The organism is Dictyobacter vulcani, assembly GCF_008974265.1.
GTDB classification, from domain to species: domain Bacteria; phylum Chloroflexota; class Ktedonobacteria; order Ktedonobacterales; family Ktedonobacteraceae; genus Dictyobacter; species Dictyobacter vulcani.
Map to the genome: position 1 here is coordinate 1 of NZ_BKZW01000002.1, position 57,671 is coordinate 57,671.

41 protein-coding genes, 1 tRNA gene and 1 pseudogene are annotated in these 57,671 nt (G+C 49.5%); 21 read left to right on the forward strand and 22 right to left on the reverse strand.

Features of this window, described 5'->3' with window-relative positions; all coding sequences use genetic code 11:
• Positions 1 to 229, forward strand: a 229-nt coding sequence (locus tag KDW_RS34010; protein ID WP_233097809.1) for a hypothetical protein, incomplete at its 5' end; no start/stop codon positions are given.
• A gap of 278 nt (positions 230 to 507) precedes the next feature.
• Positions 508 to 1,389, forward strand: a complete 882-nt coding sequence (locus tag KDW_RS18160; RefSeq protein WP_151757407.1) for a Stp1/IreP family PP2C-type Ser/Thr phosphatase — start codon at positions 508 to 510, stop codon at positions 1,387 to 1,389.
• Between the two features lie 124 nt (positions 1,390 to 1,513).
• On the opposite strand, the gene KDW_RS18165 is transcribed toward KDW_RS18160, so the two are convergent.
• The 6 genes and pseudogenes from KDW_RS18165 to KDW_RS18190 form a co-directional block, all read right to left on the reverse strand.
• On the reverse strand, positions 1,514 to 5,395 hold the full coding sequence (locus tag KDW_RS18165) for a DUF6788 family protein (protein WP_151757408.1): 3,882 nt from the start codon (positions 5,393 to 5,395) through the stop codon (positions 1,514 to 1,516).
• A gap of 411 nt (positions 5,396 to 5,806) precedes the next feature.
• A complete protein-coding gene (locus KDW_RS18170; RefSeq protein WP_162005363.1) occupies positions 5,807 to 6,595 on the reverse strand; it encodes a class I SAM-dependent methyltransferase in 789 nt (262 codons plus the stop codon).
• Positions 6,596 to 7,238: 643 nt separating this feature from the next.
• Entirely contained in the window at positions 7,239 to 7,628 is a 390-nt protein-coding gene (locus tag KDW_RS18175; protein WP_151757410.1) for a secondary thiamine-phosphate synthase enzyme YjbQ, read from the reverse strand.
• Between the two features lie 153 nt (positions 7,629 to 7,781).
• A protein-coding gene (locus tag KDW_RS18180) for an IS630 family transposase (protein WP_151757411.1) occupies positions 7,782 to 8,917 on the reverse strand; the annotation gives its coding sequence in 2 pieces (ribosomal slippage) (positions 7,782 to 8,497 and positions 8,497 to 8,917; 1,137 coding nt in all).
• Positions 8,918 to 9,195: 278 nt separating this feature from the next.
• Positions 9,196 to 10,001: pseudogene (locus KDW_RS18185) on the reverse strand (IS5 family transposase).
• A gap of 32 nt (positions 10,002 to 10,033) precedes the next feature.
• Entirely contained in the window at positions 10,034 to 10,990 is a 957-nt protein-coding gene (locus KDW_RS18190) for a helix-turn-helix transcriptional regulator (protein WP_151757412.1), read from the reverse strand.
• A 212-nt stretch (positions 10,991 to 11,202) separates the two neighbouring features.
• Here KDW_RS18190 and KDW_RS18195 point away from each other — a divergent pair, with 212 nt between their 5' ends.
• On the forward strand, positions 11,203 to 12,429 hold the full coding sequence (locus tag KDW_RS18195; protein ID WP_162005364.1) for a M20 family metallopeptidase: 1,227 nt from the start codon (positions 11,203 to 11,205) through the stop codon (positions 12,427 to 12,429).
• A gap of 58 nt (positions 12,430 to 12,487) precedes the next feature.
• Here KDW_RS18195 and KDW_RS18200 read toward each other — a convergent pair.
• A tRNA-Asn gene (locus KDW_RS18200) sits at positions 12,488 to 12,561 on the reverse strand.
• A gap of 221 nt (positions 12,562 to 12,782) precedes the next feature.
• On the opposite strand from KDW_RS18200, the gene pulA reads away from it, so the two are divergent.
• The gene (gene pulA / locus KDW_RS18205; protein WP_151757414.1) at positions 12,783 to 15,254 is read left to right on the forward strand and encodes a type I pullulanase; all 2,472 of its coding nucleotides are present in this window, start codon (positions 12,783 to 12,785) and stop codon (positions 15,252 to 15,254) included.
• 22 nt (positions 15,255 to 15,276) lie between these two features.
• Here the strand turns inward: pulA and KDW_RS18210 are convergent, their stop codons facing one another.
• Positions 15,277 to 15,735 carry a response regulator gene (locus tag KDW_RS18210; RefSeq protein ID WP_151757415.1) on the reverse strand — a complete coding sequence of 153 codons (459 nt, stop codon included), beginning with the start codon at positions 15,733 to 15,735 and terminating at the stop codon, positions 15,277 to 15,279.
• A 263-nt stretch (positions 15,736 to 15,998) separates the two neighbouring features.
• Between KDW_RS18210 and KDW_RS18215 the strand changes: the two genes are divergently transcribed.
• Positions 15,999 to 16,805 (forward strand): phosphatase PAP2 family protein, encoded by an 807-nt coding sequence (locus KDW_RS18215; protein WP_151757416.1) that lies wholly within the window; start codon positions 15,999 to 16,001, stop codon positions 16,803 to 16,805.
• A 110-nt stretch (positions 16,806 to 16,915) separates the two neighbouring features.
• Here the strand turns inward: KDW_RS18215 and KDW_RS18220 are convergent, their stop codons facing one another.
• Together KDW_RS18220 and KDW_RS18225 are read right to left on the reverse strand one after the other, a co-directional pair.
• Positions 16,916 to 19,183 (reverse strand): peptidase domain-containing ABC transporter, encoded by a 2,268-nt coding sequence (locus KDW_RS18220; RefSeq protein WP_151757417.1) that lies wholly within the window; start codon positions 19,181 to 19,183, stop codon positions 16,916 to 16,918.
• Between the two features lie 3 nt (positions 19,184 to 19,186).
• Positions 19,187 to 19,750 carry a hypothetical protein gene (locus tag KDW_RS18225; protein ID WP_151757418.1) on the reverse strand — a complete coding sequence of 188 codons (564 nt, stop codon included), beginning with the start codon at positions 19,748 to 19,750 and terminating at the stop codon, positions 19,187 to 19,189.
• A gap of 532 nt (positions 19,751 to 20,282) precedes the next feature.
• Here KDW_RS18225 and KDW_RS18230 point away from each other — a divergent pair.
• From KDW_RS18230 to KDW_RS18255, 6 genes are all read left to right on the forward strand, one after another.
• Entirely contained in the window at positions 20,283 to 20,579 is a 297-nt protein-coding gene (locus tag KDW_RS18230; RefSeq protein ID WP_198925360.1) for a hypothetical protein, read from the forward strand.
• Positions 20,580 to 20,828: 249 nt separating this feature from the next.
• Positions 20,829 to 21,200 carry a mersacidin/lichenicidin family type 2 lantibiotic gene (locus KDW_RS18235; protein ID WP_151757419.1) on the forward strand — a complete coding sequence of 124 codons (372 nt, stop codon included), beginning with the start codon at positions 20,829 to 20,831 and terminating at the stop codon, positions 21,198 to 21,200.
• A 242-nt stretch (positions 21,201 to 21,442) separates the two neighbouring features.
• Positions 21,443 to 24,715 (forward strand): type 2 lanthipeptide synthetase LanM family protein, encoded by a 3,273-nt coding sequence (locus KDW_RS18240; RefSeq protein WP_151757420.1) that lies wholly within the window; start codon positions 21,443 to 21,445, stop codon positions 24,713 to 24,715.
• A 98-nt stretch (positions 24,716 to 24,813) separates the two neighbouring features.
• Positions 24,814 to 26,088: a glycosyltransferase family 4 protein gene (locus KDW_RS18245; RefSeq protein WP_151757421.1), complete on the forward strand. Its 1,275-nt coding sequence runs from the start codon at positions 24,814 to 24,816 to the stop codon at positions 26,086 to 26,088.
• Between the two features lie 112 nt (positions 26,089 to 26,200).
• On the forward strand, positions 26,201 to 27,430 hold the full coding sequence (locus tag KDW_RS18250; RefSeq protein WP_151757422.1) for a glycosyltransferase: 1,230 nt from the start codon (positions 26,201 to 26,203) through the stop codon (positions 27,428 to 27,430).
• Positions 27,431 to 27,628: 198 nt separating this feature from the next.
• Complete coding sequence (locus tag KDW_RS18255; protein WP_151757423.1) at positions 27,629 to 27,982, forward strand: CU044_2847 family protein; 354 nt, start codon at positions 27,629 to 27,631, stop codon at positions 27,980 to 27,982.
• 85 nt (positions 27,983 to 28,067) lie between these two features.
• Here the strand turns inward: KDW_RS18255 and KDW_RS18260 are convergent, their stop codons facing one another.
• The gene (locus tag KDW_RS18260; RefSeq protein WP_151757424.1) at positions 28,068 to 28,289 is read right to left on the reverse strand and encodes a hypothetical protein; all 222 of its coding nucleotides are present in this window, start codon (positions 28,287 to 28,289) and stop codon (positions 28,068 to 28,070) included.
• Here KDW_RS18260 and KDW_RS18265 point away from each other — a divergent pair.
• Positions 28,288 to 28,788 carry a histidine phosphatase family protein gene (locus tag KDW_RS18265; protein WP_151757425.1) on the forward strand — a complete coding sequence of 167 codons (501 nt, stop codon included), beginning with the start codon at positions 28,288 to 28,290 and terminating at the stop codon, positions 28,786 to 28,788. The genes KDW_RS18260 and KDW_RS18265 overlap by 2 nt on opposite strands.
• Positions 28,789 to 28,850: 62 nt before the next feature.
• Here KDW_RS18265 and KDW_RS18270 read toward each other — a convergent pair whose 3' ends face one another.
• Together KDW_RS18270 and KDW_RS18275 are read right to left on the reverse strand one after the other, a co-directional pair.
• Positions 28,851 to 30,908, reverse strand: coding sequence for a molybdopterin-containing oxidoreductase family protein (locus tag KDW_RS18270; protein ID WP_151757426.1), 2,058 nt, complete (start codon positions 30,906 to 30,908; stop codon positions 28,851 to 28,853).
• 169 nt (positions 30,909 to 31,077) lie between these two features.
• On the reverse strand, positions 31,078 to 32,052 hold the full coding sequence (locus KDW_RS18275; protein WP_151757427.1) for a GNAT family N-acetyltransferase: 975 nt from the start codon (positions 32,050 to 32,052) through the stop codon (positions 31,078 to 31,080).
• Positions 32,053 to 32,346: 294 nt separating this feature from the next.
• Between KDW_RS18275 and KDW_RS18280 the strand changes: the two genes are divergently transcribed.
• The 3 genes from KDW_RS18280 (at position 32,347) to KDW_RS18290 (ending at position 34,774) form a co-directional block, all read left to right on the forward strand.
• Positions 32,347 to 32,646 (forward strand): hypothetical protein, encoded by a 300-nt coding sequence (locus tag KDW_RS18280; protein ID WP_151757428.1) that lies wholly within the window; start codon positions 32,347 to 32,349, stop codon positions 32,644 to 32,646.
• Positions 32,647 to 32,685: 39 nt separating this feature from the next.
• Positions 32,686 to 33,957 carry a hypothetical protein gene (locus KDW_RS18285; protein WP_151757429.1) on the forward strand — a complete coding sequence of 424 codons (1,272 nt, stop codon included), beginning with the start codon at positions 32,686 to 32,688 and terminating at the stop codon, positions 33,955 to 33,957.
• 142 nt (positions 33,958 to 34,099) lie between these two features.
• Complete coding sequence (locus tag KDW_RS18290) at positions 34,100 to 34,774, forward strand: pentapeptide repeat-containing protein (protein WP_162005365.1); 675 nt, start codon at positions 34,100 to 34,102, stop codon at positions 34,772 to 34,774.
• A 218-nt stretch (positions 34,775 to 34,992) separates the two neighbouring features.
• Here KDW_RS18290 and KDW_RS31845 read toward each other — a convergent pair whose 3' ends face one another.
• The 4 genes from KDW_RS31845 to KDW_RS18310 all read right to left on the reverse strand — a co-directional run bounded on the left by KDW_RS31845 (position 34,993) and on the right by KDW_RS18310 (position 42,427).
• The gene (locus KDW_RS31845; RefSeq protein WP_162005366.1) at positions 34,993 to 35,148 is read right to left on the reverse strand and encodes a hypothetical protein; all 156 of its coding nucleotides are present in this window, start codon (positions 35,146 to 35,148) and stop codon (positions 34,993 to 34,995) included.
• 490 nt (positions 35,149 to 35,638) lie between these two features.
• Positions 35,639 to 39,736, reverse strand: a complete 4,098-nt coding sequence (locus KDW_RS18295) for a DUF6788 family protein (protein ID WP_151757431.1) — start codon at positions 39,734 to 39,736, stop codon at positions 35,639 to 35,641.
• 692 nt (positions 39,737 to 40,428) lie between these two features.
• Positions 40,429 to 40,890: a YiiD C-terminal domain-containing protein gene (locus tag KDW_RS18300; RefSeq protein WP_151757432.1), complete on the reverse strand. Its 462-nt coding sequence runs from the start codon at positions 40,888 to 40,890 to the stop codon at positions 40,429 to 40,431.
• Positions 40,891 to 41,479: 589 nt separating this feature from the next.
• Positions 41,480 to 42,427, reverse strand: a complete 948-nt coding sequence (locus tag KDW_RS18310; RefSeq protein WP_162005367.1) for an aminoglycoside phosphotransferase family protein — start codon at positions 42,425 to 42,427, stop codon at positions 41,480 to 41,482.
• Positions 42,428 to 42,690: 263 nt separating this feature from the next.
• Here KDW_RS18310 and KDW_RS18315 point away from each other — a divergent pair, with 263 nt between their 5' ends.
• Positions 42,691 to 43,632 (forward strand): HAD family hydrolase, encoded by a 942-nt coding sequence (locus tag KDW_RS18315; protein ID WP_151757435.1) that lies wholly within the window; start codon positions 42,691 to 42,693, stop codon positions 43,630 to 43,632.
• Positions 43,633 to 43,713: 81 nt separating this feature from the next.
• Here the strand turns inward: KDW_RS18315 and KDW_RS32295 are convergent, their stop codons facing one another.
• Positions 43,714 to 44,547: a hypothetical protein gene (locus tag KDW_RS32295; RefSeq protein ID WP_151757436.1), complete on the reverse strand. Its 834-nt coding sequence runs from the start codon at positions 44,545 to 44,547 to the stop codon at positions 43,714 to 43,716.
• A 166-nt stretch (positions 44,548 to 44,713) separates the two neighbouring features.
• The gene (locus KDW_RS18325; RefSeq protein ID WP_151757437.1) at positions 44,714 to 45,247 is read right to left on the reverse strand and encodes a hypothetical protein; all 534 of its coding nucleotides are present in this window, start codon (positions 45,245 to 45,247) and stop codon (positions 44,714 to 44,716) included.
• 394 nt (positions 45,248 to 45,641) lie between these two features.
• Here KDW_RS18325 and KDW_RS18330 point away from each other — a divergent pair, with 394 nt between their 5' ends.
• The 4 genes from KDW_RS18330 to KDW_RS18345 all read left to right on the forward strand — a co-directional run bounded on the left by KDW_RS18330 (position 45,642) and on the right by KDW_RS18345 (position 52,783).
• Positions 45,642 to 47,453 (forward strand): glycosyl hydrolase family 8, encoded by a 1,812-nt coding sequence (locus tag KDW_RS18330; RefSeq protein WP_198925361.1) that lies wholly within the window; start codon positions 45,642 to 45,644, stop codon positions 47,451 to 47,453.
• A 229-nt stretch (positions 47,454 to 47,682) separates the two neighbouring features.
• Complete coding sequence (locus KDW_RS18335) at positions 47,683 to 48,963, forward strand: glycosyltransferase family 4 protein (protein WP_151757439.1); 1,281 nt, start codon at positions 47,683 to 47,685, stop codon at positions 48,961 to 48,963.
• 81 nt (positions 48,964 to 49,044) lie between these two features.
• Positions 49,045 to 51,717, forward strand: a complete 2,673-nt coding sequence (locus KDW_RS18340) for an alpha/beta fold hydrolase (protein ID WP_151757440.1) — start codon at positions 49,045 to 49,047, stop codon at positions 51,715 to 51,717.
• A gap of 106 nt (positions 51,718 to 51,823) precedes the next feature.
• Positions 51,824 to 52,783 carry an amidohydrolase family protein gene (locus KDW_RS18345; RefSeq protein WP_151757441.1) on the forward strand — a complete coding sequence of 320 codons (960 nt, stop codon included), beginning with the start codon at positions 51,824 to 51,826 and terminating at the stop codon, positions 52,781 to 52,783.
• 81 nt (positions 52,784 to 52,864) lie between these two features.
• Here KDW_RS18345 and KDW_RS18350 read toward each other — a convergent pair whose 3' ends face one another.
• Positions 52,865 to 53,341 carry a hypothetical protein gene (locus tag KDW_RS18350; protein WP_151757442.1) on the reverse strand — a complete coding sequence of 159 codons (477 nt, stop codon included), beginning with the start codon at positions 53,339 to 53,341 and terminating at the stop codon, positions 52,865 to 52,867.
• A 414-nt stretch (positions 53,342 to 53,755) separates the two neighbouring features.
• Between KDW_RS18350 and KDW_RS18355 the strand changes: the two genes are divergently transcribed.
• Positions 53,756 to 54,643: a DUF6612 family protein gene (locus KDW_RS18355; RefSeq protein ID WP_269822507.1), complete on the forward strand. Its 888-nt coding sequence runs from the start codon at positions 53,756 to 53,758 to the stop codon at positions 54,641 to 54,643.
• A gap of 18 nt (positions 54,644 to 54,661) precedes the next feature.
• On the opposite strand, the gene KDW_RS18360 is transcribed toward KDW_RS18355, so the two are convergent.
• Both KDW_RS18360 and KDW_RS18365 read right to left on the reverse strand, forming a co-directional pair.
• On the reverse strand, positions 54,662 to 56,884 hold the full coding sequence (locus KDW_RS18360; RefSeq protein ID WP_198925362.1) for a peptidase domain-containing ABC transporter: 2,223 nt from the start codon (positions 56,882 to 56,884) through the stop codon (positions 54,662 to 54,664).
• Positions 56,881 to 57,447: a hypothetical protein gene (locus KDW_RS18365; protein WP_151757444.1), complete on the reverse strand. Its 567-nt coding sequence runs from the start codon at positions 57,445 to 57,447 to the stop codon at positions 56,881 to 56,883. The genes KDW_RS18360 and KDW_RS18365 overlap by 4 nt, the downstream gene beginning before the upstream one ends.
• Between the last annotated feature and the right edge of the window lie 224 nt (positions 57,448 to 57,671).

Sequence of the window (57,671 nt, forward strand, 5' to 3'; positions counted from 1 at the left end):
CGTCTACAAATTGCCTGTGCATGCTAGCGGAGCAAAACTAGAAAGCCATTACAAATTTGGACCTGGTGACCGAGAATCTGTGTCAGCACATCGTCAAAATTTGGGACGCCTGATCATTCTAAGCAACAAAAACATACACACAGGTAGTACTTTGGGAGGGTTAGAGTATACTAATTCACCTCCTCGTAGTATAAAATATTTCTATATAGAAACGCACCAATCAGCGTAAATACTGTATAGCCTACGGGATTTTTGCTGTATTCTTGATCGCAGCTTGCATATCTTATAAACATTGGCATACTGCGATTCAAGGATAGAATAATTTCAACTTGGTTTAAAGAGTATACTGGTATTTTGAGAGGATCGCTGGCTAAAATTTTGGAAATTGCGGCAATTGTGATATTCTTTTGATTAAGTGAGTAGCATGATCACAATCATTATATGGTAGATAATAAGCGAGCAATATAGCACATATATTCCATAAATGATGGGAATTGGAGCAACATCATGGAGATATTTCCTTCGCATACCATTCATGACGTATCCATACAGAAAGAGCCACGCCAGGGTGTTATCTCGCGTGTTCGGAACCGCTTCTTCAAGCAGTCAGAATCATTACAGGCCAGGCAGAAAAGCAGGCCCCTCGGTCTGAATGTTGCGCAACGTACAGATGTTGGGCGCAAGCGCCAGCATAACGAAGATAGTGTGGCATATATTATTCCTAAGGATCAGCAGTTACTGGAACACAAGGGTGCGCTCTTTATCGTGGCGGATGGTATGGGAGGACATGCGGCCGGTGAGGTTGCCAGCGAGATCGCTGTCGATACGGTGTGTACGCTTTATTACCAGGATGCGGATACCGATGTGCCTGCCAGTATCACCAGAGCTATTCAATATGCCAATGCTACTATCTACCAGCGCGCCACGGAAAATGCGCAACACAGCGGCATGGGTACCACCTGTGTGGTGGCCGTCTTACGCGGGGCGACGGCCTATATTGCCAATGTCGGTGATAGCCGTGCTTATTTAGTTCATCGCGGCAGCGTACGACAGATTTCGCAGGATCATTCCTGGGTCGCCGAGCAGGTTCGGATGGGTCAAATGTCCGAGGAAGAGGCTCAACTGCACTCGATGCGCAATATTATTACACGTTCCCTCGGACCTTTCCCGGAGGTGGAGGTGGATGTATTCGTTGAGCCAGTTGAAGAAGGCGATGCCTTGCTACTGTGTAGCGATGGTCTCTGCGGGATGATCACCGATCAGGAAATCACCAGTATCGTGGAACAATTTGGTCCGCAGGAAAGTGTGTATCACCTGGTTGAATATGCCAACGCTCAAGGTGGGATCGACAATATCACAGCCATTGTTGCTCGTGTCTATCAACGCTAAACATAAAAACATCAACACAAGCTACCTGACCATGATAACTGGCTTGTTACTATCGCGCAGGATATTTACTATACATGGTCAGTTTGTGACCAGAAGCAGAACACTACGTCGTGCTCTGCTGTACTTAGAGTTGCGCTAAAAGCTGTTCAGCCTGTTTTACTATTTGTAAATGCTCTGACTTCCTGGCTTCTCCCCGGACCTGCTCAAAGGCCTCTCGTGCCTCTTGCGCTTGACCAAGCAACAAGATGATCTGGCCCAATGCCAGTTCCCCCTTCATACGGATCTCTGCCTCTACCCCCAGACCCAATGCACGCTCGATATCTTGCTGTGCATGTGACAGGAGGAGCGTCCGCTGCTTCTGACCTGGACGTGCCAGCATGGCCTGGGCAATCCGTATATTGCCAAGAGCAACCAGCGCCCGTCCAATACATGGTGCATTCGACACAGAACGAGCCACAAAAAAAGCGGTACGGATACAACGAGTGGCCCCTTGTAGATCGCCACGTGCCTGTAATATACCAGCCAGACCCGAGTTCCATTTGCTCATATACTGCGGATCTTCCAGCAGACTATTCAGCTTTAAGGCACTGTTGTATTGCGCCTCTGCCTCTTCGAGATTGCCGACAGCAGCCCCGAGTTCTCCCAGATTACTATGCACCAGGGATACTAAAGCCAGGTCACCAATTTTCTCTGCCAGGTTCAAGGCGCGTCGCAGCGCGGCATTAGCTTCCTCATACTGGGCCATTTTCAAATGGATAAAGCCAATATTGGTAGAGATATGCGCAATCTGCCGTAATTCGTCTGACTGCTCAAAAAAGGCCAGCGCTTTATTATGATATGCCAGCGCCTGGCTAAGCTGTCCCATATCGACCGCAATCGCGCCCATATGCCGCTGGATGCGTCCAAATAGCTCAGGATCACCTTCGATGATGCGTTGAATCTGAGTTTTGCACATCTTGCGATTAGAGGCAACAGGCAAGATACGTTGCGTCTGATCAGCTTCAAAGAGGGTAGCAGCTTCCTGCGCACTACTCAACGCCTGATCATACAAGCCCTCTGATTGATAGAGATTCCCTCGCGTATAGTAGAGGCGAGCCCAGACAGGGCCACCGGCAATGTTAGCGGCCGATAAAAGCTGCTCGCCTTGATCCAGGCAATCCCAGGCCTGACGGATATTCCCACGATAGCGCCAGGTCCAGCTGATTTGATCCCAGAGCAGGGCTTGAATCAGTGCCTCTTCTTGAGGATCCACAGTTGGTAGCGTATAGCGGCGGCGCAGCTCAAGAATACCAGTAAAAATTTCGCAGACCTGCCCATAATTGCCACCGCTGTTGACCGTACATTCAGCCAGACGCTCCAACAGAGAAATCAAACGCGGAACCGCCTCCGCTTCCAGGTCTGCTTCCAGATAATCAACCACTTTTTGATAATGGGTGGCTGCATCCGCATAAGCCGAAATGATATAGGCACTATTGCCAGCCAGTTCCGCATAGTGAGCAATCTTTTCGGCTTCGGCTCCGGCTTTCTCCAGGTGCATCGTGACGGTAGCCGCCACATCATCTTCGCGACCCTTATTCATATGCAGAATAGCATCGGCAGCCCGGCGATGCAGACGGGCGCGACGCATCGAGGATAAGCCTTCTTCATACAGATAGGTGACCAGCAAAGGATGCCAGAAATGATAGCTGATGCGGGTACCACTCCCCTCATCCGCAAGCACCTGTGCCTCCAGAGCCTCCTCTAATAATGGCAGGATCGTATCATCTTCGTCGATAACTGAACCTGTTTCCAGCATACAAATAATTGGTAGCTCGAATGAGCCTCCCAGCACGGCCGCATGGGCAAGCAATTCACGGCACTTCGGCTTCAGATGCTTCATACGATAGCCAAGGGCCTCTGTAATCGTCAGCGGCAAGTTTGCCGTTTGTGAACGGGCCAGTTCCTCAGCAAAGAAGGGATTGCCGCCCGCATACGTTTGAATATGGGTGACAGTCTCTTCAGACAATGTTGAGAGATTGGTCACCAGGAGCTTGATCTGCTCACGAGACAGTGGTTCGATATCCAGCGTTTTGATGGTGTGTTCGCGTTGCATCTCCAGGATGAGTTTACGCAGCGGATGCGAGACATCCTTGGGAACCTCACTCTCGCGGCAGGTGGCGAAAAACACGATGGGATAGCCTGTCAGCTGACGTGCCAGGTGTCCTAGCAATTCGTAGCTACTCACATCAGCCCACTGAATATCATCCAGGACGATCATCAGGGGTCCATTCTCGCTTGTCTGTTTGAGGAGCTCACTGACCGCGTTATAGAGCGTATATTTGGCCTGTTGAGGCAGGAGGGGATGGGGAGTCGAATCCGCGTCGATACCAGCCGGAAGCAGGTCCAGTAATCCAGGCAAGGTTGAGAGTGCGCGCAAAGACTCCATGCTTAACAGGGATACCACATTAGTGCTTGCGCTCAGGATCTTGCGCAGGGCCTCAATCCAGACGCGATAAGGGACGCCGCTCTCCTGGTTATAGATATGATTCCAGATTACGCTCCAGCCACTTTGCTGGGCCTCGCGTCCTACTTCCTCAGCGAGACGGGTTTTGCCGATACCTGCATCACCCTTCAAGAACAGCAACTGCGGCTGGCGCTGGGTATCTAATGGAATACTGCCTGCGCGACGCGATCCCACCAGCTGCAAGCGTGCGTTCTGCTCAATGTTCTGCAACATTGTCCGCAGAAGCTGCAATTCAGTATCGCGACCAATCAACCGACCGGAATGGATACGTCCAATCGGCTCATGTGGGGCCGAGGGAGTGAGGAGATGGCGCAAACCGGAGAAAGGCGACGCATGCTCAGAAGTCTTCCCCTGCTGCGGGGTTGTACTTAAACTCAGCGTGAGGGGCAACGTTGTCAGCAGATTTCCATTTGTCAGGCCTTCACCTGAACGCACCACCTGATACAGATTGAGCGTCTCCGGCGCTGGCGTCGCCTTGTAATCACGCGACAACGTATTCTCAAAACGTTGATAGGCCCGCAAAGCTTCACCACGGCGCTTCAGATACATCAACGCAATCATGAGTTGCTGAATTGCCAGCTCATTAGTCGGATCTTTTACCAGCAGACTATTCAGGACATTGATCGCCTGCGAATACTTATCATGCGCCATATGCCAGCTGGAGAGCGTCAGGAGAAGCTCTATCCACTTCCGGCGTAGAGCCTGCCGACGCGTCATAACCCATTCAGCACTGCGCTCTTCAGGCAAAAAATCACCACTATACAGAGCAATGGCCTTTTGGAGCAACTCTTCATACCCTGGTGACTGGCTATCAGTCTGCTCTACCTGCTCTACCAGCTTCTCAAAATCATCCACATCCAGCCAGACACGCTCTTGATCACCCAGAATAAACCAATCACCATCCGTCCAAAAGCGCTCAACTTGATCAGTCTGAGACACCTGTCCAGGCTTGACCGATGCATGTCCCAACACTTTGCGCAACACATTCAGGGTCTTATTCAGGGTATTTCTGGCCGTACTGACATCATCATTAGGCCAGAGGGCCACAATAGCCTGTGATCTGGTCGAACGTCGTCCTGGACAACAGATCAAATAGGCAAGCAAGGCACGAACGGAACGCTGCTGCCAGGCAGCATCATCAATGACATGCCAGCTACGATTTTTTTGCTTGCTACGCGCCTGAGCACGTTCCTCCAGTCGAAACTGGCCCAACGTTGAGATACGCAATACTGTATGCTCTGCCGCCGTTGGCTGCGAGGTAACAGAAGAGAGATTTGAGTCCATAGCACTATCTCCTGCAGTGGTAGATGGTGTTTCCGGATTTGATTGCATATCGGACGGAAGATTTTTGCCAATATAGGTGCGTGTAGTCTGCCCATTCACCGTCTGGTAAGCATACCAGTATGGACCATGTCCAATCCCCTCCCGACATCTTCGACACCGTGGCTTACCACAATACGTCACTTGCTGATGATAAGTGATCCTATTACCATGCTGGGTCATGCCACATGCTCCTCTTTCAGATCCATATCGTTTTTGTATGCCACAAAATCTTTGCCAGAGCAAAAAAATGATACGGTGTTACAGATTGCTGCTACCAGAGCGCATTACGCCTAGACTCTTGAAGGTATCATATTATTTTAAAATCATCAATATTTTCGGGCCCCAATCTTTACGCCATCGTGCGCACTGGCAGCCTTGATCTACAGATTGATATCTATCTTCTTATCCCATAAAACAATTTTACTACTATTTTATTGAAAAATACAAAAAATAGGTACTATTATGACGGACGTAACGCCTTCTACTTTAACAAAAGGAACACATCCACTTCTTTTTTCTTTCTTTTCAACCCCGGACAGATTGTCCGGGTTTGCTTCCTCATGTTATTTCTATGCTAGCTGGAAAGGATGATTATGGCTTCTGGGCAAAACATATATAGACGGGAAATTGCAGATGATATTCATCCCATTCTCTGACAGCGGAAGCCAGGCAAATATCAAAGTACTCGGGAGCATAGTGAAAGTATGTCATAGAGACATCTTTGAAGGATTGCAAAGCAGCCGTCAGGTTTGTCGCCATCAGGGATCCCATGCGGCCTCCCCATTTTCCCACGGGCAAATACACCACCTTTTTATGCAGGTTAATCATACCCGCCCTCTTCAGGAGATCGTCCATTTTACTGCCTGAAAGCATATCATTACGTTGGATAGGAGCCAGTTGCGCCATATTATCCATCATCTGCGCGGTCATTGGCCCCATAGATTTTAATGGCTCACTGCCAGTATCAACCAGTTCAATCCATCCTCCTGGAGTCGTAATCTGCAAGAAATGACTGATAATCACAGGCCACTCTTGAGCAGGCACGGAGCCAAGCACAAAACGTTGATGGATAAAATCGAATGTTCCACGTGAGAACTGTAAGCGTTGCCGGATATCGCCTTTTATCAAACGATAATTCGCGGGCATATCCGGCCGTGGCGCCAACTCTAGATCCAATCCATAGATCTTTGCCTCGGGAAAAACGCGACAGACTTCACAGCCCCACAAATTTGTGCCACTGCCGACATCCAGAATCATATGTGGCTTCTGCATCGCCACAATCGGGGCCAGATAATTGCCGCCGAGTGCGGTGCGCAAAATAAAGTGCTGAAAATCCAAACGCTTGATCTCATTCGCATCTTTAGCAAATATATGAGACATATTTGAAGGCCTTACGCTCATGCCATTTTTCTGCACGGACCTCGAAACTGCTTGATCTATAATTGCCTGTTTGCCAGGCCGAAATCCAAACATAAAAGATAAGCCTTTCGTCATAGCACATATATTACTGGTATTTATTGTAAGGATTATAAAGCTTTAGAAGTTGAAAATGCATGTAAATTTCATCAAAAAAGCATTAATATATTCTAAAATTGCAATATAATTTTATCGACATTTTCCTTTTTAATATAAGGCATGGTTCAAATCAATGTGACACTTTGAACAGTAGTGCCAGGCCATAAAAAAGCTTTTTGAGCCTGGCAAGGATGATCTTTGACTTTCCAAACTGTCACATTGTTTCAAGCTCACCATGAACCATGCCTAAGAAGCGATAGTACTTTGTCAAACTTCGTTTGATGGGCTGTGCGCCCGCTACGCGGGCGGGAGGGGGGGGGAAATACCGGGGGCACAGCCCCCGATCCCCCAGTCAAGGGGCTCGCCGCCCCTTGCATCCCCGCCTCCCCATCACATAATGTCTGACAGTCTAATAGTTACGATTGAGTGATCTGCAGAACCGTGGGTAGCAAAAATCCCCGAAGGTTTCTCTTTCTTTCGGGGATTTTGAGGAATAGACGAAATGCTGTTAGAGGCAGGATATCTGGACCGTTCGCTGACGGGGACCATCAAGCTCAACCAGCACTATGCGCTGCCAGATGCCAAGTAACAGGCGACGGTTTGTATAGGGAATAACCAGGGAAGGCCCGATCAGGGAGGAGAGGATATGATCAGGAGCGTGTTCCGGATCATGCGGATGGCGATAGTTGAGATCAGGCAAAATGGCTCTTAAAGCATCCAGAAAATCCAGGTCCGTTCCTGGATCGAGATCAGCTGTCGTAATAGCACAGGTGGTGTGGGCCACAAAGAGCATGCAGAGACCGCTATCATTTTTGCCTTGCTGTACATATTCTTCAACCGTCTCGGTAATATCCTTGATCTCGTCTTTCTTCCTGGTATGAATAGTTAGCGTTTTCATTTGCGTATCGATTGTAAGCCTCCTTTGGATGTGAACATCGTGTGAATTATATAGGGCACACGTTGACGTGTCCAGAAACGCTTCGCCTTTCCGCTCGTCAATGTTTAGCGCTTCTTGCTCAGATGTCCATTGGTTGCAGTGGCTAGTAGTTTGTCATTGTTCAATTGATGGATAAAGGCGTTTGAGTTTGATGCGCGCATCCGCGGTGGTAAAACGCCAGTTGATCGTTACTTTTGCCTGGTTGCGCTCACGTTGCCAGGCATCCACCTGAGCGGCAAGCGCCTCTCTGCTTGGAAAGCGATCGGACAAGCATTGACGCGCTAAAATGGACAGTTCGATCTCGGCCATATTCAGCCAACTCCCATGCTTGGGCGTGTAGTGGATTTCTAGTTTCTCGGTCAATCGGCGGGCCTCGGCTGGTTCAAACGTCTCGTAAAACGAAGAGGGGGTATGGGTATTGAGATTGTCCATCACCAACACAATCTTGTCCGCATGGGGATACTGGACGTCAATGATCTCGCGCAAAAAGAGTGCCCAATCCTTTTTCGTGCGCCGCTTACTCACACGCACCTGACAGGTCCCGGTTTCGGGTTCCATCGCCACAAACACGCTGCACACTCCTTTCCGTTCGTACTCATAATCGATGCGTTCGGGTTCACCCGCTTCCATCGGAATCGGCTCGCGGGTATGGGCCAACACCTGTTTACTTCCCTCATCCATGCAGATCTTTGGACGCTTTGGATCATACGGACGCTGGTACACCTCCAGCACATCTTCCATATGATACACAAAATCTGCATTAGCCTCCGGGGGAATACAATACTGGTTCTTTAGCCACGGTTTGAGTTCATTTTTTTTAACGTCACCCACACCGTTTGGTGGCTGATCTGATCGACGTACCCCAACTGCACCAATTTGTCCGCGAGCATGCGCATCGTCCAGCGCTTTTGCCCTCCTTCCGTCTGACTACACGCGAGCGTGACCAACTGCGCTTCCAGTTCCCCATTCATTTTCCGTTTCTCCGGTCGTTCCGGCTGGGGACGCCGCACGAGTGCATCCAGCAGCCCTCCCTCCACAAAGCGTTGACGGACCCGTCCTACGGTTGCCGTTCCCACGCCTAGGGTTTCAGCAATCTGCTGATCTTCCCAACCCGCTCCATGCTCTCCTTGATCGGCTTTCAGTAAAATCCTCGCATGGGTCTGGCTGCGCGCTGAAGCTTTGCCTCCGGTGAGCATACTCTCTAACAGCTTGCGTTGTTCTGCGTCTAACTGGATGCTATACTTCTTCATGGATGCCTCCTTGAGATCGGTTTTTTGATTCGTGACTCAAGGATACTCCTTTTGTTCCCATTTATCAAATCAAGGATGACAGAGTACTAGTACATTGTCAAACTCCATGTGATGAGTTGTGCGCCCGCTACGCGGGCGGCATGGGGGAGATGGCCGGGGCACAGCCCCCGATCCCCCAGTCAAGGGGCTCGCCGCTTGATCATGCCCCGGCATGCTCGCTAGCATCCCCGCCTCCCCATCACATGATTTCTGACAGACTACTAGGGTGTGTTTGCAAATCATAACCAAAGCAGAATAGAGGCAAGCGTGACCATAGCCAGGAAGTTGACCGCCCGCTTCTCATAGCGGGTGGCTACTCGCCGAAACTGCTTGAGACGATTGATCGTGCGTTCAACGCGGTTCCGCTTTTTATATACGGCTCGGTTAAATGGCCCGGTGCGCGTCTCGTCGCTGCGGCGGGGAATCGTGTAATCAATTCCTCGCTTTTTGAGGTACCGCCGGATCTTACGACTACTGTAGGCTTTGTCTCCCAGGACCCGCTTTGGCCGTAGCTTGGGACGGCCTCGTCCTGCTCTCTTGACAGCCCCTTGCTCCATCAGGCATTCGAATTTGGTCGTTTCATGGCGATGTCCTGCCGTAAGCACAACCGTCATCGGTTTCCCTTGACCTTCCACTCGCAAATGCACTTTCGTGCTGAAACCGCCTTGACTCTTGCCTAATGCTTCTTGATTTTGATCCCCCCTTTTGCTCCTGCTGCATGTTGGTGGGCACGAATCACGGTACTATCAACGCTATGCGTTTCCCAATCAATGTGGCCTGCGGCATCGCTTTGTTGCTGCAGGGCTTGCAGGACGTGCTGCCAGATTCCCGCCTTGACCCAGCGATAAAATCGGCTTGCCACGGTTCTCCACGGACCATATCGCTCGGGAAGATCTCTCCAAGGGGCTCCCGTCCGTAAAATCCAAAGAATGCCATTCAGAATCAGACGATGATCATGTGCTGGACGACCCACATGGGGCTTTTGCGGCGGCAGCAAGGGGGCCAGCTTTTCCCATTGCTCATCGCTCAATTCGCCTCTTCTCATACTCCTTTCTATCGGCTATTTGCAAACACGCCCTAGTGCTGCCGGCACGCCAGGACTGATTGGGCGAGCTGGATGATTTGCTGGTGGAGGTCGGCAGGCTCAAGTACTTCGACCTGGTTACCAAAGCTTAAGATATAGGCACATGCTTCATAATCATTGTCAAAGCGCAGGTGAAAGGTGGTCCAACCATGAGCATCGACGATGTCGGTTTGCTCGATACGAAATAATCTGCTCGATCCATAGATACGTGGCAAGGCTTCAGGACTCGCGTTGATGCTGGCTCGATAGCAACGTAGTGAGGAGGTAAAGTTCTGGGATGATTGTTTCCAGAAGGCGGCCAGGTCAAAATCTGGTGGCCGCACACACGCTTGCTCCAATAGTTGAACCGCCTGGATCCGCGACACACGATAGCTGCGTATCTGTTCATCAATCGCAGCCACAAAATACCAGGTGCTCCCTTTCGCCACCAGTCCAAGCGGATCGGCCAGGCGCTCGACCTGGTTGTCACCCCGTAAATAGGTAAAACAGATCTTGCACTCTTGCCAGAGCGATTGCTGAAGAAGGGGTAGGGCAGGAATAGCCTCTTCGCGATTATGCCATCCACTCCCATCGATATGTATGCGCTGGCTCACATATTCGGCATCACGACGATGCATAGCAGGCAAGACAGCCAGCAACTTGATCAGCGCCGCCTCAGAAGCTTTGTGCAGGCCAAGATCATTTAAGAGATGCGCTGGCTGAGCCAGGAAAAGGGACTGTATCTCCGGCTCGCTCAGTCCGGTCAGATTGGTCCGATACTCCTCCAGCAAACTCCAACCACCACCAGTACCCCGCTCGGCCGTCACGGGAATACCAGAAATACTGAGTGCCTCCATATCTCTATGAATGGTGCGCTCCGATACCTCTAGCCGCTGCGCCAGTTCACGAGCCGTCATTCTGCGATATACTTGCAAAAGCAACATGATAGATAACAAACGATCTGCACGCATAGCACACTCCCCGCAATGGTTATACATTCGCTTCACTATTGTAATCCTAACAGATAAATATGACAACGTATGTCATGAATCACCAGCAACACTACAAGGTTTAAAAGTTTTAATAGAAAAAATACCTGTGTTTTTCTATGCCTGGATTTAGCTATTGTGTTACTATTACTAAGGATGCAGCCCGCATATCTTTAAAAGGATGGAAAATATACTTGAGTAATACAGATATCCAACAAAGCGAATTATGGGAAGTTTCGCGCCAGTTGATTGGCTTTGATACGGTCAGTGCTCATAGCAATCTGGAAGCCGTCGCTTATCTTGAAAACTATCTGAAAGAGATTGGTTTTAATGTAAAGATACTTGTCGATGATGTAGAGGGCGTAAAAAAAGCGTCAGTGCTGGCCTGGTATGGTCCGGCGGTGAGCAATGGCCTGATGATTTCGGGACATATTGATGTGGTTCCCTTCGATGGACAACCGGGCTGGAAAACTGATCCACAGGTGATGCAGACGGATGGCAAGCGCATCTATGGACGCGGCACCGCAGATATGAAGATAGCCATGGCACAGGCAATGGTCGCCGCCAAACAGGTCCTGAAACAGCAGCAGGATTTCAAGCGGCCGCTACTCTTTATTTTTACCTATGATGAAGAGGTAGCTGGCCAGGGTTCTGGCAGGTTGATCAAGATCCTCCCACAGTTCTTTAAAGAGACCTTACCAATGCCAGAAGTGGCCTTGATTGGTGAGCCAACAGAATTTGAGATTTTCCCGGCACATAAAGGATATGCCACCTTTGATCTGGTCGTGCATGGGAAAGGCGGCCATAGCAGCGTACCGAAAAAGGGCCTGAATGCCATTGAAAAGATGGGCGATGTGATCCAGATTATTGCTGGTATCGATGCAGAGCTAGAGGAACGCATCACGCCAGAAAACATCGAACTCTTTCCTGAGTGTCCTCCCTCTGCCTTCAATTGCGGCATCATTAATGGCGGTCTGGCGGGCAATATGATTGCGGACACCTGCAGATTGAAGATGAGCCTGCGTGTCTCACCTGGTGATAGCTCTGAAGAAATTATTGGGACGTTAAAAGAGCGCATCGAAAAGAAAGTGGCCAGCAAGATGCGCGAGTTTGATCCAGAATGCGATGTGGTGATTGAACATCTCCATTCCACCCCACCGATGAAATCGCCAATGCACACTTCGCTCAGTGCCCTGCTCAGTCGGGTAATGGAGAAAAAAGTCGTAACTGGTGCTCCTTATGGCACCGACGCAGGTAACTTCCAACACCTGGGCATAAACTCGTATATCTGTGGTCCTGGGGCCCTGGCTCAAGCGCATCAACCTAATGAGAGTATTCCCGTTGAACATTTCTTGAGCGGCCAGGAAAAACTGGAGCAGATTATCAGCGCCTGGTGCGTTAAAGATGAAGGCTCGAATTAAGGAGCATAAACCAGCGGACAAAAGAAAAGGACCACTTATGAAGTGGCCCTTTTTTTGCTGGCTCCCGAATAGGACTCGAACCTATAACCAATCGGTTAACAGCCGATTGCTCTACCATTGAGCTATCGAGGAATGCTCTCACTGATGAAAATAATAATAAACGCTCAGCATTTTTTTGTCAATACTTTTTGAGACCTTTTTTTTTACATCTACTTTTTTCGGTTCAGGCGTATAATTTGTAGTAGATGAGCAAAAAAGACCAGGGGCAATTAATTATGTGCTTCAGTCATAAATAGAGATATAATTCAACCAGAACAATTACTTTTCCTGAATCTGGGGAGAACATTACAAACGTGAATACCTCTGAAAAAATCCTGCCGTCAATAATGAATGCATATCTAGATGGCGATAACACACTCCTGGTGGCACTGACCACGGGCGTTCCTCTACCGTATGCGATCAGCCATGTCACTGTTACTGATACGACCAGCAACCAGCAACTCGCAGTCAGGGCAGTGAAAAATGCTCATACCTATCATGCCAGTGTGGTTGGTGATCTGCAGCAATTGCTGGGTGCAGCCACTGATTGGAGTACAGAAGACGATCACACGCGCATGCACGAGGTTAACCCTGATCTGTATCAATATACAGCCACGCTTCCAGCCGGTAGATATCATTATAAAGTAGCCTTTAATAATAGTTGGAGTGATGTCATACCACATACCAACATTGGCCTGACCATACCTGCCGATAATACACATGTGACTTTTTCTTATGTGCCATTTGATCTCCAGACGCAGCAGCCCCATGTCTATGACTCGATTAATACTCCTGATGCCATCTTGCCCTCTAGCATGGATGTAACCACAAATCTGCTAGAGATAACCCTGGCTACAACTCCAGATGTAACGCATAGTCTGGCGTTACAGTTGCATGGTATGTCCGAGGTGCCAATCATTCCACGCCATATTCTGGATGCCGAACGCTTCATCTACGCTGGCAATGATCTGGGCTGTACCCTTACTTCAGATACAACCCGCTTTCGCCTCTGGGCCCCCGGCGCGGCCGATGTCCAGCTGCTCCTCTTCGAGAGTGAAACAGGGCCAATCAGCCAGCAAGTTGCTATGCAGAGAGCCGAGCAGGGGACATGGACAGCCAGCATTGCACAGTCACTGGAGAACTGGTATTACCTCTACCTGATTACGGTCCAGGGAAAAACACACACGGCGGTCGATCCCTATGCGCGAGCGCTGGCAGTCAATGCAACCAGGACCATGATTGTCGATCTGGCCGGAACGCAGCCCGAGGGATGGGATACTGACCGGCATGTGCCGCTGGCGAATCCCGTGGATGCTATCATCTATGAACTCCATATACGTGACTTCTCGATCCATGAAAGCTCCGGTATGGTGTACCGTGGGAAGTTTTTGGCCTTCACAGAACACAATACCAGTAGTCCAGATCAACTTTCAACTGGAATCACCAGCTTAAAAGATCTGGGCGTGACCCATGTCCAGTTGCTACCCGCCTATGAGTTTGCCACCGTCGATGAGTTTAAAGATTATCAATACAATTGGGGCTATGATCCACGCAACTATAATGTACCGGAAGGCGCGTACGCCACGACTCCCCATGGAACTGCCAGGATTCATGAGTATAAGCAGATGATTAAAAGTCTCCATGATGCTCAACTGGGGGTCGTCATGGATGTCGTTTATAATCACACATTTGCCGTCGGGGATTCAGATTTCGACAAAATTGTCCCGCAGTATTATTATCGCACAGATGCGTTTGGACACTACACCAATGGTTCAGGCTGTGGTAATGAATTGGCCAGTGAGCGACCCATGGTACAGAAGTTTATCCGGGATTCGCTGATGTATTGGATGCAGGAGTACCATGTCGATGGCTTCCGCTTTGATCTGATGGCATTACTGGGAGTCGACACGATGCGCCAGATTGCGCAGGATCTTATTCAGATTAACCCCAATATGCTCCTCTATGGTGAACCATGGACAGGTGGGACATCGGCCTTAGCAGATCAGCAAGTATTCTTGAAAGGCAAACAGAGGGGTCTGGATATCGCAACCTTCAATGATCATCTGCGCAATGCACTGACTGGTAGCGTCTTTTCACGCGAGGCCAAAGGTTTTGCGACCGGCGATCCCAGTCGGATTGATGCCGTGAAGAAGGGCGTGCTGGGCAGTATCCATGATTTCACGGACCGGCCAGCGGAAACCATCAATTATGCCTCCAGTCACGATAATTTCACGCTCTGGGATAAAATTTCCGCCAGCAATAGTCAGGCCAGCGAGTCAGACTGCATTAAAATGGATAAGCTGGTGCAGGCGATTATTATGACCTCGCAGGGTATTCCTTTTTTCCAGGGTGGCGAAGAGTTTCTACGCTCAAAGGGAGGCAATGACAATAGTTATAATGCAGGCGATGCGGTAAATCAATTCGACTGGACGCGTAAAGCATTCCATAAAGATGTCTTTGAATACTATCGTGAGCTGATCCGGCTACGCAAAAACCATTCAGCCTTTCGTATGCGAACAGCAGAGGATATTCAGGAGCACCTGAAGTTTATAGATAGTCCACACAATACCCTGATCTTCCAACTTGGCCCACATGCCAATCAAGATAGCTGGAAACAGATCCTGGTGATCTATAATCCGACCCCCGCCACGATCCCCTTCAAGCTGCCAGCAGGTACGTGGATACTGGTCGGCTCAAGCGATCAGATCAGTGAGCAGGGTATACGCCAGGTTGCACACACCCTGGAAATTCCAGGCATTGCGTGCTTAATCCTGCATCAAGGCTAAAATCATCTCGCTTCGGGATGCGCTACAAAGCAAAGAAATCGTGTCCAGATGGGCTGATGGATGGCCGGACGAAATCTGGGGCCAGCCAGGAGTTCACGGGAGAAAGATAGACCTGACCTGCCGCTGCCGCCCTGATCGCGGTACGCAGATCTGTGGCCTGGGCATTTTTGAGGAGATAGCCAATTGCACCTGCGCGAATAGCCTTGATAATGTCCAGTCCTGCATGGGTTTCAGTTAAAACAAGCACCTCTGTCGTGGGCAAATCTTGTCGGATGATGGCAGTAGCCTCAATACCATCCATAGCTGGTAGTTCAGCATCCATTAACACAACATCTGGTCGCCATCTGCGAGCCTGCTCTACGGCGTCCAGCCCGTCGCTGGCTTCTGCCACAATCTGGAGTTCTTCATCAGAGACAAGGAGTGCCCGTAAACCCTCTCGAACCACACGATAATCATCCACAATCAAAATACTAATCGTCATCAGAGCGCCTCCTATTCAGCCTGGTACTTGCTATGGTGTACGTTCTAAATGACAGTAGGTTAAAGCATATAATAGCGCCGCTGAAATATGCAAGGTGAGCAAGCAGCATGCTTTCTTACAATGAGACTGCTATACGTCTGCTTTGGCAAAATATTTATTTAGTTACGAGTCTGAAATTCTCCTTTTTGCATCTTGATACACAGCAATAACGTGTACACAATAGCTATTTATTAGCTATAAAATAACTCAATAGGAGGACCAGTATGTCCGAAACTTATGATACTGGGGGGCAGACGCTTGCCGAGACGCGCACCGACGAAAACAGGACGTTGGGTGGGGAAGATGTACATGATACGCGCGTGCGTCGGATCATAGAGAAAGTACTCTGGGTTATTGGTTTGTGTATTCTGGCCGGGGCCGCTTACTTTTTTCATTCCCATAAAGGACCCTTGCCAGGTGAGGTAGATTTTTCACGAGCGGTACAGGCGATTCATTATCCATCCTGGGCGCTTGCGATACTGACATTTTTCAGCACTTTTAACGATATTACGCCCTCGATCATCGAAGTCAGCGTTGTGTTTGTATTCTTCTTGCTGATTCGCTGGTGGAAAGATGCTCTTTTCTTCCTGTTAACTATAGGACTGGGCAACGGTCTCAACATTTTAATCGCTGATTATGTGGTACGCCCGCGTCCAAGTGGGAAACTCATTCATGTTTATACTCCACTCATGTTTAATAGTTTTCCATCCGGCCATACAGAACATGATGTGGTTTTCTATGGCTCATTACTCTACATTACCTTTACCAAAGCCGTTCGCGAGTGGCGCTATCATTGGATCCTTATTCCTTTCCAGATCTTTGCTTTTGCGGCTATCCTGGGTATTGGCTATTCACGGGTATTAGAAGGTGAACACTGGCTGACAGATGTCCTTGGTGGCTATCTCTCAGGAATGCTCTGGCTGTACTTGATGATCTCTCTCTATCGCTGGGTGACCGCTCTCCAGCGTAAGCATCAGTTGAAAAAAGAGCAGAAGCACGAGGAAACAGTGACCGCACCGGTACAAAGTTAAAGATCATTTACTGCGTATACATGCCAAAGAAAATTTTTACACAGGTACAGAAAGCGCCCCCTGACAATATCACCAGGGGGCGCTTTCTGTACCTGTGTAAATGTACTGGTTTAAAATCTTCTGAGCAACGGACGCGGAGCCTTACTTTCCATCTGTTGTTTCACCAGATTGGTATAGAAGCCATTCTTTTGCAGCAGGTCCTGATGGGTACCGCTCTCGACAATTGTTCCCTGGTCCATGACCAGAATCAAGTCAGCATTACGAACAGTACTTAAACGGTGGGCAATAATAATCTGGGTGCAAGGCAGATGCTCAAGGTTCTGCGCCACCATTTGCTCGGTGACCACGTCCAGGTTGCTGGTCGCTTCATCCAGCAAGAGGATCGCAGGATGGTGCGCAATAGCTCGGGCTAATGAGAGACGCTGCCTCTGGCCACCTGATAACGCACTACCACCTTCAGCAACGGGCGTCTCATAGCCTAACGGCATTTTGATAATATCATCATGGATTGAGGACATCTGCGCGGCCTGGACTGCATATTCTTTATCCATCTGAGGATTATTAAACAGAATATTTTCCATGATCGTGCCACTAAAGACAGTCGATTCCTGCAAGACCACACCAAACTGACGTCTGACTTCCTGGTATTGGAGATCCTGTAGAGCAATGCCATCATAGTAAATATGGCCATCAGTAGGAATATACAGACCCAGGAGCAGTTTGCCAAGCGTGCTTTTGCCTGATCCTGTTCGGCCGACAATAGCAACTTTCTGGCCAGACACGATGTTGAGATTAATTTCGTGGAGGACACGTGGAGTTTCAGGAGCATAGCGAAAGCCCACATTTTCTAAGCGGATATAGCCAGCCAGTTTGGGCGGCGACTGGACCGCCAGGGCGTGTTGCTCAGGTTCAGCCGTCATGATATCCGCCAGACGGTCCAGATGCGCCTGCACAATTTGCAGTTGTTGCCCACTACTTACCAGCGAGGAAAGTGGCGAAAGAAATGAGGTAGCCAGTCCGCTTAACGCTAACATACTACCAAGCGTCATTGTGCCATTGAGAACCTGCGTGGCACCCACCCAGAGCAAGGCCAGGGGCGCGAAGCCACGTAACAGTAGCAGTGCCGTGCTGGCCACGGTCGACAGATAACTTCTCCGAATCGAGATGTTAAGCTGATCAAAAAACAGGTTCGTCCAACGATCGTGCGCACTATACTCGGCTCCGGCCGCTTTTAAGGTGGCAATACCCGCCAGCGCTTCCGCCATGTACCCCTGCGACTTACCCTGCGCCGTCAATTCCTGGGCCGCCATACTGGCGATTGGACGATACACACTCAAGATTAAAATTACCTGTAAGAAGCCAATCACCAGAGCCAGCAAGCCAAAGGTAGGAGCCTCAACCATTAAGATGCAGAGGTAGAGGATCACCATCGTCCCATCCAGGAACGTTGAGATCAATTGTCCGCTGAGAGTGTCACGGATAATGGTATTACTCCCCATACGCGTGAGCAGATCGCCACTGGAGCGTTGCTGGAAAAAGCTATAGGGCAAAAGTAGCAGGTGTTCAAAAAAGCTGAGCATCATATGTGTATCAATACGTGCTCGTACATAGATGAGTAGCCACTCACGCAAAAGGGTAATAAACGCCTGCGAGAAGAGCATCATCAACATACCCGCGCCCAGCAGAAACATCGCATTATTTAAGTGAAAAGGAATAATTTTGTCGATGATCGTCTGCGTCAGGATGGGTGGAATCAAACCAAACGCCTGCAACAAGACCGAGGCCAGAATGACCTGAATCAACGCGCCTGGTGCCTGGCGCACAGCCTGGACAGCGTACATTTTTAGTGAAAGCGGTGAGGCAATTTTGCGGCGATGAAAATTCATGCCCGGCTCTAACATCAACACAATACCAGTAAAGCCAGCATTAAATTCTTCAGCATCCATCTGCCGACGCCCATAGGCAGGATCTACAATCGTTACTTTTTCTGGCGTCCAGCGCTCAACAATGATAAAGTGGTTAAATTGCCAGTGAATAATGGCGGGAAAGGTCACATCTTTGAAATCGTTTTTCTGTAAGGCAACGGCACGGGAGATCATTCCCAGATTACGGGCTGCTTTCACCAGGTTCAGGGCCGAAACGCCATCCCGACTCGCTCCATAGTCGGTACGCAACTCGGAGATCGAGGTCTGGCGACCATGATAGCTGAGCACCATAGCCAGACAGGCAAGGCCACATTCAACCTCGCTCATCTGAAGCATGACAGGCACCCGCTTACGCCATATTTTATTGACAATCGAGCGTCTTAAATATGCAACGCGATTTTTTTCTCCTTGTTTTTGAGCTACCTGGCTCTGTTTTTCTTCAATGGTACTCATACCCTACGCCCCCACAATACTACCTACACCTGGCAACATCGAGAGAATTCGTTGCGACCCGGTTTGTACATTTGCGACCACAAAGCTTCCCGCATATGTAGATGCTGGAAGAGTTTTCAACGAGATTAGCGCCACAATAGATGGCTGCGAGACAACCTGTGCGACCACCCCATAACGCTGACGAATAAGATTGGGACTGATTGCACTACTTTCAACTTTGATAATTTTGCTGGCAAACTCTTCCTTAGAATTACCTAAATGTACCAGTGCCAGCTGGCCAACATGAATCTGGGTGCTCTGGCTCCCCATCAGAAAAAGAGCGGCCACAGTCCCTTGTTGAGTTGTAGTCCCCTGCGTCTGCTGATCCAGAATCACCCCTGGAGCAGTTTGATAAATAGGTATCTCTTCACCCCAGGCCAGTACACCCACCAGGAGTAAAAGTCCGAGCAATACCCATAATAAAAAAGTGACAGGAAATGGCATAAAGCGTGGCAATGTGGTTTTGTCTTTTCTTTTTTTATACTGCTTTATAGCCTCTTCACGGAAAATCGGAGAAGATGTCGACATATTTACCATCCACAAGTATTCAATGCCTTATAAATTAGCTACTGTATATAGTATAAAAATTCATGCAAATAGCGCTTGTATAACTATAGTACCGGTTCTTTTTATAATTTTTATTCATTTTCCTGATTTTTCTAATAAAATACAGCAGTCCATTCTAAATGAGCCAGGACACGTTCATAACAACAATTATCATCACCTGTCTACCAGAGCTGGCAATACAGAAGATGAATTTTCTATTCATTACGACTAGACATAATCTTACTTTTGGTGCATTTCGTGAAATTTTATTTAAAATATCAGGCACTTTTTTACCGTATGCTTGTTTTTTGGCTTTTTATAATGCATGTAGGTACCGAGATGAGAAAATTTAGGAAAAAAGAGAAAAATACCTGAAGCATTGCCTGAAAACACCAAAACTCATCATATGAGCATAAGGTTGTGGTTATCTGCTCCAAGTATCCTCTCTACTAAATTCGCGCGGTATCAAAGATTTTTATGTCTTTGCAAGAGCAGAGAGAAAGGGATACATAACATGAACGAGAATACAATCGAGCTAAATGATTCAGACCTCGAGGATGTAAATGGAGCCTGGATTGGTCGTCATCACCACTTCGGCGGCTATGGCTATGGCTATGGTGGCTATATCGGTGGCTGCGGCAATGTCGGCTATGGTGAATATATCGGTGGCTGCGGCAATGTCGGCTATGTCGGTGGCTGCGGCAATGTCGGCTATGGTGAATATATCGGTGGCTGTGGCAATGTCGGCTATGCCGTCGGTGGCTGTGGCAATGTCGGCTATGCCGTCGGTGGCTGTGGCTACTCCTGCTAATTGCAGCTTGTGACAACTATGGCTAATGCATAGTTGCTTGCCCAGGCCCCATTGGTGCCGAAGCAGTCCTTAAGGATGACATGTGTAATCATCCTTAAGGATCCTAGCAATGCATATATATGCTTGCGACCATAAATCTACTGTATTAGCGGCACTAAACCATACCTTGATGGAACACATAAATATCCAGCAAGGCAAAGTAAAAAATATTAACATACTATTCTTTACACACATGAAAGGACACATAGCATGACTATTGACATTACACGCGCCTGGAAAGATGCTCAGTATCGGGATTCACTCACCAGCGAGCAGTTAGCTCAGATCCCTGCAAATCCAGTTGGATCATTTGAATTAAACGATGGCGATCTGGCTAACATCAACGGCGCTACCAGCATCGGGACACCAGTTGCCAGCACCAGCAATAGCAGTTCACTGCTGGGTGTTAATCTGAACGTCGGTGGCTGCTGTAGCACCGCTGGCTACGCGCAGGATGCTTGCTGTGGTACTGTAACTGGTAGCGCCTATCAGGGTGGACGCTGGCATTTATCCTATGTCTATGATGACTCCGGCAGCAGTTGCTGCAGCACAGGTGGCTATACCACTGGCGGTTGCTGCTAATACACATTGGACAGCAAACGTTGCTTTACTTCAAGAGGCATAAGTGATTACCTCTCAATAAAGTAAAAGAATTAATCCAATGGCCGCATCATGTTTCATCCCATGATGCGGCACTGATAACTACGCAGATCCTTCTTTCGCCACTTATAATCCATGAGATTGTTTTTATGATTACAACTTTGTGTAGTAGATCATGCATGTATGGCACTATGAGTATTCAGGATGCCTGATGGGAATAAAATATGATGAAACAAATTTTGTCTTCACAGGAAGAACAGGATGGTTATCAAGCGAGCTGGTATCGTGCCCTGAGTTTAACTGAACGAGCAATCATACTGCAAAAGGCTATTCCCGAAGTGGATCCAGCCTTACAAGAGACCGCTGATAAACGCTTTCAACGCTGGAAAGAACAGCCTCCTTTCAGTAAAGGATCCTATTTTTCACAACGCCTGGCTATAGACGAGCTAACGGAAGAGGATCTCTTAATCCTCCTCGCTGAGTCAACCGATGGATTGCGAACCAGACTGGCTGAAACTGCTGCGCTTCCCTGGCTAACCACAATCATCGATACATTTAAACACTACAATCCTGAGACGGCGCTCTTGCGCACCTATCGACCAGCGCAAAAAATCAATAATCCACTGGCCTTTCTGGATACCATTGAGCCTTTGATCAATGACGGACTGGTGCGCATTAAAGCAGGTATCCAGGTACTCACACAGGCATATACTGTTCTCCCTTTTGATCCAGAACGGGTGCTCCCACTGACGCTATCCCATATACCGGATCGTTTGCTGCCCAAATTAATGAAGACATTTGTCCTGGAACTCAATATTGCCCGCATGCAGGGCCATTTACAGGGCGAGACGGCCGAAGAACGCTTCTTCCATTTTATCGAGCTGCTCTCGCAACCTGAGAATATTCTATCGTTCTTCGAAGAATATGTGGTACTGGCACGCCAGCTGGTCGAGTCTATCGATATGTGGGTGGATTATGAGTTGGAGTTGCTTACACGTCTGTGTGATGATTGGCCTGAAATTCAAGCCACCATGGCACCGGCACAAGAGCCCGGACGCCTGGTAGATATTCAGGCTGGACAGGGTGATACACATAAAAAGGGACGTAGTGTCACCGTACTGGTATGGGAATCTGGCTTCCGGATCGTCTACAAACCGCGTTCGCTGGCTGTCGATGCGCAGTTTCAAGAGCTTTTGCGCTGGCTTAATCAACACGGCTGGCAACCAGAATTCCAGACCATCAACTTTGTGAACAAGGTAACGCATGGATGGGTGGAATTTGTCGCAGCCAGAACATGTACATCACAGGATCAACTACAACGTTTCTATCGTCGGCAGGGAGGCTATCTGGCGCTACTCTATGCGCTGGCCGCCACGGACTTCCATGCGGAAAACGTGATCGCCGCGGGTGAGCATCCTATCCTGATCGATCTTGAAGCGCTATTTCATCCCTACATGAGCAGCGAAATAGCAATGCAGAAACAAGGACCAGCTATTCAAGCGCTGGACCATTCAGTCCTGCGAATTGGACTCCTCCCCCAGCGTATCTGGTCCAGCGCACGAGGCGAGGGCATCGATATCAGTGGTCTGGGGGGTGCAGCCGGACAGTTGACGCCGATTCCAGTCGCCAGGTGGGCAGATATCGGAACCGATAATATGCAATTGCGCCTGGAACATGTTGCGATCACACTGGGAAACCATCGGCCAACGCTCGCAGAACAAGATGTTGATCCACATAGCTTTTGTGACGAGATTATCGCTGGCTTTCGACGTGTGTATCAATTGCTACAACACCACCACCAGGAATTACTAACCGAGGTATTACCACGCTTCGCTCAGACTGATGTCCGCTGCCTGGTACGCGCAACTGGTTACTATGCCATCTTAATCAACAACAGCTTCCATCCCGACATCCTGCGTGATGCGCTGGAGCGCGACCGCTACTTTGATCGTCTGTGGATACAGGTTGAAGAGGAAGCATTATTGGCCAGGATCATTCCCATGGAACGCCAGGATCTTATGAGGGCCGATGTGCCGATTTTTACCACGCAGCCAGCTTCACTCAATCTTTATAGTAGCCAGGGTGAAATGCTCACTAACTTCTTTGAGGAGTCCGGTTTAAGCGTGGCCACGCGCCAGATCCAGGCCATGGATACCCAGGATCTGGAACGGCAAGAATGGATGATCAAAGCAGCATTCGCCAGCCTTGCTCCTGTAGCGGATCGCCAGCTTACACGGCTGCTCCATTTAGCTGCGACAGGTCCAGCGGCCACAAAGACTGACTTGATAGCCGAAGCCACGCGGATCGGAAAGCGCATCGTGGAGACTGCGCTACAGTCTGAAGAGAGCGTTGAATGGCTGGAACTCCTCCAGGTAGGCGAACAGGAATGGCAGGTCACGTTTAGTGATGGCGATCTTTATGCCGGGACGGCAGGTATGACCCTCTTCCTGGCTTATCTGGGTAACATCACAGGAGATACACAGTTTACCAGCCTGGCGCGTAAAGCCCTGATGACAACCCACGCTAAATTTCAATCACGCGTCAAAGACAGACAGGATATCCGGCTCGGCGCATTTAATGGTATTGGAGGCTTCATTTACCTGCTGACACAGCTAGGAATACTCTGGGATGAACCTGAGCTCCTGCGAGATGCAGAGCAGCTGGCATGTCAGCTTCCAGGCTGGATCGCGCAAGATGTACTATTTGACATCAGTGGTGGAACCGCCGGTTTTCTGGTGGTCTTGCTCAGCCTCTATAAAGTCTATCCAACAGATCACCTGCTCGAAGTGGCACTGCAATGTGGAGAGTACCTGCTTACCCACACACGCTCAACCCCAGAGGGTATTGGCTGGGGTTTTCCAGCCGATAAAGCACCATTAACTGGCTTCTCGCGAGGCGTAGCCGGAATCGCCATGAGCCTTTTTCAACTTGCCGCCGTGAGTGGAGAACGCCGTTTCTATGCTACTGCTCTGGCTGCCCTGGAATATGAACGTCAGCATTATTCAGTGGACCAGCATAACTGGTCTGACTTACGCACACTCAAACCACTACCCGCTACTGCCAATCAAACAGAGCCAGATGCTTTGATGGTCGCCTGGTGTCATGGTGCAGCCGGAATAGCCCTGGCCCGCCTGGGATCCCCAGAGGCCTGTCAGGATGCAGAGATTGTCACTGAAATCGAAGTGGCGCTACAAACTGTCCTCTCTGCTGGCTTTGGCGGTAATCACTCCCTCTGTCATGGAGACCTCGGTAATCTCGATATTCTGCTGTGTGCCCAACACATGTCAGATCAGCAAAAATATCAGGCAGACATCGAGCGTCTGACAGCAATACTAGTGCAGAGCATCAAAGTACAGGGATGGATTACAGGAGTACCCGAAGGACTGGAAACGCCAGGACTCATGACCGGCCTGGCTGGCATTGGTTATGCATTACTGAGATTGGCGGCTCCCGCACAAATTCCGTCTGTCCTGCTGCTCGCCGGTACGGGGGGATAATACTTTTATCGGTTTCGTTCGTTTTATGAGATGAAAGATATGAATGAGTCGAGTGCTTGCTTTCCGATCAACATACAATTCAGGGTATATCATTGGTGATGGTTGTTGTTGCAGAAGGTGGTGGGGAAATGCATATCCTTTTTATCTCACGCTATTATTATCCAGAAAAGGCCGCGGCGGCAGTTTGTGTAGGTGAAACGGCTAAACGTCTTATACGCTATGGGCATCAGGTAACGGTACTGACAACGCTTCCCAGCTATCCAACTGGGATTGTACCACCACGCTATCGAGGGCGCTTATTACAGATAGAATTTATCGATGGGGTGCGTGTGCTCCGGACGTGGAGCTATACGAGTGCTAATCGCGGCTTTTTCAAGCGTATCTCCTCCTATCTGTCCTTTGGCTGTCTGGCGGCACTAATCGGCAAGAAAGCATTGGGAACACCGGACCTGATTATTGTGGGATCCCCGCCATTATTTAATGTGATTGCCGCCCATCTTCTCACATGGTTTCTGCATGTGCCTTTTATTTTCTGGGTAGCTGATCTCTGGCCCGAGTCCGCAGTTCAACTCGGCATACTCCATAATCCTATCTTGATCAAAGTAGCTGAATGGCTGGAATGGCAAACCTATCAACGTGCGAGCCTGGTCTGGGTGGTCACGGAGGGGATGCGGACAACATTGCTGCGGCGCGGACTACGGTCGGAGAAAATCTTTTTGCTGCCGAATGGTGTTGATACCGCACGCTTCTATCCAATCTCCCAGACAGATGCCCGGCGGCAACTGGGCTGGCCCGACATGTTTACGGTGCTATATGCCGGCACTCATGGCCTGACCCATGGACTCCATACCGTACTGGATGCGGCGGAGAAACTTCGTGGGCAGGTTGATATCCGTTTTGTATTACTCGGGGATGGTGCTGAAAAAACCACATTGATGGCAGAGGCAAGCCGGCGGCAATTAACAAATATCCACTTTTTACAGCCTCTGCCCCATGAAGCGATGCCGCTGGCACTGGCCGCCAGCAGCATATGTCTGGCCCACACACGCAAACTTCCCATTTTTGAGGATATGCTGCCCATGAAGATGTTTGAAGCCATGGCCAGTGGCCGTCCACTCCTCCTGGCCCTCAATGGAGAAGCCTGCCGCGTCGCGGTCCAGGAGGCCCGGGCAGGCATCTATTGCGAGCCGGAAAATCCTGAAGCGCTGGCCACTGGCATCTTTTATTTATATACCCACCCGGATACGATGAAACAACTCAGTCAAAATGGGCGCAGCTATATCCAGACACATTTTGATTATGACTACCTCACAGCCAGATTGCATGAACAGTTGCAATTGCTGATCCCGCTATCATCAGCCACGCAACACTGATAGCACGCCTATAGGGCGCGCATGATAGCGGTTAACATGTTGTGGCTAAACGTAGACGTAGACGTAGACGTAGACGGAAATTACTAAAGGGAGCGGAGAAAGGATCATCAACATGAATATGATTTCCTCTCTGGACGCGGATGAGGCGGAAGAAAGCCACTCTATTCCAGGCTCGATGCATGTATGCATGCATGTGATCAGAAACATCCATAGCGATGTCCGGGCCCGACGAACGGCCAGAACCCTGGCACAGGCTGGCTGCCAGGTTACGGTAGTAGATGTAACATCCACACCATTACTGCAAGAACCAGTTAATTTTCCTTATCGTATCCAGCATATCACCGTTGACCCTGATTTTGACAGGACACGTTTTGCGCAAGGAACGTGGCTCAAGGCTCTTTCGATCTTTGTAGATGGTACATGGACCTTACTCAAGCAGCCAGCAGATGTGTACCATGCCTGTGAGTTAACAGCCTTACCCGCTTGCTATCTGGCTGCCCGATTCCGGCGCAAACCGCTGATCTTTGAAGCTTATGAACTACCGCTACAGGATATACCGCATATGACTATGAGCAAGAGTCGACGACTCTGGTATGGCTTGATGAAAATGTGTCTGAAGCATATGCTCACCCGCTGTAGCGCCGTCATAGCCGTCTCGCCTCCCATCATCACAGAATTACAACGACGCTACCATATTTCCAGAGCGATACTGCTGCGCAATATTCCTTGCTATCGCGCAACGCTCAAAACTGATACATTGCGCCAGCAGTTAAAGCTGCCAGCCAGCACACGTATCGCTCTTTATCAGGGCAATTTACAACCTGATCGCGCCCTTGATCGCCTGGTACGGGCCGCCGCATATCTCGAACCTGAAAATATTATTGTGCTGCTGGGACAAAACATCGGGACCACCCGGGCCGAACTTGAACAATTGATTCTGTTACAGAAAGTTCAACAACATGTGAAGATCCTACCCCCTGTACCTTATGAAGAACTGGATACCTGGACGGCTTCAGCGGATATTGGCCTGACAATTATTCCGCTGGATTATACCCGTAACATGAAGCTCTGCCTGCCCAATAAACTATTTGAATATATCCAGGCAGGTTTACCAGTACTGTCCTCCCCCCTGGAAGCCATACAGGATATTCTCGCCACCTATGCAGTCGGCAAAGTCGTCCCTTCACTGGATCCGGCGGAAGTCGGTATAGCCATCAATGCCATGCTCAATGATCCAGCCGAGCTGGCCTGTATGCGTGCCAATGCATTACGGGCCGCGCAAGAGGACTTGAACTGGGAACAGGAAAGTCGGAAATTAATCGGGCTCTATTGCACTATTTAGTCGAGAAGTAGATATTCTTTGTTGACAGTCTGTAAAAACCATCAGTATACTACTATGCAGTATATTCAGGATAGCATGCTATAAAAAAAACAATCGTGAACGCCGCTCACACGATTGAACAGCATACTATTGAACCTGACAGGTCCTATCAGCGTAGAAAAATTTCTACGTACTTATTTTGCATATATGGAGTTTCCGATGACCATCATTAAAGATACCCTGAAAAATGAAGCCGGGCAAGAAGTCACCATGTATATTGAGGTCGATAATACACATCCCGGCCAGGCGATGCGTGGTTCTGATCCTTATGGGGCCACCAGAGGGATTCCCCAACAGGCTCAGGAATTATTCACAAAAGCCATGGGCCTGATTCACCTCTGCGCCGAACAGGTTTCTGAGAGTGTCGCCAATATTTCAGAGCAAGCACGCCCGGAGGCCTTCGAGGTCCAGTTCTCCGTAAAAATCGACGCAGAAGTCGGCGCCGTCCTCGCTAAATCAAGTAGCGAGGCACAGCTGGCCGTCACACTGAAATGGGGCAAAACAGAAAAATAAGTAGCGCCTCGTACCGGCAGCGCTGGTCGCCAATACTTTTCGTTTAGCGATACGTAGAGAGATGGTTCGATGTGACCAGCAAGCACTATGTACGTGGAGAGGGCGCCACACGCGGAGGCCGCACTGCTGCCGTTTGCGCAGGCCAGCGTGCAAGAACGATGCGCAGTGCTGTGGCGCCTACAGGGATCGTGAGTGCCGTGCCGTGGCCTGCTCGCACAGCAACGTGGTAGAAGAGCGCGTGGATCCTCGTACCAGTGCGCCAAGGCTCACGAAACACGATCCGTCTCGGTGTAGGCGCCACAGGCATGCGATGCTCGTTGCGCACCTCGCTCCACCATCACGCCGCATGCCGGCCTCCGCGTGTGGCGCTCTCTCGACGTACGATTTGCTGCTTTTCTTCACAACGTCTTTCGCAGCCACAAAAATCGTTAAACGAAAAGTATTGGCGCTGGTCGCTGCGGCCTGTGGACGAATGTCTGGCCTTCTGGAAGTCACCTCAGTCTTATCAAGCTCTGAATGGTGGCGAGACGTTCGCTCAATTGCGCGCCAGAGTTATGCCCAGGATTGACAAGTTGCTGGCAAGCCATGCAGGCGAGACAATCCTGCTGGTGACACATGCGGTGACTCTCAAAACAATCCTCAGTGCGTTTGATGGTCGCCCATTGGAACGCTTCTGGGAGCCACCCTTTATCCACCCTACGTCTCTCAGCAAGATTGTCATCGAAGATGGTATCGCGACGATTGAGCTTTATGCGGATATCTCTCATCATCAGGTTGATGCATCTGCCCCCGGGCGTGAAAAATAACGCTCAACCTCCTGGTAGGTTCGATCCTTGCGATCGATTGGCTTCCTCCACATGGCAAGGCCCTAATCGGCCGCGAGGGCCGAACCTACCTCGACCCAGGCATCATAGGCGGCCTGACCTCCGGGGATACCAGCAACGATGTTGTTGGCGGTCGTGGATACGATGGGATCACCGCTGGTGACGCGATTGATGCCGGCCCAGCCATCACGCATCCAGACGACACCCTGTAGGATGTCGTCGGTGACATGGGCTTTCGCGGCAAATTGTCCACGCTGGTTGGTGATCAGGATGGGTGTACCGTTGGCGATGGCACGCTGCCGGGCATCCTGTGGATGAATCCATAGTTCTGGTTCGGGATTAGCTTTGGCCAGCGTCGGCAGTGCCTGTCCTTCATCAAAGAAGGAGTGGAAAGCCGTAAGGGTACGGCCCTGGCAGAAGCGTAATGGATAGGCTGCACCTGCTGGCTGTGTATATGTTGGCAGGGGTGATAATCCGGCCTGCTGAGCACGCTCGCTCCAGAATTCGATCTTTTTGGAAGGTGTCTGGAAATTGTGTGCCTGGTAGGCAACATGAGTGAGTCCATTCTTTTGCCAGTAGCCTCCGAGCCGTTGCAGTTTAGCCACGGTCAGCGACTCACCACTGTCGGTCTTCTGAGCGGACAGCAACGCATTCACATAATCGTCCTCGTCCTGCCAGGGAAAGAAGGTGTCGAGATGTAACCTTTGCGCGAGCTGGCGCAGGATTGTGATCAGGTTGCGGCACTCGCCAGCTGGCTTGAGGACGCGTTCCATCAGATAGATATGGGTGCCAGTCTGTTTGAGTCCTATGTCTTCTAACCAGGCGGTACCGGGGAGGATCAGGTCGGCGCACTGTCGGGCGGTCGCGTTCATGAAGATGTCATAGGACACGATCAATTTGACTTGAGCCAGGCCGCGAGCCAGCTCATTCGCATCAGCAAAGCTGGAAAGCATGTTGGTACCAAATAGCATGAGTACATCAAGCTGGCCACTGGTCAGGGCCCTGGTGATGCTCGTCATATGGCTGGGGATAGCTGCCTCGTTCGGCATGGCTGGCACCGCATCGGCCAGGACGTCCGCGAGTGCAGTCCCTTCTGGAGAAGCACCATGGCGCTGGCCCAGGCCACCACCCGCGATGCCAAATTGGCCGGTAAGAGCAGGCAGACAGGCAATGGCTCGGGCTGGCTCCCAGCCGTATTGGTGTTTGAACATGGAGCTGCCACCCAGCACAATTACAGCTGGCGTCTCGGTAGCGTAATGGCGCGCCAGCTCACGTATGCGCTCGGGCTCAATGCCGGTAATGCCTGCGGCCCATTCAGGTGTGTATTGTTGTAGATGGTCTTTAAATGCATCAAAGCCGTGGGTATGCTGAGCAATAAACTCCTGATCATGCCAGCCTTCTTGCAGGATACTATGAGCCATAGCCAGGGCCAGCGCGGCATCGCTGCCTGGTGGTATCAAAAAGACTTCATCGGCATGGCTGGAGGCCTCGGTACGACGGGTATCAATCTGAATGATATGGGCACCACGTTTGCGGGCTGCGACGAGATGGGGGGCTAGATCAGGCTGACTGGCAAAGGTTGCGCCCCAGAGAATGATGGTACGCGAGTTGGCGGCCATATCCTGTTTGGTATTGGTCTTGAGCGCCCCGGTTAAGCCTAAGCCATAGCCACCCATGGCCCAACAGACAATCGCGGACACCCAGTTCTGATAACCAGCCAGCCGGCCAAAACGACTGATCAGCGTACCGCCAATCGGACCAGTGGTCCCTGCGCCATGACCACGCCAGAGGCCAACGCGCTCAGGTTGTGTCTGCTGGATTGCATTCACAATCAAGGTATACGCTTCATCCCATGAACATTGCTCCCAACGGTCCTCGCCACGCTCGCCTACACGACGCAACGGATGCAATAAACGTTTAGGATTCTCAAAAATCTCAGCGCTGGCTCGTCCTCGTACACAGAGAAAACCCTGGCTATCCGGATTATGCTGGTCGCCCTTGATGGATATGAGTTTATTGCCCTCGACCTCAGCGGTCATCCCGCACTGGGTCGGCATACAATTCATTGGACACATGGTGGTAATCTGACGCTTTGTAACCATAGATACTCCCTTATCTAGCACTTTTCCAGGTTAGTGTTTACTTCATCCCACCACTTAAGCATAACAGACAAAAACGGCTGCCTCCAACAGCCAATCACATCTGGATTTCGCGGAAAAAAGTATGATTGGATGGCATTTTTTTGCTACCATCCAATCATACGTTGCATGCTTACTCGTCCTGCAGATCTTTGCCGGGACGCAGCTCTTTTTCGTAGCGACCCATGCGCATAGTGACATGCATACCTGCGCGCTCATAGATGCGCTGGGCTCCGGTCAAACTCTGCGAGTCGACGACCAGATTGACAGCTGGACGCTGGCGCTGATAAAAGACCGCGAAGGAATGGTGAAGTAAAGCAGTGCCCAGGCCGTGTTGACGCCATTGGCGGCGCACACCCAGCACGGACACCCAACCTTTGTGCTCTTCCATGTCGCGACAGAGGGCAACGCCAGCAATTTGCTCACCATCCAGCGCGAGAAACCAGAGATCAGGATTGAAGCTCTCGCGCACATGGTGTTTTTTCCATTCTTCAAAGCTCTGTGGAGGATGGGCCCAGTGATCACTAAAACTTTCCTCAGCCACTTCATAGACCCGATAGATATCCTCAAGACTGCCATCACAGGTGCGCAAAACAATGTTGGACGGCCAGGCAGGCGTTGCTGGTGGCGCCGTCAGCACGATCCCCATGCGCAGATAAGCTCGCGTCAATGTATAAGCGAGTTTCTCTAAGAGCTCGATGGATGCGCTGCTGGTGGCGATAATATTATTGACCAGCACCAACCGTGTGCCCATGGGTTCCTGCTGCACGATTTCTGCGGCACGGGCCTCCATCAACTCGATCAGGGTAGTGCCGATACCATTGTTATAGTGGCGGGGATGCACATAGCCATCCGCGAAAAGGCGGCCGCGCGGCCGCGCAAAAGTCAAAGTAGCATAGCCGCACAGCAAGCCATCTTCAGCAATCACGACCCAGGCATCTCTGGACACATCCAGACTTTGCCAGTCGTTCTCGATATCCTCAATCTGATAGAAATCGGCCTCGCCTGTCTCATGATAATCAAAGTCATAAAGCAACTGAATAATCGCAGGCATATCCGCGCTGGTAGGGTTACGCACACTATAGCCACGACGCAAGTGGGGATACATAAAAACCTCCCTGCTTTTTCTACTAAATGTTCCGCTAAAACAAGTTCGCGGGCAACAAATATTCTTAAGACTTCATCATGCAATTATACCTTGACAACTTTTTGATTAAATGTTAGTCTTTTGCCACAATTAAGACATTTGTATATATAAATAAAACATTCAGGTCACGAGATCCATGCTTACCAGCTACCTGGTTCTTCCTCACATCTAGCTCACCTGAATAATAGAAGTACTCCACATCCATTACAATGCTAGCAGTCACATATATTGCTTTTCAATGAAGGAGCACAAATAATGACCAGCATCAATTATCCTGTTGACAACATGAGATTAACAGCCAGGAAAATACGCGATGACGCTACAAATCATCTCCAGCAACATGAAACACACTGGAGCCAGGTACAGGCCTGTATCTCTCCTCTGCCAGGATTTATGCAGTCCTCCCTCAATCTGGTTTTAAGCAAATATGATCAGCGCTTGCGGCAATCTTTTCAGGCTCAAATGGATTATGCGACCTGGTTAGAAGGAGCTGCTAATACTATGAATGGCCTGGATCTGGATGTTTCAAAATCATTTAAGGGTTTTTCCTTCTAAAGAATTTGCCACGGCTTAGAATTATAAAGGAATATATTCGTGAGTGCACTTGATACAATCCTTAAATGGATTTCGCCCATCCTGAGCCCATTTAATGATCTACCAACCCATCTCAATGCCATGCAACAGAACCATCTCGACTCGGTTAAGAGCTTTCATGGCAACACGACAGCTTTGATGGCGGCGCCCGCCCTGCTCGAACGCTTTTCTGGTCCTGCGGCAGATGTGTCCTTGCAATTTACAGAGGACTTTGTAATCAGCGAGAACTTGATCTCTGGTGTGGCCGCACCAGTGGCGGAAGTGGCGACAGCTACGACGACCTGCGCCACCGAGGTGGAAACCGCAGCCGAAACACTGGCCGCCGCCGCTGAAGGTGAATCCACGGTCCTGGAAGCCGCCGCGGCGCTTGATATAGCCTCTGTCGCGCAAGCAGGACTGGATCCAGTTACGGATATCCCAGGCATTATTCTGACAGTCATTGCGGGTGCGCTAATTATCGGTGCGCTGGTAACTTTTGGTTGGGCCATCTATGATGCGGTCAAGGCATGGGAAAAAATCATCCACGCCAACGACCAGCCATATTCCAATCCACCAAAGGTCAATCCTGTCCAGCCGCCACAAAATAGCCTCACAGATACGCAAGAACAACTGGCAGAAAAACTCTTTAAAGACTTCGGGCATCTGGGTTTATCGCTCGATGATATCCGTGCCATTATCGCCAATAATCCCAATCTGACGGAAGCACAGTTGCGCGCACTGCTTTCAAGGTATGCGGATGTGATTGCGAAAAATCCCACGCTCGTAAAAAACCATGGAGCACTGGCCGTCTTCCAAATGTTTATCGCACTCTCATCCTATGATCCCGCGCATGGCGGAAACTATGCAACGAGAACACCAGTAGCAACCCTGGATGACCTCTTAGCCGGTACCGAAGAGGCCGAGGTGGAAATAGGGGTCATGGAGCAAGGCAAGGCCGCGTGGCCCTTTGTGCCTTCAACCGATCCCTCCTATGAAGCAACCGATGGCAATGGCCAGAAGTGGGATGTCAAAGGCTATCGAACGGTTGATACAAATGGGAATGCGTTTGATCCCGAGCGGGCAATACAAAAGATGCAAAAAGACTTCAATAAAGGTGAGAATGTAATCCTGGATACCAGAAAACTCACGCAAAAAGAAATTGATGATCTCCAGAGAGTGCTCAAGCGAGACGGGCAAGATAACCGCGTCATCTGGTGGCCTGATGAACCAACGCCGCCAGCGCCGCCAACGCCACCGGCTCAACCAACACCAACAAATAAACCAACGCCATAAAGTTGAAGCTTGCGCAGCGGCAGTAAAGTAGCTATGATGCTCTCCATAGAGGTACATATCTTTGCTGCCTGCTAACTGCACCGGTAAAAGGTGCGGCAAGATATACATATATAAAAACAAGTGATGTATGGAGGAATTGCTGATGACCCGACTCATTCCACCAGAATTATTGGCCCGCATAGAGGCCCATGAACTGTGGGTACAGACGCTGAAGGCGGAAGGACAAGAGTTTGCCGCCGGCAAGATGGACTTACATGATCTGGATCTCTCGGGACGCCATTTTTCAAGGATCTCATTGCCGGGTGTGAACCTGGATCAGGCCGTGTTGCGTGGCACCAATATGAGTGATGCGATCTTCACTGAAGCCTCATTTGTGCAGGCTGTACTTGATGAGGCACGCCTGATTAAGACGGATGCTTCAGAATCCCGGTTTGTGCAAGCCAGTATGCACAAAGTGAATGCTGTGCGCGCAGAGTTCATCGCAGCTGATATGCACCAGGCCGATCTAGCGGAGAGCAATTTCAGCTATGTGGATTTCAGTAAAGCCAATCTAGAGGATGTCAACTTCCAGGATACAGATGTGCGCCATGCCTACTTCCACCGTGCCCACGTAGCCCACGCCAACTTCACCGGAGCAGCTTTCGCGGATACCGCGCTGGCCGGCACGATCGGTATGGAGGATGCCAGAGCCGACTGGATTACCGTGGGTGAAGAGAAAGCTCCACGACGCCTGGAAGGTGAACAGGCCCGTGAATGGCTGCTGGCAGAGGCCGCCAAACCACTCCCAGCATGGTTCGTGAAAACGTTCGGCAACTGATAAATTACATGGTGCCAGCGTCCCATCAAACAACATAATCCCCAAAAATGTAAGTGGCCCACCTATCAGGCGGGCCGCTTCGTTTATGTGCTGTGGTGTTATGTTAATCAAAGTGAGACATCTAAACACCCCTTTCATTTAATCTAATTTCAAGTGGTTAACCTGTCATGCTTTTTACAGCCCAAAAGGATGTATTAACATGCTTATACCCTTGCTCTTTAGTTATATGGATAAAAGGCATTTGGAGAAACATGTATTGCTTGCCAAAGGTTAATATGAGCAAAACTAAGAACAAAAAAAGCAACAACTAAAAGGGTTAGCACAATCATAATGGCCAAAGCGAGCATTTGTTTGTTGCGAAGAGCGAGCATCATGGGAGTATCCTTTCAATTTGTAAAACAATGTATTCCAAGCACTCAGGAATACTAATGATGAGTTAACCACAATTAAGTATTCTAACAAACCTGGGTTTACTTCTATCCTCTACTAGATCAGATAGAGTGAAAGCTAATTGTAACGATCTAAGCAACTCTCTTTATCAGTCGTTACTTGATGCTTAAAATATACATGGTTTTAGTGCAAATCATGGTCTATTTTGTCCATAATTCACGTGATTAGTTCTCTAGTAAATGGGAGAAAGAGATTGCTTGTTTCGATGGAGGTCATCAAAAGCAAAGGTGTGGATACCAATTTGGTGGGGAGGTACTATTTTTGTATGGAGGTCGCAAAAAACTGGTATGTTATAACATATCAGTTGCAAGAAGGATTTATTATTTCCCTTTTGCAAGAAATATAATTGCTATTAGAAATTCATCCTATTTCCTCTAAACGCCACATAATTATATTTTCTAGTAATCTACACCTTCATCGATTTACCAAGCTAAACTTAAAAATTTCATTTTTATAAATTTTTAAATCAATAATCGCATTTGCAGCTTCAAATATCCTATTCGCTTCTTCTATGTAAGCAAGTCCTTTTTTATGTCTACTTCCATTCTTATCTTTTTCTTGTAACAGCAAAAATCCATATTGACGTAATATACGACCGTATTCTAAGCGCATATCATTTTTGTGTACGCTAGTTAGTGCCTGCTCATAATATTGCTCAGCTAGGTCAATTTGCTGCTTAGTAGCAAAAATATCACCTAACATATACTGTGCTTTGACTATTAACCAGATGGACTCAGATTTCTTAGCTTCAATCAAGGCTTGATTCGCCAGCTGATAGGATTGCCCCAAATCTCCTAATAGCAGAAAAACTTGAGAGAGTGCAATATGGCCTTCAATATTTGTTTCTGATTCAAGGCTACGTTGTAAAAGAGCATGCTGGAGAGTCCTCTGCGCGCGCTGAAGTAATCTATCTCTTTCTGAGAGTGGTGAACCTCCATCTAAACTCATACTTTGTGCTTGGCAAAGGCGTAATTCACCCAACGTAACAAGAGCTAAACCAAGACAAGGTGTAATATGTTTACTTCGAACTAACTTCATAGAGTAAAGCAAAGCACTTTTAGCATCTGATAATTTATCTTGAGCTTGTAAAGATCCAGATAAACATGTATACCACCAGCTCATAGATAAAGGGTCTTGCAGGCTCTCGACAGTAGATATAGCCTTTTTAAATTCATTTTCTGCTTCTTCCAAATTACCCATACGTGTATAAAGCATTCCTTGGTTTCCTAATACAAACGCAATGAGAGGAAATTCACCCATCCTTTCAGCAAAGCTTAGAGATTTTCGTAGAGCCACTTGTGCCTGAGAATGTTCGGAAATCCTCAAATACAAGTCACCCATATTACAACTAATAATGGCAACCTCTCTGACACAATTATATCTCTCAGAAATAGCTAAAGCTTTTTTCAAATGCTCTAAAGCTTCTGCATAACGACCTGTAGCAATTTCAATGTTGCTTAGTAAGATGTAAATACGACCCAAATCAACTGGATCACCGGCAATGGTACGGCTTATACGATTTGAGTGGGCTTCATGTTGAGTAATATCACGTTGAAGATTCACATTACCCTCGAATAATTGTAGGGCTTCTTGAGCTAATTTATAGGCTTCTTGATAAGCACCTTCTCGCAACTTAATATGGCTTTGCTGATAACGTAAATATGCCAGCGCAGTACCATCCAAAATATCAGCGTCTATTAACATTTGCTCACCCTGGGAATAACAATTCTGCGCTTTTGAAGTATCACCTATGTTGTACCAAGCCTTTCCTATTTCAACCCAAATTAATGTGTTAAATTGAGTTTCATAAGAATACTGATCACTTGAGTAACTCTCCATCTCCAGAGAATTTATCGCTAAAATACGCTCATAAAGTTGACGGGCTTCATTAGGCTTTCCCTGTATGCTCATACACTCACCAAGGACGCCTAAAAGACGTATTAAATGCTTATTCTCAGCAGTACTATGAACCGAATGGTTAAAACTGCTTTCTAAATATTTCAAAGCCAACGTAAAATTTTTCTCTGCTTCAGGATATGATGAAATTCCATATGCATAATTACCCGCCAGCTCTGCGTATTCAACAATCAGTTCGTTATCCGCTCCACCTTTTACCAGATGATAGGTAATGGTGGCTGCCTCCTTAGCTTCGCGGTTTTTATACATCTTGCGGAGGACTTCAGCGGCTTTGCGGTGCTGGCTGGCACGGCGGGCGGCTGAGGAGCGGTCGTAGAGGTAGGTGGAGAGCAGGGGGTGCCAGAAGTGGTAGGTGATTCTGGTACCGGTGCCTTCTTCGGTGAGCATGCCGGAGTTGAGGGCTTCTTCGAGGAGTTCAAGGACGAGGTCTTCGCTGTCCTGGATGTTGCCTCTGGCTTCCATTTCGCTGATGACCTGGAATTCAAAGGAGCCGCCCAGTACGGCGGCTTTGCCGAGGAGTTGCTGGCAGCGTTCACTGAGGCGCGCCATACGCAGGGCCAGTACGGCGTTGATGGTGTCGGGCAGGATGTCGTTGCCGCTTTTGGCCAGGGCTTCCAGCGAGGGCAGGTTTTCGACGACGCTACGGGCCAGTTCTTCGGCGAAGAAGGGGTTGCCGGCCGCACGGTTGGTGATCTTTTCAATCATGGGTTCAGGCGCATGCGAGACCTGCGAGACAAGCGAGGTGATATGGTCGGAGCTCAGGAGTTCCAGCGAGATGGTCTCTACGGCGTTCTCGCGGCGTAGATCGGTCAGTAATGGTTTGAGCGGGCTGTTGTGCTCTAATTCGTTTTCACGGCAGGTACCGACGATCACAATGGGATAACCATAGGTACGGCGCGCCAGGTAGGCGAGCAATTCACAGCTACTGCTATCGGCCCATTGCAGGTCGTCGAGCGCGATCAATAGCGGGGTACTCTCACTAATCAGGGTCAGCAGCTCACGGGCAGCCTCCCAGAGACGCAACTGCTCCTGCTCCGGGGAGAGCGAGGAGGGGAAGTTGACGGTGGATAAGAGATCATGGATCTCAGGTAGCAGGGTCCCAAGCGGCTGAAAGACCAGTGGCCGCCGCTTGACTTCCTGGCGCTGCCAGACTCCCTGGTCCATAGCTTTACGCAGCACTTCGGTCCACAGGCGATATGGGATATTACCTTCCTGCGCATAGACACGACTCCAGGCGACCGCCCAGCCTTTCTTCTTGGCGTCCCGGCCCAATTCCTCGGCCAATCGCGTCTTGCCGATACCAACATCCCCCATCAGCAGCACACATTGGGCCCGCCGATTAGGATCCAGGCTGGCCACTGTCGAACGGCGCTGGGATCCCAGGCGGAAACGCGCCGTCTGCTCAGTCGCGGTAATCAGGTCTCGCAACTGATTCAGCTCCTGCTGGCGTCCAACCAGCGGACTCTGATGGGTACGGCCAATCTGGACGGCCGGGGCATCATTCACTGCCAGCGTCGGGTTCGCCAGATCGCGCACCTTATCATCCACCACGGAGCTATCGTTCGCGGGCGTTTCTTTATTGTTACCACGGAACAAATCTTCATACAGCTTACGCGTATCTGGCAGCGGCGTAATCCCATATTCTTTCTGCAAGACTCCAGCCAGTTTTTTATACGCACGCAACGCCTCACCACGGCGGCCCAATTTCTCCAGCACAATCATCAAGCGCTGTACACCAGCCTCGTTCGCGGGATCCACCGATATCAATTTATCCAGAGGCTCAATCGCCAGCGTCAGGGCATCGCGATTAATCATCAGGTCAGCCAGTTCCAGTAACAGTCCGATCCAGCTACGCTGCAAGGACTCACGGCGCAGACGTGTCCACTCATTGCGCTGATCTTCAGGCAAAAACTCCTCGCCATACAGGTTCGCAGCCTCTTTCAGCAGATTCTCTTTGGTGCCAGGATCCAGCTCATCTTTGGCCTCATGAGCTTTCGTAATCAACTGCTCAAAGACATCCGCATCCACCCAGATCTTTGAGGAATCAGCCAGCGATAATATTTCTCGCTCGGTTAACAGCAAAGGAGAGGTCGCCAGACGATTACGTCCTGGCTCAAATACCTGACGCAGACTATAGACCGCTCGATCCAGACGACCACCAGCGATGTCTGCATCTAGCTCTGGCCAGAGGGCATCCATCAACTGCTCACGACCCAACTTACGTCCGCCCACACTGACCAGACAGCCCAGCAGAGCCCGCACACGCTGCTGCTTCCAGGCCGAATCTGTCACCGTCTGCCAATCCCGAGAATCACGTGGATCGCGGCGCTCCAGGCGAAACTGTCCCAGAGTATAGATACGGATCATCGTCTGATCTTTTTCAGCCGCCTGGGCGGCCGCCGCTGGCTGATTGCCAAGGCGCTCCGCTTCTTTGTCCGCCGGCAAATGTTTGCCAATATATGTACGGGTCGTACGCCCGTCTACAGTCTGGTAAGCATACCAATAAGGACCATGACCAACACCTTCACGGCACCGCTTACAACGAGGTTTTCCACAATAACTAACCTGCTGATGATACGTAACCTTATCATTCATCACATCTACTCCTGACTTCTCAGTTAAGGCTAAATAAATGTCGCCACCTGGTCGGGCCCTTAACTGAAAAGGTTGTTTTCGTGAAAGGGATGATCACGGGCAAAATATGATCACTACAAAGACGAACGATACTCCCACGAGATCAAATCGCTACCAAAAGGAAGTATACAGCCTGTTAAATAAAACATCATCATTGCAGAAAAATTGCATTAAAATTTCATTAACATTGTCCAGCAAAGAAAGGTTTCTGTTCATACAATTGTAACGAATTAAAGCCGTTGATGCAATGTAAGCGGACAAAAAAGGTATAAAAAGAGAGTCTTTTTCAAATAGTGCGAGAAAGACATGTAGTAGTGGTCATAGCACTATTAAAAAGACTCTCAACAAGTCAACTCATGCAGAGAGTGTTTTTAGTGTATGGATTTATCTTTCGTCGGGTATGTTTTGATGGCTTGTTAAGGTATAAGGTCAGCATATAGTATCAATTACATTTCATCAACAAAGAATGACAAAAGGGATATATATATCCCCCACCCCTCGCCGCCTGCGGCGGCGGGGGTGGGGGGATTGGCGGGGCGCAGCCCCGCGCCCCAGGTTAAGGGCGGCCGCCCTTAACAATCCCGCTTTGGGTTGCAATGTTACTAGCACTATCAGGGGCTGGAGCTTTTTGCAATGTTGTTTTTGGGTATGGGTTAGTCTTGCAGGAAGACTACATAGCGGCCCTGGAAGGTTACGGATAAGGTGTTGCTTTCGTGGATTTCGGCTTGCAGTTCCAGGCGTGCTTTTTTGTGGGTGCGTAGCATTTTGTCGAAGCGGATTATCTGGGCTGCGGGTGGGCGATAGCAGATGGCAGAGAAGTCTTGTTTGACGGGTCTCAGGTATTTGCATGAGCTGTCTTGAATGACTATTTCGCCGGATAATTTGCTTTCCTGGAGTACGAACCAGGCCATGCTCCATCCGGCTAGTGTTAGCAGGGCACTTAAGCTGCCACCAAAGGCGGTGCCAGCGTGGTTCACATTTTCGGCCAGGGGAGCGTCCAGGCGCAATGCGTGCTCGTTGTAGGCTCCTACGGTCAGGTGCAGATGTTTGGTAATCGGTATTTCTTTATAAAGTAGAGCCTGTAGCTCCTGTAATTGATCTGTTATCAAGCCCATTGCCTTCCTCCCCCAATCAAACACTGATATATACAGTGTACCTTTTTTAAAGGTGCTAATCAAATGAGCAAGCTCCTCAATGTACCGGCAGCGCTGGTCGCCAATACTTTTCGGTTAGCGAGACGTTGAGAGATGGTTCGACGTGACGAGCAAGCAAGGTGTACGTCGAGTGGGCGCCACACGCGGAGGCCGCACTGCTGCGTTTGCGCAGGCCAGCGTGCAAGAACGACGCGCAGTGCTGTGGCGCCTACAGGGATCGTGTGTGCCGTGGCCTGCTCGCTCTGCAACGTGCTGGGAGAGCGCGTGGATCATCCCCGTACCTTTTCGGAGAGGATCACGAAACAGGATCCGTCTCGGTGTAGGCGCCACAGGCATGCGATGCTCGTTGAGCCCCTCGCTCCACGATCATGCCGCATGCCGGCCTCCGCGTGTGGCGCTCACTCGGCGTATGATTCGCTGCTTTTATGTACAACGTCTTTCGCAGTCCCAAAAGGACTTCACCAAAAAGTATTGGCGCTGATCGCAGTGACCAGCACTGCCGGTACATACTATCTCCCCTGCTGGAGGCCATTGATTGCAAGGGTTGAATTTAGTGGGCCTGGGGGGCGTATTGTTCGATGTTGCGTATCATGGCTGGAATCCATTTTTTGGATTCGGGTAGGACGTACATGGCTTCGGCAAGTGTCCAGCGGATACTGGTGATCAGGATGCAGACGGCACCAAGCGCGATTTGCCAGTCGAGGGAACGACTGAGCATAGGCTGGATGCAGTCGTAGGTACGTGACCAGTGTCTGACTTCGCTTTCGTAGGCTGCGATGATCTGGTCCGGCGCTACTTTGCGAAAGGCTCCGGCATGGACAAGGCTGTACATGTCACCCAGGTAGGGACTGATATATGCCATGGCCCAATCGACCGGGACCAGGGTGTCGTCGCTAATGATCAGGTTCTTGACATGGTAGTCATTGTGGCACAGGACGGCTGGTAGGTCGGTATAGAGTGCTTGTAGCTGGGCGGGCAGCCAGGCAGATACGGAGGTCAGGATGGCCTTTTTTTCCGTGTCTAGTTCTTCATGCTGCAACAAATAGTCGAGCGCCTGGATATAATAGTCCGCCGTCACTCCATATTGCTCGGCCAGCGCTGGTGGTATCTTTTGCAGTTGTACTAAAGAGGCACAGCGCAGCCGGGCCAGTACGCGTGCCGCCTCCAGGAAATGCGCGGTACCCGGCTGCTGTTCAAGCGTCTCCAGGCCTACATCTTCTAAGATAAACAACTGCTCTGCTTCAGCCTGCCAGTATGAATGGAGTTGCGGGCGGGGAGCATGCAGCGGTCCCAGCACTTCTTGATAAAGTGGCAATTCTATCGCCATGGAGCCATGACTACGCTTCGCAATCCATGTCTCTCCCATACGAGTAGTCATACGCCAGACTTCTGAGAGCCCCCATTGACGCAACAAATCCCAGTGGACCGTCTCCGCCACCAGGGGAAGTTGCCAGCTATAACGACGCCAGGGCAGTGGAATAGTATGTATGTTTTGCATATATTTTCTCATCATATGGATAACAAAATGCAGCACTACCAATGATAGTATAGACGATGTTTTCAGCCAGTAGCAATGAATAAACTAATGGTCTACATCCAATAAGTAGACGAAGTACATTTGTGGCTGATAAAAGCAAGTGCATGTGCCGCTTACTCAACAGGGCTTTTCAATTGTCCTGATTAGAGGGTACACTAGAGGATGGGTGTCGTCAGCCAGATGTTGGCCGGCACTTTAGCGCCACAAGGAGGCAATTTTATACGATGCATACTACAGAACCATTACAGTCCTGGCAGGATGGTCCTACCAGGACTGCGATTATAAATTTCGTTCAGCAAGTCACGGACAGCACGCATCCAGCCTATGTGCCACCGGCAGAACGTATTGCCGCCTTTGATAATGACGGAACCCTCTGGTGCGAGAAGCCTTCATATGTCCAGGAAATGTTTATCATCAAATATTTCCATGCCCGGGTCGAGCAGCATCCCGAGTTACGCCATGTTCAACCGTTCAAAGCTTTTTGGGAAGATGATCGCGCCTATTTTAAAGCTTTAAGCATTCAAGAAATAGGTCAATTAGTTCTGGAGGCCGTGGCTTCTATTCCACAGGCAGAATATATTAAAAATGTGCAGGCATTTTTTAAAGATACACAGCATCCACTCTATAATCGACCTTTTACTGAACTGGCCTTTAAACCAATGCTGGAACTGGTCGAGTATCTGCATGCACATCAATTTCAGGTCTATATCGTCACCGGTGGGGAGACCGACTTTGTGCGTGAAGTATCCGAGCAAATGTATGGCATTCCACGCAGTAAAGTGATCGGTAGCGCGGTCATGGTCAAATTTGAGATGCACGATGAGCGACCAGTTTTAGTCAGACAGAAAAGCATGCAGGAACCATTCAACGAAGGAGCGGGTAAGGCCATCAATATCCATCTGCATATCGGCAGACAACCGATCCTGGCCGTGGGTAATTCTAATGGTGACCTGGATATGCTTCTCTATATCGAAGATCAACAACGCCCAACTCTTCCGCTGCTGATCCATCATGATGATGCCGAACGCGAATTTGCCTATGAGCATGGAGCCGAGAAAGCGCTGCAAACCGCAACGGAACGTGATTGGCAGATTATCAGTATGAAAAATGACTTTAAGCACATCTTCTCATTCGTGCCAGAACAGATAACCAATACCAGCGCATAGATAAATATATTATTCAACATAAAATCAGAGGACACCTGCAAAGCACGTCTACAGGTGTCCTCTGATTTTTTTGAGCTCACATTATTCTGCTGGCGGATGAGGATAATCGCTGACCGGAGGCCGTTCGCGCTCAGGTTGCGGCGCTCCTGGTGTCTCATTGGGCTGTCCAGGAGCAGGATAGCCTGGATATGAAGGCTGGCTCCCATAGGGCTGACCCGGCTGCGGGTATGGTTGGCCCGGATATGGTGGCTGCCCTGGCTGTGGATATGGCTGGCCTGGATACGGTGGCTGCCCTGGCTGCGGATATTGCTGTCCTGGATACGGTGGCTGCCCGGGCTGTGGATATGGCTGTCCCACAAAAGGTTGGCCTGGATAGGGCATACCAGCCATAGGGTTAGGGTGAGCTTTATTAAACAGAGAGCGTCCTAATAAACCGCCCAATGCGGCCATGCCTGCCCCAATGCCAATCGTGAACAGCAGCCCAAATACAATGCCAAAGAGACCACTGGCAGCCAGAATCGAACGCATAGCTTCTGGTCCTATTGTGCGAGATGAACTACTGGTTGTTAGATGCTCAAGGTTTTGATTGAGAGTATACGAGTAAAAGATGATTATGGCCAGAATGGCATAGGGCACCCCATCAAAGATAGCAGCCCACACTCCACCAATCGTGGCCGAACCAACTTTGCCTGCCTTCCTCGCCACCAGCACCCCCACAAGAAAGAAGATACCCAACACAATCAACCAGTCAAGACCGGTTACCAGTAGACCGAAGGAAGCAATACCAGGCGTATTAAGTAAAAATGTATTGATGCATAGAACAATAGCACCCAGTACAAACAATCCCAACCCAAAAATGAGACCATAGCGAAATGAGATTTTTCCTCCATCCGGAGGAGTATATCCCTGTTGCATACCATACTCCTTGCTAAAAGCAGAGTAGCATTTCAAATTGTGAATATGCTTTTGTTTAGTTTAGACTGGTAATTCAAGTATTTTGTCTTGTCTATTATAAAAGAAAAAAGGCCATATCACCAGAGATTTACTGGCAATATGACCGCAGTTTTATTACCTGATCAATTTATTGGTTGTAAGGGGTATTCACAGGCCCATCCACAGGTGCTGTGGTTTTCGCAGCCTGACTGCGTCCAACCAGTCCTGCCAGAGCACCGATACCTGCACCCAGACCAACCTGAACAGCCAGATACAATACCAAACCAATGATAGCAGCAGCAACCATTGCACTCTGTAAATTTGCAGCTGAAGTATGTGCCTGAGCGGCTGCCTTATTGATAGTATCCTGCATAGTAGCAGCACCCACAGTAAAGAGGCTAATAAGACCCCAGATGAGAGCGATCAATCCGCTAATCAGGCCAGCGGCCAACCCTGCAATCGTAGCAGCTGATACTTTGCCTGTCTGACGTGCAACCAGGAAGCCAACGGCACAGATACCAACCAGCCAGACCACCCAGCTGATGATGCCAAAAAAGCCAAGATGGGTAAAAGTATCCAGCAGGCTACAGATAACACCAATAACGCCAATACCTACACCATAGATCGCGCCCTGACGAAACGCAAACTTCCCTGTACCAGGCTGATTTACAACAGGTTCCATTGTTGTAGCTCCTATCACTTGAATAAAAAGATCTGAAAAAATTTCGGACGATAAAGTTTTTTGAGATGCTAAATGTATTTAGTATCTTGTAACTAATTATACCACGTAAGATTGATAAAAATCGATTATATTCTTTAGCTTTTTTTCTTGATTTGCTTTTTTCTAAGCATTTTCTTATCTTTCGATAACCAGATTACAATCTATGCAGATTTGACATCCGACGTACCGGCAGCGCTTCAACGAAAAATATTGGTGCTGGTCGCAGCGATCAGTGCTGCCGGTACGTCGGATGCCCACCATCATGAGGAATGAGTGACAAAGGTGGGGATGAAGAGTATACTTCGGTTTGAATGTGTGAATCACGTGAATGGAATCCAGGTTGAAAGGCGAGGGGATGCAGTATATATATAAGAAATCGCTTCTGTCCCGAGCTCTGAATATTGGCAAAATTATTCTCGTATGCTTTATTCTAACGAGTGTTATAAGCTCTAGTTTAAATCCTCTTTATAATTTTGATACATTTGACATCTTTAATCCTGATGCAATGATGAACACGAATGCTACTATTCATCCGCCCATGGCTGGCGCTTATGCGAGTGGGCATTATCGCAATCTGTTTGCGGAACTGGGTTATAGCAATAGTACGATCCAGCAGAAACTGGAGAATGTCTGGCAACAATTATTCTATGGGAATGATGATGACCAGCGCGTCTATTATCCTGCTGGTTCGGATATGGCCTATATTAAGGATATTGGCAATGGCGATGTACGCTCCGAGGGTATGTCATATGGTTTGATGATCGCTGTCCAGCTCAATAAACAGGATGAGTTCAATCGCCTGTGGAAATGGGCGCGCACATATATGTACCACGATAGTGGAGATCATAAAGGCTATTTTGCCTGGCAGTGCACCACGAGCGGATCCGTAATGGATCATAATGCGGCCTCTGATGGGGATGAATGGTTTGCGATGTCGCTATTTTTTGCCGCTGGCCGCTGGGGTAATGGTGCAGGTATCTATAATTATCAGACTGAAGCTCAAGGCATCCTGCATAATATGTTGCACCATGGGACCATCAATAGTGTAACCAATATGTTTGATGCCACACAGAAACAGGTCGTTTTTGTGCCTTATGCCAACGGTGCCACCTTTACCGATCCTTCGTATCATCTGCCCGCATATTATCAATTGTGGTCACTGTGGTCCAAAGAGGATCAGCAATTCTGGGCCGATACCGCCAACACCAGTCGCGCATTTTTCAAGACGGCAGCCAATCCGGACACTGGACTAATGCCCGATTACGCGGACTTCACGGGACAGCCGCATAATGATGGTGGACATGGTGATCTGCGCTTTGATGCCTGGCGCGTGGCCAGTAATATCGGCGTCGACTATTCCTGGTTCGCCGCCGATCCCTGGCAGAAGGAGCAGAGTGATCGCCTACAATCCTTCTTTATGAAGGAGGGCATGAAAACATATGCCAATCAGTATAGCGTGAGCGGCTCCCCACTTTCCAGCGATCATTCAACCGGACTAGTTGCCATGAATGCGGTAGCCAGTCTGGCGGCGACTAAAAGTCAGGCCTGGAAATTTGTGGATGCCCTCTGGCACACACCTGTTCCGAGTGGCAAATGGCGCTACTATGATGGCATGCTATATACCCTGGCCTTACTTGAGGTCAGTGGTAATTTCCGAATCTATGCTCCTCCGGGTGAAGCGCAGAATAATCCACAGCCAATACCAACCACACCCGAGGCGACACCAACGGCAACGGTGGATAAGCATACACCGAAGCAGACACCCACGCCAGCGTCAGGCAGCCAGATAGCAGTCGAAGCTGAACTGGCCTCCAATAGTCTGTCTGGAGGAGCAAGAGCGGTTGCCTGTTCGGCCTGCTCAGGCGGTCAAAAAATCACAGGAATTGGCAAAGGAGGCACATTGCTCTTTAATAGCTTCAAAGTCGATGCTGCCGGCGACTATACCCTCAGCATTAATTACATAAATGCTGATACGAGTCCACGCCAGATCTCTATGAGCTTAAACTATGGCTCGCCTGTCACGATTACATTTCCAGGTAAAGGCAATGCCAATACCATCGGCACAGCGCAAGTAAAAGTCCATATGCAAACTGGCTATAACTCGATCAAGTTCTATAATGATAGCGCTACCGGACCCGATCTGGATCGGATTGCCATCCATCCATAAACAGACAAAAACAAGCAGCGAGCTTTGCAGACGCGAAGCTCGCTGCTTGTTTTTATTGCCCAAAATCATTCAAGAAAATCGATTTAGTATTACAATTGCCAGCGTATACTGAAAGTGAAGAGCATAGAGCAAGACTAATAATTGAGTGGGAAGATTTTCAGAACCACTCAACTTTATCATCTCCGAGAGTAGGGGTGCGGAGTTATTTTGAGAGGGAGGAGAGATTATTATGCGCATTCTATTTATTACTCCTTATGTACCATCACCTATACGTGTACGCTCGTTCCATATCCTTAAAGCGCTCTCCCATGAACATGAGATCTCTCTCGTTTCCCCACTCATAGAGCAAGATCAGTTAGAGCTGGTCAAAGAAATCGAGAATTATTGTACCTCAATCGATCTGGTTACAGTATCAAAGCGGCTGGCATATACCAATTGTCTGCGTGCGCTGCTCTCCTCGTTAAGCCGAAAAAGCCTGCCACTAGAACTCGCCTATTATCAATCTGACACCTTTATCCATTGCCTTAAAGAAGTTGTGCGACGGCAAAAAATTGACGTGATCCATGGTGAACTGCTAAATATAGTTCCAGCCCTCAATACACTCCATAAGGATATCGCACTACCAATTGTGTACGACGCGGTTGATTGTGCCTCATGGTCGCTTCAACAAAAACTAGAGAAGACCAGGCATCCACTCAAGAAGCTGTATATCTATAGCGAACTACAAAAAACACGCCGCGTTGAGCGCGATGAACTACAGAACTTCGATCAATTGCTGATTGGCAGTGCCACAGACCGGGATCGTTTAGGGCAGATAGTAGCCCACTCAGCGGCGATGGCGGTAGTAGGCAATCAAGTAGATACGGATTATTTCACGCGCCGTTTACCACATAGTACAACCAATTCACTGGTCTTCTATGCCGACCTTGAAGCTGAGGCCGCTACGCAAGCGCTGTTACACTTCTGCCACCTGATACTGCCACTCGTCTGGCAGGAGAAACCAGAGGTTACGTTGACGATTGTTGGTAGCAAGCCATCAACCACAGTACAAGCCCTGACGGCCGATCCAAGAATTACGCTTACCGATGCGGGAAGCGATGTACGTCCTCAGCTGGAAAAGGCGACCGTCGCGCTGGCACCTTTTCTGGTGGCTGCCGATAACAAATTCAAAATACTGGAGGCCCTGGCCATGTCGACTCCTGTGGTTACAACCATACGCTGTAGTCAGGCGCTACAGACGATACCAGGACAACATTTGCTGGCTGCAGAAGCTGCAGAAGCTCAGGCTTATGCAGAGGCCATTTTATCGCTACTCAACAATCCTGCGCTGGCCAGAAAACTGGGCCAGCAAGGCAGGCAATTTGTGCTTGAACATGCTAGCTGGAACAGCGCAAGCACCAGACTCAATCACATCTATCATACCTTGCCTGGTATTGCTCATTGCCAGGAAAGTAAAACGTTCTTATCTTTTTTACAGAGTCCGCACACCGAGCAGATTCGCAAGGTATGACACGCGCTGATATTCCATCGCCATACACACAACAGCTAAAGATAAGAAAAGATAGAGCGGATACACAGAAAAGAGGAGTCCATGACAACCGGGCAGTATTTACAGGCATTATCCAGGCGCTGGAAACTGATTCTCTTATGTATTCTACTGGTGGGACCAGGAGCATATCTGGGCAGCAAGTTGATTGTACCCAGATATCAAGCCACAACTATTATCCAGCTCGTTATGCATTCAGAACATAATCCGCTCGATACCGACAGCCTGACAGCCAGCGATCAACTGGTACGAACACAGGCGCAACTGGCCATCAGCATTCCTGTATTACGCGAGGTAGCCTCACACTACTCCGACCTTTCCATCGAGCAACTGGCAAAGAACGTGAGCGTCAATGCCAGAGCGGGTACACAACTCTTCTCGATTGATGTACTTGACCCGGATCCCTGGCGTGCCGCCGCCATCGCCAATAACGTCGCATTGATCCTGATCAAGCAACAAATTGCACTGATCCAACAAAATAAATCCTTCTCCCTCAAACAAATTCAGCAAGATCTCAAGCAAACACACCAGCAAATCGCAGACGCCGATAAGCAGCGTGCCAGGCTCGCAACAACTAAAGACAATGAGATCGAACAGCGAGCAATGGACGCCAGAATTGAGGATTTGCACCTGCATTATAATCAATTACAATCGCTGCTGGCCCAGTTAGAGATAACCGAAGCTCAGGGAAGTACCTTTCTGCATATTGTGCAACCTGCCCAGCCTGCGACCACTCCATCTCAGCCAGATATCCGCCTGAACACCGCGATCGGCTTATTAGCTGGCTTATTGCTAGGCCTGTTGCTGGCATTGCTCCGCGAACACCTTGATCCCAGGGTGTATTCAGAAGAGGCACTGGCAAAAATGGTGGATTGGCCAATGCTCGCCACGATCTGGCGCGAAACAGCACGGACAAAAAAACAGCGTAAACAAAAAGAGACACTACTGCTACCAGAGGAGAAGAGCGCCAATATCGAGGCCTATCGGCTGCTGCGTGCCAACGTGGGCTTGTTACAGACGCAGAAACCGCTGCGCTCAATCGCGATTATCAGTGCCACGCCACAGGACGGGAAGAGCACGATTGCGGCCAATCTAGCAATTTTTATGGCCAGGGCTGGCAAGAAAACGTTGCTGGTAGATGCGGATATGCGCCGACCAACCCTGGAGAAAAAGTTCCAGCTGGCAACCGGACAAAAAGGCTTAAGTAATGCCGTGCAGCACTGCTTGCAAGAATATCGCATTGCATCCTCAACGCGGACCCTCCAGGGCCAGGTAACAACAAACTTACGCTTGTCACTCCACGACTATATATATCCGACAGACACGCTCAATCTGTCAATTATGCCAGCAGGCTCCCTGCCACCCAATCCACCTGAGCTGCTGGACTCTAAAGCGATGAATGGTGTCATAGCCCAGCTGGCAGCTAGCGACTTTGAAACGATTATTTTTGATACGCCACCCTTGCTCGGCCTCTCTGACACAAACATCCTGCTGGCCAAAGTTGATGGTGTGCTCATCGTCGTGGATAGCACTAAAATCGATAAAAAAAGTATACGCCGCATGCAAACTCTCCTGGGACAGTATGCCAACCAGGTCCTGGGATGCATTATTAATAAACAAAAACACAGATCACACGAGATTCCTGACAGCTATTACCGCAACCAGCCAGATGCAGATGATGAGTTACTCGTCACCGCAAATAAGTCCAGGGATCGTAGCAAAAGAGGATTTATCCCAGGCAAGCGGATAGAGCAGTTGGCGAAACTGGATACGCAACCGCAACAGACAATTAGTAGCCAGCCACAGGAAGGTTACCTGACCGTTGAAGATGATATACACCTCTACTACAAGGTGCTCGGCAATCGACCCGAAAGCATCATCATTCCTGCCGCGAGCTGGCTGGCCGCCGATCTGGATGCGCTGGCCAGAGAATATACACTGATTTTCTACGATCAACGCGGGCGCGGCAAATCGGATACGATTGTAGACGCGGCAAAGATCGGTATGCAGCACGATGTGAATGATCTTGAAGCGATCAGACGCCACTTTCATGTCACCCGTTGCTCGCTCTTAGGCTGGTCTTATCTGGGTGGTACCACAGCTCTCTATAGCATGCAGCATCCAGAGCGGGTAAACTGCTTGATCCTGGTGGCACCCATGGCGCTGCGTTATGGCGAATACGAAGATACACGCGACATTGAGCCTGATAAGCGGCTGGATCCTCAAGCGATCAAACGCCTGGAAGAAATGCTGGCCAACGGCATCGACAAAAAAGATCCTGGCACCTATAACCGTGAATATATCAAGGCCACCAGACTCCCACGACAGATGGGAAGGCCAGCAGCGCTGGCACAAATGAAGAGTGATCCCTGGGTATCATCCAACGAATGGCCAGATACGATTTCAGCGTTCTTTGAAAAATTCGCAGCCTCTATGGGAGAATGGGATTGGCGCGGCATGGCCGCCCGACTGGAGGTACCAACCCTGATCATACACGGTGCAGAAGATCTCATTCCGCCGGCATCGTCAAAAGAGTGGGCCGAGATACTACCCAACAATCGCCTCTTAATCATCCCAGAAGTAGGTCACTATCCCTGGCTTGAAAGTCCTGATATCTTTCTCACAGCCGTAGCGGGATTTATGAAAGATACTGAAGCACAAAAGTCCGAGCCGTCGCAAAAAGTAGGCATGATCCAGAGTCGACGCAAAAAGGGCTAATGCTTATTATTATCCATTGTAAAAACAAAAAAAGCATGCTATAACAGAAAAGCAGCAGATGCGAAAGACCAGCGAAAAAATGACTTAGGGAAAGGATCTATCTCTTATGATGCCACAGGACCCTCCTCGCTTGATTGATTTTCATAGTCACTATTATGACGAGGGCTGGCTTCCATTACCAGTTCCGCAAGGAACCACAGGCGTTGCGCGTGCATGGCCGATGCTGACCAATATTGAGGCTCAGCTGGCAGCGATGGACGTAGCAGGTATCGATGCCAAAGTTATCAGCGCGCCTGCCAGCACCATCGTCTCTCCTGTGGAACAATTACCGCTCATTTTAATGGAGCGCATCAACGACCAGATAGCCACGCTGGTGGACCGCTATCCCGACCGCTTATTGGGTCTGGCCACCATTGATGCCTTTCAAGGCAAGGCGGCAGCCCGTGAAGTTGTGCGCGCAATCAAGACACTACATTTACGCGGTATCTGCATAGATTGTTCACAGGGAGGTCACTACCTGGACGCCAATGAGGCCCGTCCTGTGCTGGAAATGGCGGCGGAACTGGGTATCACCATCTTTGTGCATCCTGTCAGTCCAGCGGGTTTGACCGAGCGACTCTCCCATCTGGGTCATACAGGTACCTTACTGGCGCGAGGGACAGAAAACGCAGCCAGTATTCTTTCACTCTTACGCAGTGGCATACTTGATAAATATCCCAACCTCAGAATTGTCTTGCCCATGATAGGCATCGCATCCCTCTTCTTCTCGGGCATCGCCGAACACGAATATCGGCGCGCCGACAACTGGAAAGGCTCCAGCCCGGCTGAACTCAGGAAAAACCTGTATATCGACACCATGGGCTTTGACATTCCAACGTTGCGCTTCGCCATCGATCTCTTAGGACCCGAGCATGTCCTGATTGGTAGCGACTGGCCGATCATGCCTATCACCACCCGCCGCCGCGTCGACGAACTACTGGCCATCCTCAAACTCACAGAAGAGCAAAAAGCAGCCATCCTCAGCGGAAACACAGAACGCCTGCTCACCCCCCTGACGTCTCAATAAAAAGCCCTCAACTCGTAGCGGCAGCCCTTGCAGCTGCGCTCAGTCCCCGTATGAGCAAGCGCCTTCGCAGTTGAAGATCATTCATTTTCCGGGTTGCTGGATAAAGCGCGTATAGAGGCCGGTCCAGCCTACCGTACAGAGCACATTGTGAACAGGATCATAGGTCACATCTCCGGGCTTTGTCAAACGTAATTGGGTCGGGGTCGGTAATGTAACCAGTACAGCTCTGGCTGGCACACTGGAGGATGAATAGCCAAACTGTTGGAAGACCTTTGGAGGCTGATCACAGACCTTTTGTAGTCCTGTCAACGCAGTGGTTGCATGCTGATGAATAGTCTGTACAGCCCCGGTATCATCAGACAGTGGCAAAAACCAGATGACGCTCAAAGCACAGAGCACCATGAGCGAACAGAGAATACGCCAGCGATGACGCCTGACTTGATGAACAGACTTGAAGAGAGCCAGTCGATGGCGAACCATAAATCTGTCTAATTCATCAGGAAAGCGCTCATTTTTTATACCTGATTGAGAGGCGAAGCCACGAAAAAGATATTTCATTGCACTTAATCCTTGTTAGCTTGCTGGACAAACCAGGGGCTATGGAAAGTACATTTGACGCATTAAAGCAAATCGTCATGGCTTAGAAGTACATCGATCTAAAATAATAATAATATATAAAGCTCTAGAATGATAGTCTTAAAGCTAAAGAGTTTCTGATTGTCATTGTTGTGCTCGGCCACTAAAGTGCCCATTATTATTGTAGTAGGTTGTGGTGAACATGGCGCGATCGCGCCATGTTCACCACAACCTACTACAACTCTTTAGAGTGCGAGAAGCCATTCATTAAGGATAAAATGCAGGTGCAAAATTGCTGTGTAGCGGCGTCTAATAATAAGGTGAAATATATAAATAGAACAAGGACGTATAGTTATGAAAAAATATGCTGGCTTAATGATATCTTTATTGGTCTGTATGATAGCAGTATCTTTTAGTGCCTGCGCTTCAGATGCACCTTCAGGTACTACGGCAAAGAAAGATCAACCATCTATTCCCAAAAGCTCATATACCCTCCAGCAAGTGTTCCAAAAAAGCTCAGATGCGATGAAAAAATTGCAATCAGTGCACATCGAGTTGTCATCTCAAAGTAATAATCAAATGAGCAATGGCAAAACAACCAGCACCCTCAAAGGTTCCGGCGATGAAGTCCAGCCAGATCAACAGCAATTTAAGTTAACCCTTAATTCATTCGAGCAAGCCATTCCAGTTGCAGAAGTAGTCAAAGGAGATAAAGTCTATATTCAAAATCCTGAAAAGAAATGGTTTGTCACCAGCACCAAAACATATGCCAGTATGGCCGCTAATCCCTTCGCCGGAGTCACATTTGATCCGCAGGATCTGCTACCTGTCCTGTCACATATCACGGTTCAGGATCATGATCTGGAAGCCGTCGATGGTCAGAACATGCGGCACATCACCGCGACAATGGATAAAGATGCGTTAAAACAAGTATTAACTGGCAGCACCCAGTTACAGAAAATTCAGGGACAACAGTACCTCCTGGCTTTGCTCGCCAGTGCAACTAAAGTACAATCCAGTATCGATGTCTGGATCGATGAAACGAACTTTTATATGCACCGGGCCCAACTGAAAATCAACCTGCAAGCTGGCAACAATACATCGACACCTACCAGTACAGATACGGCGGCACCCACACCTGGAGCCAATGCCACCATTAGCGCCATGGATGTCAATACCACGCTCGATTGGAGTAAGTTTAATCAACCTGCCACAATTACCGCGCCTGCCGATGCCACGCCCGTTGATAATCCCGAAAGTATCTTTAACGTGGCCCGCCCATAAGCTGTTCTTAAAAAACAGTTAGTTACTTTTGATCTGACCACTCTCTAGCTGGCTTTGAATCAGGCTGGTGTAGAAGCCATTCATACTCAAGAGTTCGTGATGCGAACCGCGTTCAATAATCTGGCCTTGATCCAGCACCAGAATCTGGTCTGCATTGCGAATCGTGCTCAGACGATGAGCGATGATGATCTGTGTACAGGTCAAATCGCGTAAATTGCGCTCAACGGCAGCCTCGGTCACAACATCCAGGCTGCTGGTCGCTTCATCCAGCAACAAGATGGCTGGAGCCGTAGCGATAGCACGGGCCAGAGCCAGTCGCTGGCGCTGACCACCCGAGATGGCACTCCCACCCTCAGAGACAAAGGTCTCGTACTCCATGGGCATCTGCATCACATCATCATGCAAGGACGCGATTTGCGCGGACGTAATCACCCGCTCCATGTCCATGCCTGGATCATTGAACGCGATATTCTGGCGCACAGAGCCACTAAAGATATTGGTTTCCTGCATCACCACGCCGAACTGGGAGCGCACCTGCTGATAATTCAGCGTACTCAGAGCAAGATCATCATAGAAGATCTCGCCATCAGTCGGCAGATAGAGTCCCAGCAACAACTTCCCCAGGGTGGTTTTGCCAGAGCCAGATTTGCCCACCAGCGCGATCTTCTGACCGGCGGCGATATTGAGATAGATCTGTTTGAGAATAGGCGCTGAATGCGGATCATACTGGAAAGAGACATTTGCCAGCCGTACATTGCCCAGCAAATGTGGTGGCGTTTGCACGGTCGTAGCATCCTGTTCTGGTGAAGCCGCCATCACATCCGAGATACGCTCAAGATGGGCCTGGACGTATTGCAGGGTCTGGGTACTGCTAATCAAAGAAGAGAGCGGTGAGAGAAAGGCAATCGCCAGCGCATTTAAGGCCAGCATCGTACCAGGACGCAGACTACCATTCAAGACCTGCACGGTGCCAACCCAGAGCAAGAGAAACGGGGCCAGCGCAGACAATGATCCCATCCCCGTCGAGACCACAGAAGAGATATAGTTGCGTCTGATGGCCACATTCATCTGCTCAAAAAAGAAATTCGACCAGGTACTACGAGCGCGCTGTTCGGCGCCGGCGGCCTTCAGCGACACAATCCCTTTGAGGACTTCAGAGAAGTATCCCTGCGCTTTACCGCTGGCGATCAGTTCGCGCCGCGCCAGATCACGTACAGGACGCGCAGTTCCAAGCAACAGGATCCCCTGAAACACGCCGATCAATACAACGATCAGGGCCAGAAATGGAGAGGCCAGCAAGAGGATGATAAAATAGACCAGCACAAACACACCGTCCAGAGCCGTGGAGATTAACTGGTTACCGATAGCATCGCGGATCACCAGATTGCTGCTCAAACGCGAGATAATATCACCGCTGGAGCGCTGTTGAAAGAAGCGCAACGGTAGCTTCAACAAATGATCAAAGAAATTAAGCATCATCTCTATATCCAGCCGCGCCTGCAGATACGAGAGGACCGTGGCCCGTAATAAGGTCGTGACGGTCTGGGAAACAATGATCAGCAACAGACCGATACTGACCAGGGTCAGGCCATCAAGCAGCCTGGCAGGGATAATCTGATCCACGACAATCTCAGTGAAAATGGGCACCACCAGGCCGAACGCCTGCAATAATAATGAAGCCAGCAAGATCTGTCCCATGACACCGGGCGCGAGGCGTAAATAACGCTGCGCATACGCACGCAGACTCAGATGCTGGCCTCTCGCATTTTCAGTCGAGAAAGCGGGTCCCGGTTCCAGCATAATAACAATGCCGGTAAAGCTACGATCAAACTCCTCCCCAGTCACACGGCGCCGACCAAGGGCAGGATCCACCAGTTGCACACTCTGCAACGACCACTGCTCAACAAGCAAAAAGTGATTAAATTCCCAGTGCACAATAGCGGGTAGCTTGATATGGCGAAAATTATTTTCCTGCAGAGAGATCGCCTTCACCTGCAAACCATAGGCCCGGGCAGACTTTATCAGGGCCAGCGCATTCAGGCCATCACGCCCCACACCACAAAACTCGCGCATCTCAGTCACAGTCGTTTTACGGCCATAATAACTCAGGATCATCGCCAGGCAGGCAGCCCCACACTCGACCGCCTCCATCTGCTGCAACAAAGGGACGCGAAACGTATGTCCATGTTTTTTACCAGACTTCAAAATTGAAGCATCTACATCATCTGGTGTATTATTCACTGATCATCCCCCACAAACTGACCCACCCCGGGAATCAAAGCAAGCACGGGACGTGATCCCACTTGCAATCTGACCGTAATCACGCTCCCCGAAAAAGCTCGCAACGAAAAGCCCGGTGGAGTCATGAGCTTGACGACCACCGCAGGCTCTATCAGCACGCCCCAGGCCCTACTCCCTAACACAAAGTGTTGACGCGCCACACTCGGTGTAATCACCCGAGGACTCACCCATTCCAGCACCGTCGTAAAGGCCGGTCCACTATTTCCCAGTTGGACCTGTACAGTTTGTCCCACACGCATATGTGTTCGTTGAGCAGGCGACAAAAAAGCATACAATCCCTGATCGGTCTGGTCCGTTGATTGTCCCAGCACAATTCCTGAGCCCGTCGTAAAAACTGGAATCCGCCCAAACCAGGAAACCACCACGGCCACCAGCAGAATAGCCAGCACAATCCACAGATACAACGCTGTCCGCAATGAAATAAGGCGTGGCAGAACCGTTGTTTGATTTTGCTGCGCATAGTGCTCTAATGCGCGTTCACGATATGGAGGAAGCCCGGACATAGCAGATTACTTTCTTCCATCACGTATCCCACGTATCCCACAACCGCTAAAAGTCAGAGGTGCGATTTTCTACATGTATAATCCCTCCATACATTAACGCACCTGCCCTGTTGTGTCAATAGAAATGCATATGGATATAGGGCAGCCAGTTTCTGTGGACATTATCACCCCTGATTGCATTCATGTTGAACCATACTTAAGAAAGTACGAAGAAAGTCGAACAT

Bases quoted from the DNA above. Each gene is read 5' to 3' on its own strand.
- KDW_RS18160 (WP_151757407.1), top strand. From the start codon at position 508: ATGGAGATATTTCCTTCGCATACCATTCATGACGTATCCATACAGAAA.
- KDW_RS18165 (WP_151757408.1), bottom strand. From the start codon at position 5,395: ATGACCCAGCATGGTAATAGGATCACTTATCATCAGCAAGTGACGTAT.
- KDW_RS18170 (WP_162005363.1), bottom strand. From the start codon at position 6,595: ATGTCTCATATATTTGCTAAAGATGCGAATGAGATCAAGCGTTTGGAT.
- KDW_RS18175 (WP_151757410.1), bottom strand. From the start codon at position 7,628: ATGAAAACGCTAACTATTCATACCAGGAAGAAAGACGAGATCAAGGAT.
- KDW_RS18190 (WP_151757412.1), bottom strand. From the start codon at position 10,990: ATGCGTGCAGATCGTTTGTTATCTATCATGTTGCTTTTGCAAGTATAT.
- KDW_RS18210 (WP_151757415.1), bottom strand. From the start codon at position 15,735: ATGACGATTAGTATTTTGATTGTGGATGATTATCGTGTGGTTCGAGAG.
- KDW_RS18215 (WP_151757416.1), top strand. From the start codon at position 15,999: ATGTCCGAAACTTATGATACTGGGGGGCAGACGCTTGCCGAGACGCGC.
- KDW_RS18220 (WP_151757417.1), bottom strand. From the start codon at position 19,183: ATGAGTACCATTGAAGAAAAACAGAGCCAGGTAGCTCAAAAACAAGGA.
- KDW_RS18225 (WP_151757418.1), bottom strand. From the start codon at position 19,750: ATGTCGACATCTTCTCCGATTTTCCGTGAAGAGGCTATAAAGCAGTAT.
- KDW_RS18230 (WP_198925360.1), top strand. From the start codon at position 20,283: ATGAACGAGAATACAATCGAGCTAAATGATTCAGACCTCGAGGATGTA.
- KDW_RS18235 (WP_151757419.1), top strand. From the start codon at position 20,829: ATGACTATTGACATTACACGCGCCTGGAAAGATGCTCAGTATCGGGAT.
- KDW_RS18240 (WP_151757420.1), top strand. From the start codon at position 21,443: ATGATGAAACAAATTTTGTCTTCACAGGAAGAACAGGATGGTTATCAA.
- KDW_RS18245 (WP_151757421.1), top strand. From the start codon at position 24,814: ATGGTTGTTGTTGCAGAAGGTGGTGGGGAAATGCATATCCTTTTTATC.
- KDW_RS18250 (WP_151757422.1), top strand. From the start codon at position 26,201: ATGAATATGATTTCCTCTCTGGACGCGGATGAGGCGGAAGAAAGCCAC.
- KDW_RS18255 (WP_151757423.1), top strand. From the start codon at position 27,629: ATGACCATCATTAAAGATACCCTGAAAAATGAAGCCGGGCAAGAAGTC.
- KDW_RS18265 (WP_151757425.1), top strand. From the start codon at position 28,288: ATGCGATGCTCGTTGCGCACCTCGCTCCACCATCACGCCGCATGCCGG.
- KDW_RS18260 (WP_151757424.1), bottom strand. From the start codon at position 28,289: ATGCCTGTGGCGCCTACACCGAGACGGATCGTGTTTCGTGAGCCTTGG.
- KDW_RS18270 (WP_151757426.1), bottom strand. From the start codon at position 30,908: ATGGTTACAAAGCGTCAGATTACCACCATGTGTCCAATGAATTGTATG.
- KDW_RS18275 (WP_151757427.1), bottom strand. From the start codon at position 32,052: ATGTATCCCCACTTGCGTCGTGGCTATAGTGTGCGTAACCCTACCAGC.
- KDW_RS18280 (WP_151757428.1), top strand. From the start codon at position 32,347: ATGACCAGCATCAATTATCCTGTTGACAACATGAGATTAACAGCCAGG.
- KDW_RS18290 (WP_162005365.1), top strand. From the start codon at position 34,100: ATGACCCGACTCATTCCACCAGAATTATTGGCCCGCATAGAGGCCCAT.
- KDW_RS31845 (WP_162005366.1), bottom strand. From the start codon at position 35,148: ATGATGCTCGCTCTTCGCAACAAACAAATGCTCGCTTTGGCCATTATG.
- KDW_RS18295 (WP_151757431.1), bottom strand. From the start codon at position 39,736: ATGAATGATAAGGTTACGTATCATCAGCAGGTTAGTTATTGTGGAAAA.
- KDW_RS18300 (WP_151757432.1), bottom strand. From the start codon at position 40,890: ATGGGCTTGATAACAGATCAATTACAGGAGCTACAGGCTCTACTTTAT.
- KDW_RS18310 (WP_162005367.1), bottom strand. From the start codon at position 42,427: ATGCAAAACATACATACTATTCCACTGCCCTGGCGTCGTTATAGCTGG.
- KDW_RS18315 (WP_151757435.1), top strand. From the start codon at position 42,691: ATGCATACTACAGAACCATTACAGTCCTGGCAGGATGGTCCTACCAGG.
- KDW_RS32295 (WP_151757436.1), bottom strand. From the start codon at position 44,547: ATGCAACAGGGATATACTCCTCCGGATGGAGGAAAAATCTCATTTCGC.
- KDW_RS18325 (WP_151757437.1), bottom strand. From the start codon at position 45,247: ATGGAACCTGTTGTAAATCAGCCTGGTACAGGGAAGTTTGCGTTTCGT.
- KDW_RS18330 (WP_198925361.1), top strand. From the start codon at position 45,642: ATGCAGTATATATATAAGAAATCGCTTCTGTCCCGAGCTCTGAATATT.
- KDW_RS18335 (WP_151757439.1), top strand. From the start codon at position 47,683: ATGCGCATTCTATTTATTACTCCTTATGTACCATCACCTATACGTGTA.
- KDW_RS18340 (WP_151757440.1), top strand. From the start codon at position 49,045: ATGACAACCGGGCAGTATTTACAGGCATTATCCAGGCGCTGGAAACTG.
- KDW_RS18345 (WP_151757441.1), top strand. From the start codon at position 51,824: ATGATGCCACAGGACCCTCCTCGCTTGATTGATTTTCATAGTCACTAT.
- KDW_RS18350 (WP_151757442.1), bottom strand. From the start codon at position 53,341: ATGAAATATCTTTTTCGTGGCTTCGCCTCTCAATCAGGTATAAAAAAT.
- KDW_RS18355 (WP_269822507.1), top strand. From the start codon at position 53,756: ATGATAGCAGTATCTTTTAGTGCCTGCGCTTCAGATGCACCTTCAGGT.
- KDW_RS18365 (WP_151757444.1), bottom strand. From the start codon at position 57,447: ATGTCCGGGCTTCCTCCATATCGTGAACGCGCATTAGAGCACTATGCG.